The 57671-nt window shown below is 65.2% G+C and carries 47 protein-coding genes (2 of these 47 cut by a window edge); 22 read left to right on the top strand and 25 right to left on the bottom strand.

Features of this window, described 5'->3' with window-relative positions:
- From AQZ49_RS18560 to AQZ49_RS18580, 5 genes are all read left to right on the top strand, one after another.
- Positions 1-773, top strand: partial view of a DUF4139 domain-containing protein gene (locus AQZ49_RS18560; RefSeq protein WP_067619335.1) — the 3' portion only. It extends 622 nt beyond the left edge of the window; 773 of the gene's 1395 nt are visible here — the last part of the coding sequence; the start codon falls outside the window, past its left edge; it ends in the stop codon at positions 771-773.
- Between the two features lie 7 nt (positions 774-780).
- The gene (locus AQZ49_RS18565) at positions 781-2376 is read left to right on the top strand and encodes a DUF4139 domain-containing protein (protein ID WP_067619338.1); all 1596 of its coding nucleotides are present in this window, start codon (positions 781-783) and stop codon (positions 2374-2376) included.
- Positions 2377-2458: 82 nt separating this feature from the next.
- Positions 2459-3964 carry a DUF1800 domain-containing protein gene (locus tag AQZ49_RS18570; RefSeq protein WP_197411121.1) on the top strand — a complete coding sequence of 502 codons (1506 nt, stop codon included), beginning with the start codon at positions 2459-2461 and terminating at the stop codon, positions 3962-3964.
- Between the two features lie 228 nt (positions 3965-4192).
- The gene (locus AQZ49_RS18575) at positions 4193-5341 is read left to right on the top strand and encodes a DUF1501 domain-containing protein (RefSeq protein ID WP_231739308.1); all 1149 of its coding nucleotides are present in this window, start codon (positions 4193-4195) and stop codon (positions 5339-5341) included.
- A 74-nt stretch (positions 5342-5415) separates the two neighbouring features.
- Positions 5416-6180 (top strand): sulfite exporter TauE/SafE family protein, encoded by a 765-nt coding sequence (locus tag AQZ49_RS18580; RefSeq protein ID WP_067619343.1) that lies wholly within the window; start codon positions 5416-5418, stop codon positions 6178-6180.
- Here the strand turns inward: AQZ49_RS18580 and AQZ49_RS18585 are convergent.
- Positions 6163-7467: an MFS transporter gene (locus AQZ49_RS18585; protein ID WP_082701907.1), complete on the bottom strand. Its 1305-nt coding sequence runs from the start codon at positions 7465-7467 to the stop codon at positions 6163-6165. The two genes, AQZ49_RS18580 and AQZ49_RS18585, sit on opposite strands and share 18 nt — an antisense overlap.
- Before the next feature lie 195 nt (positions 7468-7662).
- On the opposite strand from AQZ49_RS18585, the gene AQZ49_RS18590 reads away from it, so the two are divergent.
- A complete protein-coding gene (locus AQZ49_RS18590; protein WP_082701908.1) occupies positions 7663-9531 on the top strand; it encodes a HAMP domain-containing methyl-accepting chemotaxis protein in 1869 nt (622 codons plus the stop codon).
- Between the two features lie 140 nt (positions 9532-9671).
- The gene (locus AQZ49_RS18595) at positions 9672-11699 is read left to right on the top strand and encodes a M13 family metallopeptidase (protein WP_067619353.1); all 2028 of its coding nucleotides are present in this window, start codon (positions 9672-9674) and stop codon (positions 11697-11699) included.
- Here AQZ49_RS18595 and AQZ49_RS18600 read toward each other — a convergent pair.
- Complete coding sequence (locus tag AQZ49_RS18600; protein ID WP_067619356.1) at positions 11668-13071, bottom strand: aminotransferase-like domain-containing protein; 1404 nt, start codon at positions 13069-13071, stop codon at positions 11668-11670. The two genes, AQZ49_RS18595 and AQZ49_RS18600, sit on opposite strands and share 32 nt — an antisense overlap.
- 105 nt (positions 13072-13176) lie before the next feature.
- Here AQZ49_RS18600 and AQZ49_RS18605 point away from each other — a divergent pair, with 105 nt between their 5' ends.
- A complete protein-coding gene (locus AQZ49_RS18605; RefSeq protein ID WP_067619529.1) occupies positions 13177-14040 on the top strand; it encodes a DMT family transporter in 864 nt (287 codons plus the stop codon).
- A gap of 3 nt (positions 14041-14043) precedes the next feature.
- On the opposite strand, the gene AQZ49_RS18610 is transcribed toward AQZ49_RS18605, so the two are convergent.
- Positions 14044-14853, bottom strand: a complete 810-nt coding sequence (locus AQZ49_RS18610) for a DUF2189 domain-containing protein (RefSeq protein WP_067619359.1) — start codon at positions 14851-14853, stop codon at positions 14044-14046.
- 461 nt (positions 14854-15314) lie between these two features.
- On the opposite strand from AQZ49_RS18610, the gene AQZ49_RS18615 reads away from it, so the two are divergent.
- Positions 15315-17780 carry a TonB-dependent receptor gene (locus AQZ49_RS18615; RefSeq protein ID WP_197411123.1) on the top strand — a complete coding sequence of 822 codons (2466 nt, stop codon included), beginning with the start codon at positions 15315-15317 and terminating at the stop codon, positions 17778-17780.
- Between the two features lie 60 nt (positions 17781-17840).
- Here AQZ49_RS18615 and AQZ49_RS18620 read toward each other — a convergent pair whose 3' ends face one another.
- Positions 17841-18734, bottom strand: a complete 894-nt coding sequence (locus AQZ49_RS18620; protein ID WP_156428397.1) for a LysR family transcriptional regulator — start codon at positions 18732-18734, stop codon at positions 17841-17843.
- Between the two features lie 219 nt (positions 18735-18953).
- On the opposite strand from AQZ49_RS18620, the gene AQZ49_RS18625 reads away from it, so the two are divergent.
- The 3 genes from AQZ49_RS18625 (at position 18954) to AQZ49_RS23035 (ending at position 20626) form a co-directional block, all read left to right on the top strand.
- The gene (locus AQZ49_RS18625) at positions 18954-20135 is read left to right on the top strand and encodes an MFS transporter (RefSeq protein ID WP_067619368.1); all 1182 of its coding nucleotides are present in this window, start codon (positions 18954-18956) and stop codon (positions 20133-20135) included.
- The gene (locus AQZ49_RS18630) at positions 20132-20386 is read left to right on the top strand and encodes a hypothetical protein (protein WP_067619371.1); all 255 of its coding nucleotides are present in this window, start codon (positions 20132-20134) and stop codon (positions 20384-20386) included. The genes AQZ49_RS18625 and AQZ49_RS18630 overlap by 4 nt, the downstream gene beginning before the upstream one ends.
- Before the next feature lie 129 nt (positions 20387-20515).
- Positions 20516-20626 (top strand): SEC-C metal-binding domain-containing protein, encoded by a 111-nt coding sequence (locus AQZ49_RS23035; RefSeq protein ID WP_369819155.1) that lies wholly within the window; start codon positions 20516-20518, stop codon positions 20624-20626.
- 67 nt (positions 20627-20693) lie between these two features.
- On the opposite strand, the gene AQZ49_RS18635 is transcribed toward AQZ49_RS23035, so the two are convergent.
- Both AQZ49_RS18635 and AQZ49_RS18640 read right to left on the bottom strand, forming a co-directional pair.
- Positions 20694-21923, bottom strand: a complete 1230-nt coding sequence (locus AQZ49_RS18635) for a cell wall hydrolase (RefSeq protein ID WP_067619374.1) — start codon at positions 21921-21923, stop codon at positions 20694-20696.
- Positions 21924-21933: 10 nt separating this feature from the next.
- Positions 21934-23226: an outer membrane beta-barrel protein gene (locus AQZ49_RS18640; protein WP_067619377.1), complete on the bottom strand. Its 1293-nt coding sequence runs from the start codon at positions 23224-23226 to the stop codon at positions 21934-21936.
- 222 nt (positions 23227-23448) lie between these two features.
- Here AQZ49_RS18640 and AQZ49_RS18645 point away from each other — a divergent pair, with 222 nt between their 5' ends.
- On the top strand, positions 23449-23967 hold the full coding sequence (locus AQZ49_RS18645; protein WP_231739309.1) for a hypothetical protein: 519 nt from the start codon (positions 23449-23451) through the stop codon (positions 23965-23967).
- Here the strand turns inward: AQZ49_RS18645 and AQZ49_RS18650 are convergent.
- The 8 genes from AQZ49_RS18650 to AQZ49_RS18685 all read right to left on the bottom strand — a co-directional run bounded on the left by AQZ49_RS18650 (position 23910) and on the right by AQZ49_RS18685 (position 31763).
- On the bottom strand, positions 23910-25184 hold the full coding sequence (locus tag AQZ49_RS18650) for a glycosyltransferase family 4 protein (RefSeq protein ID WP_231739310.1): 1275 nt from the start codon (positions 25182-25184) through the stop codon (positions 23910-23912). The genes AQZ49_RS18645 and AQZ49_RS18650 overlap by 58 nt on opposite strands.
- Complete coding sequence (locus tag AQZ49_RS18655; RefSeq protein ID WP_231739311.1) at positions 25181-26428, bottom strand: polysaccharide pyruvyl transferase family protein; 1248 nt, start codon at positions 26426-26428, stop codon at positions 25181-25183. Before AQZ49_RS18655 ends, AQZ49_RS18650 begins: the two co-directional genes overlap by 4 nt.
- A gap of 226 nt (positions 26429-26654) precedes the next feature.
- Entirely contained in the window at positions 26655-27329 is a 675-nt protein-coding gene (locus tag AQZ49_RS18660) for a murein L,D-transpeptidase catalytic domain family protein (RefSeq protein ID WP_067619387.1), read from the bottom strand.
- A 160-nt stretch (positions 27330-27489) separates the two neighbouring features.
- Positions 27490-28083 (bottom strand): nitroreductase family protein, encoded by a 594-nt coding sequence (locus AQZ49_RS18665; RefSeq protein WP_067619390.1) that lies wholly within the window; start codon positions 28081-28083, stop codon positions 27490-27492.
- 102 nt (positions 28084-28185) lie between these two features.
- Positions 28186-29358 (bottom strand): glycosyltransferase, encoded by a 1173-nt coding sequence (locus tag AQZ49_RS18670; protein WP_067619393.1) that lies wholly within the window; start codon positions 29356-29358, stop codon positions 28186-28188.
- Entirely contained in the window at positions 29355-29885 is a 531-nt protein-coding gene (locus tag AQZ49_RS18675; RefSeq protein ID WP_067619396.1) for a DUF2141 domain-containing protein, read from the bottom strand. The genes AQZ49_RS18670 and AQZ49_RS18675 overlap by 4 nt, the downstream gene beginning before the upstream one ends.
- Positions 29882-30805 carry a hypothetical protein gene (locus AQZ49_RS18680; RefSeq protein ID WP_067619399.1) on the bottom strand — a complete coding sequence of 308 codons (924 nt, stop codon included), beginning with the start codon at positions 30803-30805 and terminating at the stop codon, positions 29882-29884. The genes AQZ49_RS18675 and AQZ49_RS18680 overlap by 4 nt, the downstream gene beginning before the upstream one ends.
- Before the next feature lie 160 nt (positions 30806-30965).
- The gene (locus AQZ49_RS18685; RefSeq protein ID WP_082701913.1) at positions 30966-31763 is read right to left on the bottom strand and encodes a DUF2334 domain-containing protein; all 798 of its coding nucleotides are present in this window, start codon (positions 31761-31763) and stop codon (positions 30966-30968) included.
- Positions 31764-31964: 201 nt separating this feature from the next.
- Here AQZ49_RS18685 and AQZ49_RS18690 point away from each other — a divergent pair, with 201 nt between their 5' ends.
- Positions 31965-32660: an RBBP9/YdeN family alpha/beta hydrolase gene (locus AQZ49_RS18690; protein WP_067619402.1), complete on the top strand. Its 696-nt coding sequence runs from the start codon at positions 31965-31967 to the stop codon at positions 32658-32660.
- On the opposite strand, the gene glgX is transcribed toward AQZ49_RS18690, so the two are convergent.
- The 6 genes from glgX to AQZ49_RS18720 are packed head-to-tail and all read right to left on the bottom strand — an operon-like array spanning position 32617 to position 43429.
- Positions 32617-34410 carry a glycogen debranching protein GlgX gene (gene glgX / locus AQZ49_RS18695; RefSeq protein ID WP_067619406.1) on the bottom strand — a complete coding sequence of 598 codons (1794 nt, stop codon included), beginning with the start codon at positions 34408-34410 and terminating at the stop codon, positions 32617-32619. The two genes, AQZ49_RS18690 and glgX, sit on opposite strands and share 44 nt — an antisense overlap.
- Positions 34407-36035, bottom strand: a complete 1629-nt coding sequence (locus AQZ49_RS18700) for an alpha-D-glucose phosphate-specific phosphoglucomutase (protein WP_067619409.1) — start codon at positions 36033-36035, stop codon at positions 34407-34409. Before AQZ49_RS18700 ends, glgX begins: the two co-directional genes overlap by 4 nt.
- Positions 36032-37480: a glycogen synthase GlgA gene (gene glgA, locus AQZ49_RS18705; protein WP_067619412.1), complete on the bottom strand. Its 1449-nt coding sequence runs from the start codon at positions 37478-37480 to the stop codon at positions 36032-36034. The genes AQZ49_RS18700 and glgA overlap by 4 nt, the downstream gene beginning before the upstream one ends.
- 40 nt (positions 37481-37520) lie before the next feature.
- Complete coding sequence (gene glgC, locus AQZ49_RS18710; protein WP_369819154.1) at positions 37521-38801, bottom strand: glucose-1-phosphate adenylyltransferase; 1281 nt, start codon at positions 38799-38801, stop codon at positions 37521-37523.
- 18 nt (positions 38802-38819) lie between these two features.
- Positions 38820-40979 (bottom strand): 1,4-alpha-glucan branching protein GlgB, encoded by a 2160-nt coding sequence (gene glgB / locus AQZ49_RS18715; protein ID WP_067619415.1) that lies wholly within the window; start codon positions 40977-40979, stop codon positions 38820-38822.
- A 26-nt stretch (positions 40980-41005) separates the two neighbouring features.
- Complete coding sequence (locus tag AQZ49_RS18720) at positions 41006-43429, bottom strand: glycogen/starch/alpha-glucan phosphorylase (protein WP_067619418.1); 2424 nt, start codon at positions 43427-43429, stop codon at positions 41006-41008.
- Between the two features lie 535 nt (positions 43430-43964).
- On the opposite strand from AQZ49_RS18720, the gene AQZ49_RS18725 reads away from it, so the two are divergent.
- From AQZ49_RS18725 to AQZ49_RS18735, 3 genes are all read left to right on the top strand, one after another.
- Entirely contained in the window at positions 43965-44120 is a 156-nt protein-coding gene (locus tag AQZ49_RS18725) for a hypothetical protein (RefSeq protein WP_231739312.1), read from the top strand.
- Positions 44121-44309: 189 nt separating this feature from the next.
- The gene (locus AQZ49_RS18730) at positions 44310-45896 is read left to right on the top strand and encodes an ATP-binding response regulator (RefSeq protein WP_067619422.1); all 1587 of its coding nucleotides are present in this window, start codon (positions 44310-44312) and stop codon (positions 45894-45896) included.
- Between the two features lie 2 nt (positions 45897-45898).
- The gene (locus tag AQZ49_RS18735; RefSeq protein ID WP_082701910.1) at positions 45899-46831 is read left to right on the top strand and encodes a response regulator transcription factor; all 933 of its coding nucleotides are present in this window, start codon (positions 45899-45901) and stop codon (positions 46829-46831) included.
- A gap of 30 nt (positions 46832-46861) precedes the next feature.
- On the opposite strand, the gene AQZ49_RS18740 is transcribed toward AQZ49_RS18735, so the two are convergent.
- Positions 46862-47389, bottom strand: a complete 528-nt coding sequence (locus AQZ49_RS18740) for a Rid family hydrolase (protein ID WP_067619425.1) — start codon at positions 47387-47389, stop codon at positions 46862-46864.
- Between the two features lie 290 nt (positions 47390-47679).
- Between AQZ49_RS18740 and AQZ49_RS18745 the strand changes: the two genes are divergently transcribed.
- The 3 genes from AQZ49_RS18745 to AQZ49_RS18755 all read left to right on the top strand — a co-directional run bounded on the left by AQZ49_RS18745 (position 47680) and on the right by AQZ49_RS18755 (position 51802).
- Positions 47680-48129 (top strand): c-type cytochrome, encoded by a 450-nt coding sequence (locus AQZ49_RS18745; RefSeq protein WP_067619428.1) that lies wholly within the window; start codon positions 47680-47682, stop codon positions 48127-48129.
- Positions 48130-48157: 28 nt separating this feature from the next.
- A complete protein-coding gene (locus tag AQZ49_RS18750) occupies positions 48158-49750 on the top strand; it encodes a flavin monoamine oxidase family protein (protein ID WP_067619431.1) in 1593 nt (530 codons plus the stop codon).
- A 633-nt stretch (positions 49751-50383) separates the two neighbouring features.
- Positions 50384-51802, top strand: coding sequence for a M20/M25/M40 family metallo-hydrolase (locus tag AQZ49_RS18755; RefSeq protein WP_231739313.1), 1419 nt, complete (start codon positions 50384-50386; stop codon positions 51800-51802).
- A gap of 188 nt (positions 51803-51990) precedes the next feature.
- On the opposite strand, the gene AQZ49_RS18760 is transcribed toward AQZ49_RS18755, so the two are convergent.
- Together AQZ49_RS18760 and AQZ49_RS18765 are read right to left on the bottom strand one after the other, a co-directional pair.
- Positions 51991-52653 (bottom strand): nitroreductase, encoded by a 663-nt coding sequence (locus tag AQZ49_RS18760; protein WP_067619445.1) that lies wholly within the window; start codon positions 52651-52653, stop codon positions 51991-51993.
- Positions 52654-52730: 77 nt separating this feature from the next.
- Positions 52731-53336: a TetR family transcriptional regulator C-terminal domain-containing protein gene (locus tag AQZ49_RS18765; RefSeq protein WP_067619448.1), complete on the bottom strand. Its 606-nt coding sequence runs from the start codon at positions 53334-53336 to the stop codon at positions 52731-52733.
- Positions 53337-53396: 60 nt separating this feature from the next.
- Between AQZ49_RS18765 and AQZ49_RS18770 the strand changes: the two genes are divergently transcribed.
- Together AQZ49_RS18770 and AQZ49_RS18775 are read left to right on the top strand one after the other, a co-directional pair.
- The gene (locus AQZ49_RS18770; RefSeq protein WP_067619451.1) at positions 53397-54578 is read left to right on the top strand and encodes an aromatic ring-hydroxylating oxygenase subunit alpha; all 1182 of its coding nucleotides are present in this window, start codon (positions 53397-53399) and stop codon (positions 54576-54578) included.
- A 39-nt stretch (positions 54579-54617) separates the two neighbouring features.
- Positions 54618-56234 (top strand): phytoene desaturase family protein, encoded by a 1617-nt coding sequence (locus tag AQZ49_RS18775; RefSeq protein WP_067619454.1) that lies wholly within the window; start codon positions 54618-54620, stop codon positions 56232-56234.
- A 3-nt stretch (positions 56235-56237) separates the two neighbouring features.
- Here the strand turns inward: AQZ49_RS18775 and AQZ49_RS18780 are convergent, their stop codons facing one another.
- Together AQZ49_RS18780 and AQZ49_RS18785 are read right to left on the bottom strand one after the other, a co-directional pair.
- Positions 56238-57542, bottom strand: coding sequence for an amino acid permease (locus AQZ49_RS18780; RefSeq protein ID WP_231739314.1), 1305 nt, complete (start codon positions 57540-57542; stop codon positions 56238-56240).
- Positions 57543-57592: 50 nt separating this feature from the next.
- Positions 57593-57671 carry the 3' portion of a glycosyltransferase family A protein gene (locus AQZ49_RS18785; protein ID WP_067619456.1) on the bottom strand. It continues 710 nt past the right edge of the window, so only the last 79 of its 789 coding nucleotides appear in the window; the start codon falls outside the window, past its right edge; the stop codon is at positions 57593-57595.

Below are 57671 nucleotides of genomic sequence, written 5' to 3' on the forward strand. Positions count from 1 at the left end.
GCTGGATCACGCTGACCAACAATTCGGGCACCACTTACACCAACGCCGCAACGCTGCTGGTGGCGGGCAACCCCCGGCTGATCGGCGAAGTCGATCGGGGCAGGGCACCGTTTTCGCCCGAGGGCGATGCCACGATGACCGAGGCTGGCAGCGAAAGCGGTACGCGGCAGCGGCTGGGCGACTATTATCTCTATCCACTGGCCGAGCGCACCACGATCGCCAATTTGCAGACCAAGCAGGTCAGCTTTCTCGACGTGCACGGGGCCCCTGCCACGCACGGGTATGAAATGCGCCTGGGGTGGTTGCAGACCAGCGACCAACCGCTCAGCGCGGCCACGGTCTATCAGTTTTCGACCGGCAGCAAGGCCGGGCTGGGCGACCAGTTGCCCGCCGGGATCGTGCGCTTTTACATGCGCGACGCCAAAGGGCAGGCACAGTTCATCGGCGAACATGCCATCGCGCACACGCCGATGGGGTCACGCCTGTCGATATCCACCGGCGATGCGTTCGATGTGAAGATCAAACCGGTGCTCGAAAGCCGTACCCGCGAGGGGTCTGGCCACTGGCGCACCGCGATGCGCTATACGCTGACCAACGCGCTGCCCAAACCGGTGACCGTGCGCTTGTTGCAGTCGGGCCTGTGGGGCGATGTGAAAGTGATCGATGAAAGCCTGAAGAGCACCCGGCCCGATGCCGATACGGCGGAATGGCAGGTGTCGGTCCCGGCCAATGGCAAGACCGACGTAACCGCCACGTTCGATTCGCGCTGGTAATCGGCGGATGCGCTGGCTGGCGCTGATCCTCGCCCCGATCATGGCCCTGTCCGCCGCCACCCCGGCGGCGGCGCAAGAGGTGCGCGCGGTGGTCGCCTCGGCGCCGGTCGATCGCTCGGTCACGATCTATCGCGCGCCCGATCGCAACGGGGGCGAGATTGCGTTGTCGTCGCTGGGCGGGTTTGCGGTGATCACCGAAACGCGCGCAGTCGATCTGCCCGCCGGTGAGGCGCGGCTGGCGTTCACCGGTGTGGCCGATGGCATCGTCGCGGAAAGCGCGCTGGTTGCGGGCCTGCCGGGCGGGGTGATCGAAAAGAACCGCGACGATGCGCTGCTGTCGCCCTCGGCGCTGCTGCGCGCGGCGGTGGGGCGGACGGTCGATTTGCACCGGGTCGATCGCAAGACCGGCAAGGCGACCGTGACCAGCGCAACAATTGTGTCGGCCAGCGATCAGGGCGTGGTCTTCGCCACCGACGCCGGAGACGAGGCTTTGCGGTGTTCGGGCATGCCGGAAACCTTTGCTTATGGCGGTGGCGGTGGCGGCGAAGGCCTCAATGCGCAACCCACGCTGTCGGTGCTGACACGGTCGCGCGTGCCGGTCCACGCGCTAGTCAAGCTGACCTATATTGCCGAGAATTTTGACTGGAATGCCAATTACATCGCTCGCATTGGCGATGATGGCAAGACGTTCGACCTGACCGGCTGGATCACGCTGGCCAATGGCAACGGCGTGACATTGACCCAGGCGCGCACGCAGATTGTCGCAGGCGGGTTGAATCGCGTCTATCTGCAGCGGTTTCTCAACGCCGCGCCGCGCGTGATCGCCCGCTGCTGGCCCATGCAGACCACCAGCGATATCCCCGAGGCACCGGGCCGCCCCTATGATCTGGTGCATCCCTGGCGCGGCGACGAAGGTGCGGGTCGCGCCGACATCACCGTCACGGCCATGCGCATGTTCAAAAGCGGCATGGCCGTGCCCGCTCCGGCACCGGCTGCGGCCTCGTTGCCGCCCGAACAGCTTGGCGATCTCAAGCTCTATCGCGTGCCTGAACGCACGACGATCGCCGCGCGGCAGATGAAGCAGACCCGGCTGATCGCCCAAACCGCTGCCCCGTTCGAAACCTGGTATCGCGTCGAGGCCGTTCTGGCGCCGTGGCTGGCCTCGACGCCACCAGTCGCGGCAACCGCGGTGCTGCGCACCACCAATGACCATGCGCATCATCTTGGCCTGCCGCTGCCTGCTGGCCGCGTGCTGGTGGAACAGGCCCAGGGCGGGCAAGTCATGATGCTCGGCGAGCCCGCTTTGCGCGATACTGCCGAGGGCGAAAAAATCGAGCTCGTGCTGGGGCCGTCGCCAGACATTACGTGCGCCTGGACCCGGTTGCCCGACCAGGCCGGGGGGCGTTCGTTCGATCTGGTCGCCACGCTGAGCAATGCGTCGCCGCGCCAGGCGGCAATTGAGTTGCGGCTGGTGGCCAATGACGGTTGGTTGATTGCACGCACCAGCGCCGATGCCCCCAAAGTCGATGGCGTGCCGACGGTTCGACTGTCGCTCGCCAGCGGCGAGGTGCGCTGGATCACCGTGCACTTGTCGCGAAACTGACCACAGCGCAACACGCGGTTCACACCGTGCTAAACTTTGCCGGAGTAGACATCGCGCAATCGCCCGTTCGGGACTGGAACAAATGGCCATGATGAAGGCGCGCGCCACGATTGCGGGATTGGCCATGCTGGCAGCCACGGGCGCCAGCGCGGCCACGCCGCCGCCCGCCGTGATGCGGCTGGCGCTGGCCGAACGGTTGAGCTGGGGCCCGCGCGGTGATGAACCGGACATGCCTGCGGGCGATCCCGTGGCCGCGCTGGCGGTGCCGGTCGATGCACCATTGCCACCGGCGGCCGCACAGGCGATCGCGGCCATGCGGATCAGCCGCCAGCCGATGGCCGATCTGGTCATGGCGATGATGGAGCGCCGGCGCCAGATCAACACGATCGCCGATCCCGAGGCCAAGGCCGCAGCCGACAAGGCCTGGCAGGCCGACATGAACGATCTCTATCGCGAAGTGCAGACGCGCGACATTCTGCGTGCGCTTTATTCGCCCGCGCAACTGGGCGAACAACTGACCTGGTTCTGGGCCAACCATTTCAGTATCCATGCGCCCAAGCGTGAAATCCGTGCGATGCTGGGCGGCTGGGACGACACGTTACGCGCGCATGCCCTGGGCAAGTTTCGCGATCTGCTGATGGCCACCGTGATGAGCCCGGCGATGTTGCAATATCTCGACAACGACCAGAACGCCGCCGGGCATATCAACGAAAACTATGCCCGCGAAATCATGGAATTGCACACCATGGGGGTGGGATCGGGCTATAGCCAGAAGGACGTGCAGGAACTGGCCCGCGTGCTGACCGGGGTGGGCGTGCGGTTGACCGCCGATGCGCCGCGCCTGCCGCCCGACAAGGCGGCTTTTTACATTCGCAACGGGGTGTTCGAATTCAATCCGCAGCGCCACGATTTCGGCGACAAAGTGCTGCTGGGCCAGACCATCCACGGCACCGGCTGGACCGAGGTTCAGCGTGCGGTCGCGATCCTGGCCGATCAGGGCGCGACGCGCACGCATGTGTCGCGGCAATTGGCGCTGTTCCTGCTGGGGCGTGATCCGTCGCCCGCGCTGCTGGGCGCGATGACCGCCGAATGGCAGGCGAGCGACGGCACGATCGCGCGCGTGGTGGCGGTGGTCTTGCGCAGCGACGAATTCCGCGCCTCGCTGGGCCATGCCTTCAAGGACCCGATGCATTACACGCTGTCGGCGGTGCGCTATGCCTATGGCGGGCGGGTGATCCGCAACGCCGATCCGATCATCAACTGGCTGCGGCGCATGGACGAGTTGCCCTATGGTCGCGAAACTCCCGATGGCTGGCCGCTTGATGCGGCAGCCTGGACCGGGCCGGGGCAGATGGAAACGCGCTTTGAAATCGCCAAGGCGATCGGCAACGGATCGGCCGGGCTGTTCAAGGCGCGCGATCCGGGCGGCACCGACGAACCCGCCTTTCCGCAATTGCAGAACGCGCTGTGGTTTGCCGGGATGGACCATACCATCGGTGCGCAGACCCGCGCGGTGCTCGATCGCGCATCGTCGTCGCCGCAATGGAACATGCTGCTGCTCGCCAGCCCCGAATTCATGCGGCGTTAGTATGCGCCGAAACTTGCGTTTCGGGAGTCGGCACCGGCCCGCTCCCCCACCCGACCACCCATAGGGTACTATCGTAGGGTGGTCGGGTGGGGGAGCGGGCCGGTGCCGACTCCCGATATTCCGGCCTTGCCGGAATATCGGCGCAGAAACCTAGGGAGACCATCCATGCTTGATCGCCGTACAGTTCTAACCGGTGGAGCGGGGATTGCCTTGCTTGGGGGCAGGGCGATGGCGGTGCCTGCAGCATCAGGCACGCGGTTCCTGCTGGTGTTCCTGCGCGGGGCCTATGATGCGGCCAATATCGTCGCGCCCACAGGCAATGCCTTTTATCACGAGGCGCGCCCGACAATCGCGCTCGCCGCGCCCGATCCGGCCAATCCGCAGGCGGCACTGCGGCTTGATGCCGACTGGAGCCTGCACCCGGCCCTGCGCGACTCGATCGCGCCGCTGTGGCAATCGCGCCAGATCGCGTTTGTGCCGTTCGCCGGCACCGACGACATGAGCCGCAGCCATTTCGAGACGCAGGATACCATCGAGATGGGGCAGCCGATCACCGGGCCGCGCCAGTTTCAGTCAGGTTTCATGGGGCGGCTGGCGGGGGTGCTGGGCAAGGGCGGCAATGGTGCAATCGCGTTTTCCGACCGTCTGCCGCTGACGATGCGCGGCGGGCCGATGATCCCCAATCTGGCCTTGGGTGGCAATGGCAAGCCGCCGATCGATGATGGCGAAACTGCGATGATCGCGGCGATGTACCGGGGCCAGCATCTGGGCGCGGTCGATCTCGATGCGGCGGTCCACGCCGGGTTCGCCGCGCGCGATACGGTGTGGCACACCATCGATGACGAGATGAAGGCCGCCGGGCGCGGCGCGATCGCCGCGCGCGGGTTCGAGGCGGCGGCACAGCGCATCGGTGTGGTCATGCGCGATCGGTATAATCTGGCGTTCGTCGATGTCGGCGGCTGGGATACCCATGTCAACCAGGGCGGCGCGACCGGGCAACTGGCCGGGCGCATCGGCGAACTGGGCCGGGGGCTGGCCGCCTATGCCCAGGCGCTCGGCCCGCAGGCGTGGCAGCAGACGGTGGTGGTGGTCGTGTCCGAATTCGGGCGGACGTTCCGCGAAAACGGCAATCGCGGCACCGACCACGGCCACGGCAGTGTCTATTGGGTGCTGGGCGGTGGGGTCAGCGGTGGGCGCATGGTGGGCCCGCAAGTGCGGATCGCACCCGAAACGCTCAACCAGAACCGCGACCTGCCGGTGCTAACCGATTATCGCGCGCTGATCGGCGGGCTGTGGCAACGCCAGTATGGCCTGACCCGGGCGCAACTGGCGACAGTCTTTCCTGGCACTGTCCCCGCGCGACTCGACCTCATTTAGGCGGCTTTTCAAAGCGGGGTTTCGCGACTACCGCTGCGCGGTCTGTCCCCGATTCAGCCGAGCGAGCCCCGCGCATGATCACCGCCACCCAATTGCCGTTTGGCCTGTTGCTGCTTGCCGCGATCTGGGCGGGTGCGCAAAACCAGCTTGCCGGTGGGGGATCGTTCATCACGCTGCCGGCACTGATGCTGACCGGGATGGACGCGCGCGCGGCCAATATCACGTCGACGGTGGCGCTGTTTCCGGGGCAGGTGGCGGGCGGCTGGATGGGCCGGGCGCATGCGTCCGGCACGGCCAGCCTGTCGTTGCGCGCGCTGATCGGGCTCAGCCTGATCGGGGGGGTGATCGGCGCGGTGCTGTTGCTGCTGACCCCGTCGGACGTGTTTGCCCGCATGGTGCCGTGGCTGGTGCTGTTTGCCACGGTCGCCTTTGCGTGGGGTTCGTTCTTTCGCAAACCGGTTGCAGAAGGCGAAGAGGCCAAGCCGCTCGGGACAATGGCCGCGGGTACGATCCAGCTCGGCATTGCGATCTATGGCGGCTATTTCGGCGGCGGCATCGGCTTTCTGATGCTGGCGGCGCTGGCGCTCAGCCGGGTGCCGGTGCGTGCGGCCGCTTCGACCAAGAATGTGCTGGCAGGCGTGATGAACCTGACTGCGGTGCTGATCTTCCTCGGATCCGGGCAGGTGCACTGGCTGGCGATGGTGGTGGCAATGGTCGGCGCGCTGTCGGGTAGCTGGCTGGGCGCGCATATGCTGGCCCGGGTCAATGAACGGGCGCTGCGGTTTGTTGTCGTGGCGATCGGCATCGCGTTGACGATCGCGCTATTCCGGGTGTCCTGACCCGCGCCATTGCAGCGGGCGGATCGGCCCGGTCAACAGGCCCCACGCGGCAAGTCCGACCAGCGACAGCAGCGCGGGCACCAGAAACGCCATGCGGTATGATCCGGTCTGCGCGACGATCAGCCCGGTGGCGAGCGGTGCGGCGACGCCCGACAGGTTGGTGATCAGATTCTGCGCGCCCATCCAGCGCCCGGCGGCGGCGGGCCCGGCCAGGATCTGCCCGGCGGCAAAGTTGATCGTGCTCATCCACCCTGCGCCGAACGCCGCCGCGCCCAGCCACACCACCACCCAGCCATGCGGCGCGAACGTGGCGCCCAGCATCATCAGCCCGCACCCGCCCATGCCGCCCTGCATATAGCGTTTGCGCACGGCGCTTTCGTCCTGCCCCTGGGCGATGGCGCGGTCTGACAGCACCCCGCTCAAGGCGCTGCCCAAAGCCTGGCAACACGGAATGGCGGCGCCGATCCAGGCCATGCGGATCAGGCTGTCGTGTTCGCCATTGACCAGAAACGTCGGCAGCCATGTCATCAGCAGATAGGGCGGATAGGCATAGCAGAACCCGCCCAGGCCCATCCCCCACAACGCGCGGCGCGACAGGATTTCGCCCCAGCCCGGCCCCGACTTGCGCAAAATTGCGGGCGCAACGGTCGGCTGGGGCAGGGGGGTGGCAAACCACGCCGGCAGCCACAGCAACGAGGCCGCACCCAGCACCCAGAACACCGGGGGCCAGCCGAACCGCGCCAGGATCAGCCCGCCGATCAACGTGCCGACCACCGGGCCCAGCGCCATCGCCGCCGATATCGCGCCATTGGCCTGCCCGCGCTGATGCGGCGGGGCATGTTCGGACAGCAACCGGGCGTTGGCGGGATAGATCACGCTTTCGCCCAGCCCGGTCAACATGCGCAGCGCAAACAGGCTGACAAAGCCGCCCGCCAGCCCGCACAGCATCGTCGCCAGCGACCAGGCCAGCAGCGCAATGGCCAGCACGCGGCGGATCGGCCAGCGCTGCACCGCCATGCCCGCCAGCGGTTGCGCCAGCGAATAGCTCCAGAAAAACGCGGATAGCAGCAGGCCGAGGCGCGCCGGGCCGATCGCCAGTTGCCGGCTTAACAACGGGGCGGCCACCGCCAGACTGCCACGATCGGCATAGTTGACCAGCATTGCCAGCGCCAGCATCAGCACCAGCCGTCGCGACAGCCTTTGCGACGGCCTTTGCGACAAGGCGTGATCGGCCAATGGCCCGGGCGTTTCCCCTGGCGTTTCCCCCGTCAATGCCGCCTGCGCCATGGCACCCTCCCCCAGGGTTGAAGCGTGCAGGATTTCAGGGACTGCCGGTCTGGTCAAGGGACCCGTGGCACCCTTTGCAGCCTGATCGATTGTCGCTGGGGCGTTACCGGATCGCAGGGTGAATCCAGTAGGGCATGCTTGATCGCGATTTAAGCACCCCGTGCGCATGGAGGACACTAGCGAAAGTGGGACACCATGCTGCAAAGACTCAAGATCGGGACGATTGTCACAGGTTGCACGGCATTGCTTGTGGCGCTGATGCTGGGACTCGCGCTGATCGGAGTCACCCGGTTGGGCCAGGTTTCGGGCATGGCCGAGGATATCAACAGCACGACGATGCCATCGGTGTTCAAGATCGCCACGATCATGACCGATATCGATGTGACGCGCGTGCGCCTGATGCGCATGATGCTGGCCGATGACGCCAAAGTCGTGCGCAAGGCGGCGGCCGACCTCGACAAGTCACTGGCCCAGACCGATGCCGATCTGGCAGATTATGGCCGGGCGACGCATCGCCCCGCCAAGGAACAGGACTTGTTCGATGCCGCGCAGGTCTCCTGGCAACCCTTGCGTCAATCGATCGTTGCTGCGCGCGATGATCAGTTGTCCGGCCATCCCGACCAGGCGCGAGTCGAAATCAATGGCCCGATGGTCGATCTGGCGCGCACCACGCGCAAGCATTTCGAAGACGTTCTGACATCCAACCGCGCGGATGTGAACAGCCACGTCGGCGCGATCCAGGTGATCGGCAGCGATGCCACGCGCGACACCGTCGTGGTCGGGTTGGTCGGTCTGCTGATCGGGTTGGCGGTCATGGCGATCTGCCGGATCAAGGTGTCGCGCCCGGTGGCCCAATTGCGCGACGCGATGACGCAGATGGCGACCGGGCAACTCGATATCGACATTCCCGGTCGCGACAAGCACGACGAACTGGGTGATATTGCCCGCGCGCTGGGCGCGATCAAGGACAGTGTTGTCGCGCGTGCCCAGGCCGATGCGCAAGCCCAACTGGCGGTGCAGCAAAGCGTGACCGGCGCCCTGATGACCGGGCTCAAGTGCCTGAAGGACGGGCGTCTGACTCATCGCATCGACACCGCGTTTCCATCCGAATATGAAACATTGCGCAGCGATTTCAACGCCGCGATGACGGTTCTGGCTGAACAGATCGGCCATGTCGCCCAATCGGCACAAGGCGTGCACAACGGTGCCAACGAAATATCCGCGTCGGCTCAGGACTTGTCCGAACGCACCGAGGAACAGTCGGCCTCGCTCAGCCAGACCGCCGGGACCGTCAAGGGACTGACCAGTTCGGTCGCCGAAGCGCGCTCGATTGCCAACGCCGCCAGCACGATGGCGCAGGAAGCCAGCCACGAGGCGCAGCAAAGCGGCGATCTGATGGCGGATGCCGTGGCAGCGATGAATTCGATTGCCGCTTCCTCCACCCAGATGCGCTCGATCGTCGAACTGATCGACGGGATATCGTTCCAGACCAACCTGCTGGCGCTCAACGCCGGGGTCGAGGCGGCGCGCGCGGGCGAAGCGGGGCGCGGCTTTGCCGTGGTTGCCAGCGAAGTGCGCAGTCTGGCAGAGCGCTCGGCGCAGGCCGCGCGCGAGATCGGCACGCTGATCGAAACCAGCGGGCGTCAGGTCGGACAGGGGGCCACGCTGGTCAATCAGACGCAATCCGCGCTCGAACGCATCGTGACCAAGGCCAATGCGCTGGCCGAAACGATCGGCACGCTGTCGGTCAGTGCGGAAGCCCAGGTCGAAGCGATCAGCCAGGTCAACCAGACGGTGGCCGGGCTCGACATGACCACCATGCAGAACGCTGCGCTGGTCGAACAGTCGACTGCCGCCGCGCAATCGCTGGCACATCAGGCCACACAATTGACCGCCGTGGTCGCGCGCTTTGACATCGGTACGCCATCGCTCACCCCGACGCATCTCCCGGCACGGCGCCCGGCTGCCGCGCCACACCGGCCAGCACCGATGGCCCGATCCGCACCGATGCGCGCAAGCGTGGGCAACACCGCCGTGGCCACCGACGACTGGTCGGAGTTTTAGGCGCGAGTCGCGCCAGGAGATCGGTCCGCACACTACTAACCGCCGATCATCTTCGACGAACGACATTGTGTCCTGATTGACTGGGTGCGCCAATGCACGCACACGGATCTCTTGAAATAAAATTTCAGGAGGTCGCGCGCATGCGCAAATGGGTTTTTGTCGCGCTTGCCACTTCGATGCTGTCGGCGCCCGCGCTGACGCGAGCCGAACCGGCGGCCCCGGCGGCCACTGTGCCGATATATGGCACATTTGGTTTCGATACGGCGGGCATGGACACCGCCGTGGCGCCGGGCGACAATTTCTTCGGCTATGCCAATGGCGGCTGGCTGAAAGCGGTAACCATCCCGGCAGACAAGTCGACCTACAGCATGTTCTCCGTGCTCGATGATCTGTCGAAACAGCGTACCCAGGACATCCTCAAGGACGAACTCGCCAATCCGGGCAGCCGGATCGGCAATGCCTATGCCAGCTATCTCGATCTCGCCACGGTGGAGGCAAAGGGGCTGGCGCCAATCAAGCCCTGGCTCGACCACATCCGGGCGCTGTCGAACAAGGCTGACTATCCCGCGCTGATTGCCGAAGCGGCGCGCAACGGGGTCGATGGCCCGTTCCGCTTCAATGTGGGCCAGGACGACAAAGACCCTGAGACGTATATCATCGGCATGGGCCAGAGCGGGCTTGGCTTGCCCGATCGCGACTATTATCTGACCGACAGCCCCCGCATGGCGACGATCCGCGCCGCCTATGTCGCGCATCTCGCCAAACTGTTCGATCTGGCCGGCGAAGCCAATGGTGTGGCACGCGCGCAGGCGGTGATGGCGCTGGAAACCGCGATTGCACGCGGGCACTGGACGCGCGTCGACAGCCGCGATGCCGACAAGACCTATAACCGGATGACGCTGGCGCAACTGGCCGCGATGGCCCCCGGATTTGATTTTGCCGCGATGTTCCGCGCGGTTGGCCAGGCGCCTGATCATGTGCTGGTGGCGCAACCTTCGGCCTTTACCGCCGAGGCGAGGCTGATTGCGGATGCCGATGTCGCGGTGCTGCGCGACATGCTGTTGCTGCGCAGCCTCGACAGCTTTGCAACGTACCTGCCCGAAGCGATCGCCAAGGAAAGCTTTGCGTTCAATGGCACGGTGCTGACCGGCACGCCCGAGCGCGAGGAACGCTGGCGCCGCGCGGTGTCGTTCACCACGCGCGCGCTGGGCGAAGATGTCGGCAAGATCTATGTCGCGCGCTATTTCCCGCCCGCGACCAAGGCCGCTGCCGATGCGCTGGTGCACAATATCATCGATGCAATGGGCACGCGGATCGACGCGTTGAGCTGGATGGCGCCCGAAACCAAGGTGAAGGCGCACGAAAAGCTGGCCGCGTTCACGCCCAAGATCGGTTATCCCACGCAATGGCGCGATTATTCCGGGCTGGAGATTCGGCGCGACGACCTGTTTGGCAATGCGCTGCGCAGCCGTCAGTTCGAATTCGCCTATGATCTGGGTAAGCTGGGCAAGCCGATCTATCGCTGGGAATGGGACATGACCCCGATGACAATCAACGCCTATGCCAATTTCGGCATGGTAGAGATCGTCTTTCCCGCCGCCATTCTCCAACCGCCGTTTTTCGATCCGAAGGCCGATGCGGCGATCAATTATGGCGGTATCGGCGTGGTCATCGGCCACGAGCTCAGCCACCATTTCGACGATCAGGGCGCCAAGTATGACAAGTCGGGCAAGCTGACCAAATGGTGGACCGATGCCGACATCGCCGCGTTCAAGGCGCTGGAGGCCAAGCTGGCGGCGCAATACGATGCCTATGAACCGCTGCCCGGCCAGCATATCCAGGGCAAGCTGACGCTGGGTGAAAACAGCGCCGATCTGGCCGGTCTGGCGGTGGCCTATGACGCCTATCACAAGTCGCTGGGCGGCAAGCCCGCGCCGGTGATCGACGGGCTGACCGGCGATCAGCGCTTTTACCTGGGCTATGCGCAAGTGTGGCGGGTCAAATTCCGCGAGGCGGCACTGCGCCAGCGCCTGCTGACCGATCCGCATTCGCCAGGCGAATACCGTACGTGGGAAGTGCGCAATGCCGACAACTGGTACAAGGCGTTCGCGCCCAAGCCGACCGACAAGATGTATCTCAAGCCCGAAGATCGCGTGAAGATCTGGTAAGATCCAGCACGCAGCCCAGCGTCGCGAGTGTTCGCGCGCTGGTCTGCGCCACGTTGAAGCGTACCATTGCGCTTGCGCTCTGGCTGGGGCTGAACACGTTGCCGGGGGCCAGGATGACATCGTGTGGCAGGCAGGCGCGGGCGAGTTCCGCGCTGTCGAGGCCATCGGGCAGGCGGCACCACAGCGTAAAACCGCCCGCCGGGCGCCCTTCGGCCATGATCCCGAGCGCGGCAAGGCGCTGGGCGATATCCTGCCGCGCTGCGGCCAGCTTGCGGCGCAGATCGTCCATATGGCGGCGATAGCTGCCGCTGGCGAGAACATGGCCGATCACGGCGGTGGCGATCGGGCTGGGGCCGCCAAAGCCGGTCGCCAGTTGTAGATCTGACAGCGCGGCGATCCATTCCGGGCGCGCCGCGACATAGCCGCAGCGCAGCGCCGCCGACAGCGTCTTGGAAAAACTGCCGATGCGGATCACCCCGTTCAGGCCGTCGAGCGCGGCCATGGTCGGCGCGCCGGGCGCAAAATCGGTAAAGATGTCGTCTTCCACGATCACCATGCCATGCGCGGCGGCGATCGCGGGCAGGCGGTGCGTGGTGGTCAGGTTCAGACTGCCCCCGGTGGGATTGTGCAGGCTGGAATTGGTGATGTAGAGGCGCGGGCGTTCCGCGGCGACCACCGCTTCGAACACCGCCGGATCGGGGCCGGTGGGGGTAAACGGCACCGACACCAGCCGCGTGGCGTGCGCGGCCATCAGCGCCTGATAATTGAAATAGCACGGATCATCGAGCAGCACGGTATCGCCCGGTCGCAGCAACAGGCGACAGATCAGATCGATCGCCTGGGTGCCCGAACCGGTCAGCAGGATCTGTTCCGGGTCGCACAACAGCCCGTCGGCGGCAAAGCGCAATGCGATCTGCCGGCGCAGCGCGGGATCGCCCGCGGTGCTGCCATAATCGGTCAACACGGTCCCGTCGCGCGCGACATCGCGCAGTGCCTTTTGCACGGCGCGCTGCGGCATCCATGCGGGCGGCAGCCAGCCGCAGCCGGGCTTGTCGCTCGACGGGGCGGCATCAAGCGACTGGCGCGACACCCAGAACGGATCGATCGCATGGTCGCGCTGCGGCGCGCGTGCCGACGGGCTGTGCGGCGCACCGGCCAGAGGGCTGACGAAAAACCCCGATCGCGGCACGGCCTCGATCAGTCCCTCGGCCACCAGCCGGTCATAGGCTTCGACCACGGTTGCGGGTGACACGCCGAAACCGGCGGCGGATTGGCGCACCGAGGGCAGGCGGTCGCCCGCGCAGAGCAGGCGCGCGGCAATCCGGCTGCGAATGCTGTCGACCACTCGTCCGGTCTGCGTGGTTGCGGCCATCTGTATTTGTCCTTTGTTAGTACAGATAATCATAACTGTACTGCTCTGTATCTGGTTGCGCCAGCCCTTGCCGCGTAAACGGGACGCGAATTTCAGGAGATGGCGATGCGCGGCGATTATCGGGGATGGGGCCACGGTCTGTTGGGGGTGGCGATTTTCAGCGGTTCGCTGCCCGCCACGCGGCTGGCCGTGGCCGGGTTTTCGCCGCTCTTGCTTACCAGCGCGCGGGCGCTGATCGCGGGCCTGCTGGCCTGTGCGCTGCTGATCCAGGCGCGCCAGCGCTGGCCCGACGCGCGGCAGTGGCGCCCGCTGGCCGTGGTCGCGGGCGGGTGTGTGCTGGGCTTTCCCTTGCTCACCGCGCTGGCGTTGCAGCATATCACCTCGGCGCGATCGCTGGTGTTCATCGGCTTGCTGCCGCTCAGCACGGCGGTGTTCGGGGTGCTGCGCGGCGGTGAGCGACCGTCGCCCGCGTTCTGGGGCTTTGCGCTGATCGGCGCGGCTGCTGTCGCCGGCTTTGCGCTGGGGCGTGGCGCGCAATCATCGGCGGTGGGCGATACGCTGATGGTGGCGGCGGTGGTGGTGTGCGGGCTTGGCTATGCCGAAGGTGCGGTGGTGACGCGCGATCTGGGCGGTTGGCAAGTGATCAGTTGGGCGCTGCTGGCCTGCGTGCCGCTGGCCGCGCTGGGCACATGGGTGTGCTGGCCCGTCGCCGGGCTGGGCGCGGTTGGCTGGCAAAGCTGGCTGGGGCTGGGCTATGTTTCGGTGTTCTCGATGCTGATCGGGTTTATCTTCTGGTATCGCGGGCTCAGCCTGGGCGGCATTGCCAGCGTCGGGCAACTGCAACTGTTGCAACCGTTCATGGGTCTGGGCCTGGCCGCAGCCATTCTGCACGAACCGGTGGCCCCGGTCATGCTGGCAGTCACCATGGTCGTGGTCGGCAGCGTTGCGGGTGCCCGACGCTTTGCCTGATCGTCAGCGCTGGCCCGGTTCCGGACGCTCGACCGCCAGCGTATAGAGGTGCCAGGTGGCATAGCCCAGCACCGGCAACACCACGCCCAGCCCGACAAACGCCGGCAGCGCGCCCAGCGCCAGCAGTGCCACCACGATCAGCCCCCAGGTCGCGATGGTCACCGGGTTTTTCATCGTCACGCGCAGCGATGTACGCAGCGCGGTGGCCACGCCGACGCGGCGATCGACCATCATCGGAAACGACACCACGGTCATCCCCAGCGCGACAATCGCAAAGCCCAGCCCGACCAGGTTGCCCAGCGCCATCATGTTCCATCCCGCGCGGGTGGCAAACACCGCGTGAACAAAGGCGGCCGGGCTTTCGATTGGCACGGCGCCCATGGTCGCGAGGTAGATTGTCCAGGCGCACATGATCCAGCCGAGAAACAGCACCGCGACCATCGCCGTCAGGGTTGCCACCGATTCCGCCGTCGCGATGCGATAGGCATCGAAAAAATGCCGCCAGCCGGATTCAAGTCCAAGCTGTTCGCGCCGCGCCAGTTCGTAAAACCCGCTCGCCGCCGCAGGGCCCATCAGGATCGCCCCGGCGGCCACCGGCACGACCAGCGGCAAGACCGAGACATTGGCGGCCATCAGCGCCGCCAACAGCGCAACCGCCGGATAGATGAACCCGATAAACACCAGATCGCCGCGCTTCGAGATGAACGCCTGCCAGCCGCGCCCAAGCGCAAGCCGCAGATCGTGAAGGCCGATTTCGCGGATCTGGATATCGTCAACCGTTGGCGCCGCCTGGGCACGATGCGCAATTGCCATGAATGCTCTCCCGTCTGCTTATGCCATGCGGGGAAACCTGGGTCGCGTGGATCAACACTTGGGCATGTGCGCAAGAAACCGGAAATGTCATGCGCATTGCCTTTCGCGAAGGCGTTTCGTCGCACGGTCTGGTCTGCGCATCATACGCCCCTCCGCGCCGCTTGCACAGGGGTGATGGCGCGACAAACGCGTTCTGGCCGATGCCGGCACGAAACCGCGTCAAGGCCGGGATTCGCGATCGCGATGCTGTCGTGGCGGGTTCTTTGCGTTCGCTTGTAGCACTTTAGGGTTTAACTGAGCGGTTGACATTACGTTTGCGTCAAGCGACACCGGTATCAATACCGTTGGCTGCAAGGCTCACAAAAACCGGTAAATTTAGGGAAGGTTCTGCTTGTATGCGCGAAATCCGCACGTCTGTTTCCGTTATCGCTGTTGTGCTGTCACTGGTCGCGACATCTGCCGTGGCCCAATCCGCCGCGCCCGCGCCTGCCGCGCCTGCCGCGACACCCGCACCGGAACACACCGTCGACGACATCATCGTCACCGCGCAAAAGCGCAGCAACAGCCTGCAAAACGTGCCGATCGTGGTGACCGCCGTGGGCCACCAGTTGCTGGAGGATACCGGGGTCAAGGATATCAAGGATCTGGCCGTGCTGACGCCGGGTCTGCTGGTGACATCGACCACCAATGAAGGATCGACCACCGCGCGCATCCGCGGCATTGGCACCGTTGGTGACAATGCCGGCCTGGAATCCTCGGTCGGTATCGTGATCGACGGCGTCTATCGCCCGCGCAATGGCGTTGGCTTCGGCGATCTTGGCGATGTCGACCGGATCGAAGTGCTCAAAGGCCCGCAGGGTACGCTGTTTGGCAAATCGGCGACGGCCGGCGTCATCAACATCCTGACCGCTGCGCCGTCCTTCAAATTGGGCGTCGATGCCGATCTGACCGTGGGCAATTATAACGCCATTGGTGGCGCGGTGCAGGTTACCGGGCCGATTGTCGGTGATACCGTGGCTGCCAGTCTGTATTTTGCCGACCGTCATCGCGACGGGTATTTCAGCGTCAATGACGGCCCGGGGCCGAACACCGCAACCCAGGATACCAACCGCAATTTCTACACGATTCGTGGCCAGTTGCTGATCATCCCGACCACCGATCTCAAAGTGCGGATTATTGTCGATCATTCGCATCGCAACGAAGAATGCTGCATCGCGGTGATTACGCGTGCCAGCGAAGGCAATTTCGCCAACAGCCTGGTCAATGCGCTGGGCGGCAACGACGGCAATGCCGCCAATCCGTATGCGCGGACCGCCTATGCCAATCGGCCCGACGGGCAGCTTGTGAATGACAGCGGCATTTCGATGCAGATCGACTGGAAAGTCGGGCCCGGGTCGTTGACCTCGATCACGGCCTATCGCGACTGGAAGAACACGGCCGGTTTCGACGCCGATTTTTCGACCGCAGACATCGATTATCTGCCGTTCAACAACAGCAACTCGACCCAATTCCGCACTTTCACCCAGGAACTGCGTTATGCCGGTTCGGCTGGCCCGCTCGATTATCTGGTCGGTGGTTTCCTGTCGAAAGAGACGCTGCAACAAAACACCAGCATCCTGGTCGGCAGCCAGTTCACGCCATACCTCGGCCTGCTGTTCTCGTCGCTGGTCACGGGCCAGCCCGATCCCAATTTCCTTCAGACCGGGCTGACGTTTCCCTATGTCGGCGGGGTCAACTATGCGGCGGGATCCGGTTCGGTCGATCAATATCACCAGCGCGATTCGACTTATGCGCTGTTCACCGACAACACCTTCCACTTTACCGACAAGCTCAGCCTGAATGGCGGCCTGCGCTATACGTATGACGACAAGACCCTGTTCCAGAACAGCAACAACATTGGCAACGGCGCGGGCTGCGCCGCCGCCAACGCGGCGTTCGGTATTCTGAACGCGGTCAACCCCGCCGCGGCGACCCAACTGGCGGCGGTAAACGGCACGATGTGCCTGCCGTTCCTCAGCCCCGGCTACAACAACTATGTCAACAACCAGGCCGAATCCGAAAGCGTTCTGTCGGGCACGGCCAAGCTGGTCTATCGCGCCAGCCGCGAATTGTTGCTGTATGGATCCTATGCGCGCGGTTACAAAGCGGGCGGTTTCAATCTCGATCGGGTTGAATGCACGATCGGCACGGCAGGCTGTGCACCGGGCAGCGCGGCAGCGATCACCCCGATCAACAACACGCAGTTTGGCGCTGAAACCAACAATTCGTTTGAAATCGGCGAAAAGGCGACTCTGTTCAACCGCAAGCTGCTGCTGAATGCTTCGCTCTTCTATCAGAAGTACAAGGGGTTCCAGCTCAACACGTTCAACGGGCTGGTGTTCGTGGTCACTTCGGTGCCGTCGGTCATCAGCAAGGGCGTCGATGCTGATTTCGTGTGGATTGCGACCAAGAATTTCAGCATCCAGGGCGGCGTGACGTATGCCGACACCCGTTACAACCTGAACGCGGCGGAACTGGCGGCGCTGCAGGCGCAGACCGGTTTTCTGGGCGCGGCCAATTCGCGGCTGTCGCTGGCGCCGTTCTGGTCGCTGTCGGGATCGACGACGTATACCCAGCCGATCGGCGAGAACTACAAGCTGCGGTTCAACATCGGGGCGAAATATTCGTCCGGATACAACACCGGGTCCGATCTCGATCCGGGCAAGTACCAGAACGGCTATGTCCTGGCGAACGGTCGCATCGCCTTTGGCCCGCGCGATGAACATTGGGCGATCGAAGTCTGGTCGGAAAACCTGCTGAACACCAATTACACGCAAGTCGCGTTCAATTCCGGGTTCCAGAACGTGCCGACCAATTCGACCGGTGTGCTCGATGCGTTCCTGGGTGCGCCACGCACCTTTGGCGGCACCTTCCGCATCAAGTACTGAACGCCAGTCTTTGATTTCCGTGGGCATGAAGGTGATAGTCACCATCATGCCCACGGCGAGTCAGGTCAGGCGCTCGGCCAGAAAATCGACAAAGGCCCGCACGCGCGCAGGCACATTGACGCCACCCGGAAAGACCGCGTGGATGGTCTCGATGTCTCCCGGATTGAACGCCTCCAGAATTGGGACCAGCCGACCCGACGCCAGGTCGGGCTCCACGCTGAACCGACCGACCCGCGCAATGCCGACACCATCGGCTGCAAGTTGCCCCAGCGTCTCGCCGTTGTTTGCCTCGATCATGCCCCTGACGCTGAGCACATAGTCGCGGCCGTCCTTGCGAAACGGCCAGATCGGTTCGGCGCGGCGGAAATTGAAGCTCAGGCAATTGTGGTGGTGCAGATCCTCGGGCCGTTCCGGCGTGCCGTGGCGCGTGAGATAGTCGGGCGAGGCGACGACCACGCGTCGGCTCACGCCAAGTTTGCGCGCGGTAAGCGGGCTGTCGCCAAGTGGGCCGAAGCGGACCGCAACATCGGTCTGCCCGGCGGCAATATCGACCAGCCGATCGGTGAGGCTGATATCCACCAGGATATCCGGATAGCGCCGCGCAAATTCTCCCAGCAGCGGCACGATGCATAGGCGACCATGGGCAAGTGCCGCGCTCACGCGCAAGCGCCCGCGCGGTGCCCCCTGGTTGGCGATCGAGCGTTCGGCATCGTCAAGATCGGCAAGTATCCGCCGCGCGCTGCTCAGATAGGCCTGGCCCTCGGTGGTCAGCGTCAGCGCTCGGGTGGAGCGCAGCAGCAGACGCACGCCCAGACGGTCTTCGATCCGGTCGATTGCGCGGCTGATCGCCGAAGGGGTCAGGCCCAGCACGCGACCGGCGGCCGAAAAGCTGCCTTCGCTGACCACCGTCGCGAATGTCTCCAGCGCCCGAGCCCGATCGGCATGGAAGGCCATCTTTTCATTCAATGCAAAGATCCTTCGCGTTGCGCACCGCTACCCGATGTTTCGTACCCATTCCATCTTTATGCGCATCAATACGCGGCAAGGGACGTAGATGAAATATCGGTATTCGGGTGCGGCAGGCCGTGCGGAGCACGCTGTGCGTTTCGTCATCGGCCTCGTCGCGGGAATTGCCCGCCTGCGCCCGCCGCTTTTCTGACCGAAAGAACCACCATGAAATTCAATCCACCGCTGCTTGCCCTCGCCGCCGGTGCCTTTGGCATCGGCGTTACCGAATTTGCGCCGATGGGCCTGCTGCCACTGATCGCCAAGGATCTTGGTGTCTCGATCCCTGCTGCGGGCATCCTGATCAGCGCGTATGCGATCGGCGTCATGCTGGGCGCGCCGCTGATGACGCTCACCACGGGCCGGGTTCCGCGCCGCACGTTGCTGATCGGCCTTGCCGCCATCTTCACGATCGGCAATCTGATCGCGGCATTGTCTGGCAGCTATGCCACGCTGTTGATCGCGCGGCTGGTCACTTCGCTCAACCATGGCGCCTTCTTTGGTGTTGGATCGATCGTCGCGGCCGGACTGGTTGCGCCACACAAGCGCGCCGCGGCGGTCGCGGCGATGTTCATGGGGCTGACGATCGCCAATGTCGTGGGTGTGCCGCTGGCGGCCTGGGCCGGTGAACTGCTTGGTTGGCGCGCGGCCTTCTGGGGCATTGCCGCGCTGGGCGTGGTCACCATGGCGGCATTGTGGGTGACTTTGCCCGACATGCCGGCGCCTGCGGACAACGATGCGCGTTCGGAACTGCGCGTGCTGGTGCGGGGCCCGGTGCTGGCGGCGCTGGGCCTGACCGTCGTCGGCGCCAGCGCGATGTTCACCGTGTTCACCTATATCGCACCGATCCTGCGGGAACAGACCGGCGGTTCGATCGGGTTCGTCACCGCCATGTTGATGCTCTATGGCGTGGGCCTGACCATTGGCAACTGGCTGGGCGGGCGCTTTGCCGACCGGTCGGTCGACAAGACCCTGATCGTGACACTGGCGGCGCTGACGGCGATCCTGGTTACTTTTGCGATTGCCATGCCTTATGCGGGTCCGACAGCCGTGGTGATCTTCCTGTGGGGCATTGCCAGCTTTGCCCTGGTGCCGCCGCTGCAAGTGCGGGTGATGAGCGCGGCGGCGGCTGCGCCGAATCTGGCTTCATCGATGAATATCGGCGCCTTCAACCTCGGCAACGCCATTGGTGCGGCCCTGGGCGGCAGTGTGATCGCCGCCGGGCTAAGCCTGCCGTTTGTTGCGCTGGCAGGGGCCGCCGCCTCGGGCCTTGGTCTGCTGGCCATCCTGCTTGGCCGGAACACCGGTGATGCGCTTGGCAATGCCGACTTGTGCGGTGAGGTCATGTGAACCTCTGCGCAAACACATGGCGTTGCAGTCGCGGGGCGCATCCGTTCGCGGTGCGCGCCGCGCGGGTCTGGCACAGCGATGGCGTGTGCTGGTTCCGTCCCGATGCCGGCGCGCATGAGGCGATCGGGCATGCGCATGTGATGGCCGCGTTGCTGGGCGAAGGCGGCGTGCCGGTCGAACGGATCACCACCCGCCAACCCGGCACGATCCTCTATCGCGACGCGATGCAGGTGGTGGCCAAACCGTTCTGACGATCAACCAAGAGGAGGAAACCATGACCGACCCGACCCGATTTGACGATCTGCCTTGCTTTCGAGCGTAGCAGCAAGCGCCGACGCGGCTTCCCCAGCGAAAGCCGCGTCAAGCGCGGCCAACGCTCTGTGCGCGGCGGCTTGGTCGAGCTGCTGGAAAAGCTGGGCCGCAACGATCCTTGTCCCTGCCACTCGGGGAAGAGGTTTCAAGGCCTGCTGCCTGACATCGGGCAGATATGACGGCATGTTGCGCCGCGATCACTGGCGCTGAACGGTGGCGGGGGTGCGTGATGCGCCCCCGCCAGCTTTACCACCCGGCCAGAATATGCGCGACACCGGCGGCATCGGGCAGACACTGCGCATGGTCGGTGCGTGGCGTCCGGGCGCAGTTCCACAGGGCGGTCTGCACGCCTTTGCGGGTGTCCTGCAGATAGAGGAATGCTGGTGCGGGATCGGCGGTCTGGCCCATCACCAGGCAATGCGGGTGGTCCTTGCACAAGGCGAAGGCGCGCACGGCATAGCTGCCGGGAAAGGCATTGGCGTCGAGTGTCAGCGTCAGATGGTCGGGTGCGCGGGCACTGTCGGGCGCGGGCGAGCGCAGCGTGGCAATGGCGTGGGGCAGGGTGACGGCATCGTCTTCGGGCAGGCCGGGCAATGCGGTCAAGGCGCGGTGCGCCTGCGACATCGGGGCGAGTTGCGGCACTTGCGGCTCGGCGCTGCCGGGCGCGAGCGGGTGCAGCGCGGCCAGCGTGCCCCAGAAGCCGGGCCAGCGATAAAACAAGTGCGCGCCGACAGCGCCCAGCTTGATCAGGCTGTCGCGCCATTGCGGCACCACGTAATCGGCATGGTAATGCGTCGCCAGCCCGACTGCCGGATCGACCGCCCCGTTCAGCGCGGCCATCGCGATCGCCTGCGCGCGTGCCCAGGCCACCACACCGGGGCGGCGGCGCACCAGCGATCCGTCGCAGGCAAATGTGAACTGGCAGGCATTGGCGCGGTCGGCATCCTGAAACACCACCCCGCACACCGATTTGGCAAAGGCGGGGTGGCGCACGCGGTTCAGCACGACTTGGGCCACTGCGCGTTCGCCGGGCGGGTCGTCGCCGGCTTCGTACCATTGCGCGGCGGCCAGGCAGTCGGCGGCGCGTGCCCGCGCATCGGCGGTGAGCGTGGCGCGAAAGGGTGGTGCGATCTGGGCAAATGGCTGTGCCGGAACCGCCGCGTTGGAGGCGCGGGCCAGATCGGGCGGCAGTGCCAGCAGTGCCAGCGGGCGCGGCAGTGCCGGCAACCGTGCCGGGTCTGCCGCATCGGCAGGCGCCGTGGTGGCGGCCAGTTCATCGAGCGACAGTCGCTGCGCCGGATCGCTGCGCGGTAACGGATGTGTGTGGATCAGCCAGCCGAGCGTGCCGACAAACAGCAGCGCCATGGCCAACCGCCAAACGAACGTGCGCCGGTCGCGCCAGATCGCCGGGCCGGATGCGGGCATCGCGGCACCGGACTGGCTGCGGTCGGGCAGGGCGATCGGGCCGCTGGCCATGGCGGCGCGGTCAGAACCGATAGGTCAGCGCCAGGCTGACCACGTTCTGGTTGAAACTGCGTGCCGCCAGCGAAGGGTCGGAATAGCGGCCGAGCCGGTGCGATGCGCTGGCCTCTGCCTGCCAGTGCGGGCTGATCAGCCAGGTCGCCACGAATTGTGCGCTGCCGAAACGGTCGTGAAACGGGGCATCGACATATTGTGCGATGCTGTATGTCAGGCCCGGCTTCAACAGCAGGTTGCGCAGCAGTTCGTGCACCACCTGCAACGCAAAATCCTGCTGTTCAAACCCGGCCACGCCCAGCATCGGTGCGCGCTGATAGGCTTTGTCCGCACTCAGGTTGATCGTGGTCAGCCGGGTCGGGCTCCACGCCAGCGACACGTTGTAGTCCAGTCCGCCGATCGGGCGGTTGGCATCGTCGCGAAAGGTCCGGTGGAAATAGCCGACCGCCGCTTCTCCCTGCAGCAGGCGGTTCAGCCCGAAGGCAACGCCCACCAGCGCGGCATATTGCGTCGAATCGCGCTGGCCTGTGGACGGAATGTAAAAGGCATAGGTGTTGTCATCGATTTCGAGATCGACATAGGCGGCCACCCCTGGCGAAATCGCCTGCGCCACGCGGGTCTTGCCTTCCAGATAGGTATAGTCGCGATAGGACAAGTCGATCGGCATGCCGTCGAGTTCGCGCGGCACATAGCGATAACGATCGAGATGCCCCGACAGCGTGATCACCGTGGTGTTGAACGCCTGTTGCAGTTTCAGATCGGCGGTGAACTGGCCATAGGCGACCGGTTTCGCGCCGAACAGCGTGTCGCCGGTGCTGCCGCGCGGTTCGATATTGCTGGCGAACTGCGCATCGGTCGACAGCGTGGTGTTGCTGCCCAGTTCGAACCGCCCGTCGCCCGCCACCGACCAGGTGACGACATCTTCGTCGGCATGCGTGGCATAGCGATCGATTTCGGCCTGCCCGGTAAAATCGACCTGATTGCGCGACCATTGCGACCGGGCATCGACTGCCGGGCGCACCGCCAGCACTTCGTCGGCATCGACAATGTCGCTGCGCGCATAGATGTTGTCGTTGTACGACGCATTGGCGGTGAGCGTGGGAAACAGCAGGAACGAGCCCGCCGGAATGCCCGGCTGATCATATTCGGGCCGCAGGCGCGACGCGGCGGTGTCGTTTTCCATCCGCGTGTCGACCACTTGCTGGGCCACGGCGAGCGTGGGCAGGGTGCAGAGCGCCAGCCCCAGCGCGGTAGACGCGGCGCGCCTGGCCGGGTTGCAACCCAAAGTCTGCCTCAAATCCATGAAATCGCCTCCAAGCCCCGATGAGGCAGGCCCCGGCCCTCATTTTTGGGAGCAATTTTGGGTATCATCGAACGGACTGGATGTGCTGGCAGATAGCCCCGTATCCGAGGTATTACTGAGGGCTCTCCGCTGGCCGATCGGACCGCCCTGCACCGTCACCGCCCTTGCTTAATCCGTATGAATACGTGGCAATGGCGGTTAACCAGCGCGGGCAAGCATTTGGTGGGGGGATTGCCCCAGTCTGGCGAGATGCCGCATCGCCTGCCCAGCGCCGTTTACGACCGTCTCGATCCACCCGGGTTGACCCCCGGCATGATCGTGGCGGCGGCGCGCTGGTGCGTGCCGGTGGCTGCCGGCTGGACAATCCAGGTTCGGCTGGCCGGGGGGGTGACCACCGCCGATGCCGCGCAGGGCGCGCTGATCCTGGGGGTGGCCGCACTGTTGGCGGCGCCCCGCCGCCGCGCCGCGGAATTGCTGGGCATGGTGGCGATCTGGCTGACTCTTGGCGAATTTCTTGCGGCGAGCCGGACCGGGCAGTTTGTCTTGTGGCGCTGGGCGGTGGCGCTGGCCGCGCTGGGGCTGATCGTGGTCTTTACGCGGGTCCAGCAAGTGCGCGCGTTGGCGCGGGCCAATCGCTGGCGGCCGTTGCGCGAACACGTGCGCGCGCACCGTGCCGGTGGCGTTCAGGCGACTGCCGCGTCGATCCCGATCGAAGGCAGGGCGCGGCGTATCGCCTCCTGAGCCAGGCGCTCGGCATAGATTTCCAGCAACCGGTCGAGCCAGCCATCGGGATCGAGCGCCAGAAACGCGCCCAGCACATGCCCGGCGTGGCTCATTGCCGCGATGGCGGTGTCATCACCCGCCAGTTCGCGCAGCAGCGCGGCAAAGCGCGCGGTGTCGCGCGGTTCGACCGTCAACCCGGCGCCGATCCGCACGATATCGTCGGCCAGTAGCGCGCTGGGCGGCAGGAGCACCGGCAAGCCGCTGCGCGCGGCCTCGATCGCGACCAGCCCGAACGGTTCGGGATAGCGGCTGGGCATCACCAGCAGGCGCGCGCGGTGGGCCAGTGCGGCAATCTGTGGCGGATCGAGTCGCCCGGTAAACTGCGCCTCGGGGTACAGCGCGCGCAACTGGCTGGCCTGCGCACCATCGCCGATCACGCGGATCGGCACGTGTGCCGCGCGCGCGGCGGCCAGCGCCAGATCGGCGCCCTTGGTGTCCTCCAGCCGTCCGACGAACAGCACCTCACGACAGGTTTCGGCGGCGATGCGCGTGGCACTCCATGGCACCACCGGATTTGGCACCACGTGGATCGCGGCGGCGGGAATGCCGCCGCGTTGCAACAGCGGGGCCATCGCGGCATGGATCGCCAGCACCGGCGGGCTGTGCTGCGGCGCCATGGCCAGCCGCTGGATCGCCGCGCGCCCCAGCCGCCAGGCCTTGTGCACGGTGCCGTGCCGGTCGCACCGCGCCAGCGCACAGGCGATGCCCAGCGGCACGCGGGCGCAGGGAGCCCCGGTCGGCAGATCGGCAAAAGCGCCGTTGGGGCAGACGAGAAAGAAGTCATGCGCCGAAATGACCAGCCGGTCGCGCACCGGGGCCAGCGCCGCCAGCACGGCCGGTGACAGGATCTGCGACCAGCCGTGCAAGTGATAGACCGTTGTCGGCGTGTCGTGCCGGGCGATCCAGCCGCGCACCATATGCCAGGCCGCGCGGTTCCACCAGCCGCGGGTCATCGCCTGAATGCCGCCGCGCGCCAGCAGTCGCGCTTCGCCCAGTCCCTGTGCTTTGACGCCGGGATGGCCCAGCCCAAGCGGAGGCGGGCTGTCGCCCGACAGCACGGTGACGGGCAGGCCACGGTTGGCAAAACCGAGTGCCGATTGCATCGCCAGCGCGCTGGCACCCCCCATCGGGCATGACAGATCGTTGATCACCACGATGCGGTCGGGGCGGATCAAGGCGCGGATACGCCGCTGCGGATGACCTGGGCCAGGCGGGCGATGTCGGCGCGGGTCGTGGCGATCAACCGATCGAGCCGGTCGCGATCGACCCCGGTGGCCAGTGCCAGGTCGACCAGCGCGACGAGCGTGCCCGGATCGAGATCGGCACAATCGGCGATGCAGGATTCGCGCCCGGCAAGCGCGAAAAAGCTCTCCAGCTTGACATCCCATTTCAGCCCGATCGCGGGAATGGCAAAGGAATGCGCGACAATGCAGGCGTGCATGCGGTGCGCGATGATCACATCGCAGGTGGCAATGAACCCGACGAGTTCGGCGGGCGTGGCAAACGCCGGTGCGATGGTCACCGGATAGGGCAGAGGCAAATCGTCGTCGCCTGGGGCCGCGCACCAGACCGCCCCGTGGCGGGCCAGAAAGGCGCGATCTTCGGGGCTGCCATTGGTGAACAGCACGACATGCAGGCCGGCGACGGCGAGCGCACGCGCGGCGGTCTGATACCAGATCGCGAAATCGACCGTCGGGGGCAAGCCGCTGGCATGATAGCGGACTGCCAGCGGCGAGGTGATGCACAAGCCGACCCGCAGGCCTTCGCCGGTCGGGTTGCGAGGGGCCGGATCGAAATGGCGGACTGCGAGCAGACCCGGATCGCCCGCAAGCCCCGCGCCGGGCAGTCCATACGGTTCGAGCAGATCGTGCCACGCGCGTTGCGACCGCTGGTCGCGCACGGTCGCGGTGATCAGCGGCGCGGCGCACAGCGCGCGCACAAACAAGTGGTGCCCGGCGCGCGACCAGCGATGGTTGACCCCGACCGCATGCACCGCCACCGGCAGGCCCACCCGCGCCACTTCGCCCAGCGCGCCCGCCAGCTTCATCGGGAAATTGAGATCGGTGTCGGTCAGCAGATTGCCGCCGCCGACCACCACGGCATCAAACCCGCGCAGGCGGGTGCGCACATGGCGGCGCAACCGGAACCGCACCAGCAGCGCCAGCGCCACCCGCACCGCGCGCCGCCGGGCCCAGCGCGGCAAGGCTTCGAGCAGGGCAATTACGCGCCCGCGCCGGCTGGGGCCATGGCCGCGATAGGCGGCGCGCCCGGCCAGATCGATCGACACCACAGTGGCCCCCGGCAGGGCCTCCGCGAGTTCGCGCTCAAGGCATTCGGACAGCAGACCATCGCCCAGGTTCGGGCTGAACTTTACATTGAGCAGCGCGATCTTCATGCCTTGCGCGCTCGCACGCCGCACGCAGATCGATGCGTTTCAGGTTTAACGCATCGATGTCCTGAGTGACGCGCAAAGGAATCCGGACTGGCCATGGCCCGATGCTTTGCCACTGCGCCCGACTGCGGCAAGCAGGGATAGCGCCGGTTCGGCCCGGTTTCGGAGGCTTTGACGAATTGGCAGTGGGCGTGCACGCATTGCGCCCACCGCGACGGCGCGGGCCGTTGATGCGATCAAAATGTCTAAAAAATCAGCGCGATGCAAACAGCAGTCGACCCGGACCCAACTGATCGAGCACAGTCTCGATCGAACTGTTGCCCACCGCAAAACAGCCCTGGCTGCGCCCGATCCGACCATATTGCGCGGCAAATTCAGGTTCGACGTAAGTGGCTGAATGGATGACGATCCCGCGCACTTCGGCCTGATCGTTGTCGGGATCGAGCCCGATCAACCGGCGCGACCGGCCATGGCGGCCATAATAAGTATCACCCAGCACAAAGCTGCCGTTGCTCGATGCTTCGGAGCCGATGCGGTTGGAAAAATGTTCGGCAAAGCCGCTGTTGGCCGGATCGGACCCGCGCCCGTGGGCGACCAGGTGGCTCGACAGCACGCGGCCGCCCGCCACATCGACGATATGCAGACGCGGACTGCGCGACGGCACCGAAAAATCGACCAGACCGATCACCGAAGGATCGGCAACGCGTTCCCGATGGACGTCGAGCGCGGCCAGCGCGCGTGGCAGCAGCACTGGCGCACTGGCGTCCAGCGTCGCGTCAGGCTGCGCGGGCAAAGGCGGCAGAACGCGCTGCCAGAGCGACCAGTCGGTCTGCTCTGGCAGGATGGCGGCGCTGGCGCCGCGTGGCAACAAGGCGGTGGCTGCGGTTCCGGCAATGGCGCCGAGGAACCGGCGCCTGCCGGACATCATCGTGCAAGACCCCGTAATATTGTTCGCGCCGGTTCAACGACCGGCATTTGGCTGCGCGCATACCATTGCCGCGCGCAGCAGAACCAGCCGTTCGATCAACCCTTGCGATGAAACGTGCGGTTCGTGCTGCAAACCGTTGGGGGGTCCGTGATTTTCGCGATCAGTCCTGTGGCAATGCGGTGAACGCGCCCGCAGCCGTGAAGCGCGCAACCGGATGACGCCCGCTGGGAACTTCGCGCGCGCGCAGCGCTTCGGGCAGCGATTCCGGATCGCCCTTGCGCCCGATCGCCACGGCGGCCTCGATGTGGAAATCGTCGGGGATGGCGAGTTCGGTGCGGATACGGTCCTGATCGATGCCCGCCATGCCATGCGCGTGATAGCCCAGGGCCGTTGCCTGCAACGCGAGCAGGGCCCAGGCCGCACCGGCATCAAAACTGTGGTTGGGGTTGGCTTTGGGATCGCCGCCCAGCTTCATCTGCCGGTCCGAAATCACGATCACCAGCGCACCTGCGGCACGGGCCCAGGACGCATTGAACGGCATCAGCAGCGACACGAACAAGTCCCAGTTGGCATCGCCCGACACGGCATAGAGAAAGCGCCAGGGCTGATAGTTGAACGCCGAAGGGGCCAGCGCGGCGGCCTCGAAAATGACCTGCAGATCGTCGGCCGCGACGGGCGTGCCATCAAACGCGCGCGGCGACCAGCGCTCGACAAACAGGGGAACAACGCGGGGATCGGCGGTGCGTGCGGTCATGAAAGTTGGCTTTCGAACAAGGGAGACGAAGCCCTATCCTGCCACGCGGCGCGGCGAAATCGCGAAAATGTTGTCAATCGCGTTTGGAAAACTTGAATGGCCCTAGGCGGCGCGTGCGTCGGGCGCGATCAGCCGTTCATAGGTCGCGAACAGTTCGCGGAAATGATCGTCCATCGTGCGCGGGGGCGGCACGTCGGGGTCGGGCCCGGCCAGCCCGGATTCGCGTGCCAGACAATATTGCCCGATTGCGGCGGCGGCGGCGGCGGGGTCGGCCGAGCGGTAGATCCAGCCGCCACAGGCACGCGCCTGGTCGGCGGCGCCGCCTTCATCGGGGGTGATCAGCGGCAAGCCGCTGGCGCGTGCTTCGGCGGCAACCATGCAGAAGGTTTCGGCTTCGCAGCCGTGCAACAGTGCGTCTGCGCTGGCCATCACCCGCGCCAGTTCGTGGCGTTCGGCAATCGGGGCCAGCACCCGCACATGGGGGTTGCCGCCGATGCGCCGTTCGATGGTCTTGAGATCGCGGCCCTGGCCGACCAGCACGAGGCCGACTTCATGGCCGGTACCCGCAGCGGTGACCGCGTCGATCAGCATGGGCCAGCGCTTTTCCGGGGCAAACCGTCCGGCGCCGAGCAGCAGAGTGGCGGTTTCGGGCAATTCGCACAGGCCCAGCAGGCCCTTGCGCAGTTCGGCATCGCGCAATGCGGGCGAAAACACGCCGGGATCGACCCCCATCGGGTTGGTCACCACACGCTTCAGGCCCCCTGCGGCGAGCCGTGCCGACAGGCCCGGGCTGGCCGAGACGATCATGTCATAGGCCCCGTCTAGCCTGCGCAGATGGCGCCAATAGCGATCGAACAGGCCGTTGATGGTGTCGCGCGTGGCCACCGGATCGAACCAGCGATAGGCATAGGCGGACAACGGGTCGGCGTGCATGATCAGCGCGCGAGGGGCCTTGCCGGGCCATTCGGCGATGATGCTGGCGCTGCGCCAGGGCGACGAGGCTTCGACAAAATCGGGCTGTTCGCGTTCGAGCGCAGCATAAAGCGCGGGCACGTCGCTGAAATAGCGGTAATTGAAATCAAGCGGAAAGACCGTCGATTTCAGCCAGACAATCCGTGCGTTGGGGCCGCGTTCCTCGATTTCGTCGCGTGCACCCGGCGCGATAACGACGACTTCGTGCCCCAAAGCCGCGCCCGCCTTGAGCTTGCGATCGATATAGGTGCGTACGCCGCCGCCCTTCGGAGCATAAAAGGCGCAGACATCAACCAGCTTCATCGGTTGCTCGCGATCGGCCCGAACGAGAACAGGCCGATACGGTAATTCATGATCACGCGCAACGGGGTGACCCCGCTGCCCACCGTGATCGCGACGGAGTCTGCCTTTGGCTTGCTCCAGCCCAGATGCGGGTTGCGCGAAAATCCGACCCCGTCATGCTGCCAGTTGAAACGGTGGTTGGAATCGCGATCGTGCAGCACCATCACCGCATAACGGCCGGGGCCCGGCAGGCGCACGCAGATGTGGGGTTCGTGTTCGCCCGGCACCGGGCCTTCGACGCGGCGAAAGGTCTTGCCGGCGTTGATCAGCTTGTTGTCGTCTTCCAGGAAATCGCCTTCGACGCCCGGATAGACCTCGACCTTCAATTTGCCCTCGTGGTCTTTCAGCCCGATCACGTCGACGATCACTGCGGGGCCAGCCTCATCCGCGCGACAACGCGCCTCCACCGTGCCCAGATCGGGGCTCGACGGCACAAACGCGGCAGTCATCAGCGGAAAGGTGGCTGCCAGCAGCAGCGGGCGGATCATGCGTTACGCTCCCTTTGCGCCAGATCGAGCAGCAACATCGCGATGAACACGGCAATATGGATAGCGGTGATGAACAGGGCAATAACCGTGATCATCTCGTGAGTCTGGTCGACTGGCCCGCCCAGCAGCGCGAGCGCCCCAGCAAAGGCGATTTCCTGGTTGGGAATCAGCGGCAGACGGGTGACCAGCAGGCGCCCGGTCGACAGGATCAGCCACGATGACAGCGGCACGGCGGGCAGCATCAGGCTCCACAACACCGCGGTCAACACGGTGTTGGCGACCAACCGCACCATATGCACGCTCAACACAAACAGCAGATCGGGACGTGGCAGGCTGAGCAGGCGGTTGCGGAACACGGTGATGGCAAGACCGGTCACCAGCATGATCGCGATCGATCCCTGCAATTCGGCACCATTGATGCCAAAGCCGAATTTCTTGATGAACGGCCAGGCCACCGCCATCATGATCAGGGTCATGGCATAGCCGGCGATGGCCGACAGGATCGCCACGTCCTTGACCGCGCCGAACGGCGATCCTTCCATTTTCACATGGCGCCGCGCCCAGTCGTAGAAGTAGACTTCGCCGACATAGCTGAGCAGGATCTGGTTGCCGATCATCTTCTTGATCAGCGGAAACAGCCCTTCGAGCGGGATCTTCCACAACTTGCGAAAGATCACCCAGTCGCCCAGCGGGCCGCTGAGATAGTTGATGCCCAGCACCAGCCAGATCAGCGGCGAAGTCGGGATGAAGGCAACCAGCGTGTGCCAGTCGAGCGCGTGAACCTGCCACAATGCGCCGCCCAGGATCGCGACTGAGATGGCCGGGCCGACAAACGCACCGGCGCGGCGCCAGCGCGAGGTGACGTTCGACGCGGGCAGCGCGGCGGGCGCGGATTCGGCGGCGGTGGCAGGTTCGGTCATGACTGGAATGCTCGCGCAAGGGCGGGTGTGGTGCCACGGATCATGCACATGCGCGGCAATATAGGCGTGGACCGGTTCATCGATGCGCGTTTAGGCAGCTTGGCGGTTCCGGTCCAGTCGCCATTGTGCCCGCCGCGCGCAGGGCCGTGCACAGGTGCCATCACCCGATCAGCCCGGCATAGCGGGCAGGGCGATGGCTGGCGGCAAACCGTGTCAGCGTCGCATCGATCGATCGAAGCAGCGCGGGCACGGTGACATCGCCGGGATGTACCGCAACGCGCACTGTGGGCAGGACCGGCAGTACGCGCCGCGCAAGACCGGCAAACCCGATCGATGAACGGATGCGGCCGGGGCTGCGGCTGGCCCAGGTCACCACCGGGCCGCGCGACACCACGCGGCGGTTGCCGGGGGTCCACACTTTCATGTGATCTTCGGCCAATGCAAACCCCAGTTCGTCGAGCGCATCCAGCGCGCCGGGGCCATAGAGCCATGCGGGCGCGATGAACCCGGCGACCGGCGCGCCGAGAATGTCTTCGAGCAGGGCCTTGCCTTCGCCCATCCGCCGCACCGCCTCGCCGCGCGACAGATTGAGGAATTCGCCTTCACCCGCCGTCATGTGCTTGCCCTTGAACGCGGCAAAGCCCTGGCGCGCCGGGGTTTCGTCGCGATGGCACCAGCCGTGCAGGAACATTTCGATGCCCAGCCCGGCCCATTGCCGCAATCGCGCATGAAACGCACGGTTGTCGGCGATCGGGGCTTCGCGCCAGTGATCGGGGATCACCAGCATGGCGAACCGGGCCGCACCGAGATGACGGTCAAGCCGTTCGGCCAGTGCATCGACGGCCGTTTCGGAACGCGGCGAGACATCGTGAATCGACACCAGCAGCCGCCGCGCAGGGGCTGTTTCACGCGCCGGTTGCGTGCCCGGCGCGGCATTGGGCAGGGTGGGGTCGATCATCACATGCGGTCCGCTGCGCGGCCTGTCGCAACCGGTGTCGCTTTGCAATGAAAATTTGCGTGGGTTCCGGTTCGACCGGGCGCAAAGTGGCGCCAATCCGGCGCAACCCTGTTGTCTACTTCGAAACTTGAGATACTCTTGGATGATACCGCCTTGGTATGCGAGTCGGCGGGGGCGCTTTTCATCACGAAGGGCACTGACATGACCAACCTGAACACCGCTGAAACAGTCTCCGTGGTACCGCAATCGGGTGATTCTCCGGATATCCTGCTCGTTCCCGGGCTGCACAATTCCGGCCCCGGGCACTGGCAGACAATCTGGGAAGAGCGGTTGCCGCATGCGCGCCGCGTCGATCTGGGATTGTGGGACGATCCCCATCGCAACACCTGGGTGGGCAAGCTGGCGCTGGCAATCGGGCGCGCCGAACGCCCGGTGGTGCTGGTGGCGCATTCGCTGGGGTGCCACGTGGTGGCGTGGTGGGCCGAATACGAGGCGGCGTTCAACGCCGCCGTGCGCGCGGCGGAACTGTCCCTGGTGGTCGGTGCGCTGCTGGTTGCCCCACCCGAAGTCGAGGAAAACCCGGTCGACCGGCGGCTGACCCGGTTTGCCCCGGTGCCCACATCGCGATTTCCTTTCCCCACGATCGTGGTGGCCAGTCGCGACGATCCCTATGCCTCGACCGGCCAGGTGCTGCGTATGGCGCGGCGCTGGGGTGCGCAATTCGCCGATGCCGGGGCGATCGGCCATGTCAATGCGCGGTCGGGCATCGGTGACTGGCAATTCGGGCTGGACCAGTTGCGGCGACTGGCGCCCGCTGCGGTACCGGCCGCCGTGGTGCCCGATCCCGCCGCGATCACTCTGCCGCCGCCGGCGTTTGGCTGGGGTGCAGCACGCTGACCGTACCGGCATTGCGGTCGATGGCAAACCCGCTGCCGTCGGCGGCGCGCCAGACAAAGCCTTGTGCATGGTCCCAGTCGTGCGGCGCCATCATGCGCCCGTCGGGCGTGGACCAGATGCCATCTTCGGGGAACCGCGTGCGCGCCGGATGGTGGGCCGCGCGCCACGCCGCCAGCGCGGCGACGGCGTCTTCCAGCGCGCGGTCGCGACTGGTCCAGTCGATCCAGGTGATCGCGTTATCCTGCGCATAGGCGTTGTTGTTGCCGCGCTGGCTGCGGCCGAATTCATCACCCGCGGTCAACATGATCGTGCCGGTAGAGGCAAACAGCGTGCCGAGCATCGCGCGCGCCAGGCCCTGCCGCCGGGCGATAATCGCCGGGTCGTCGCTGGGCCCTTCGGCGCCGTTGTTCCAACTGAAATTTTCGCCATGGCCGTCGCGGTTGTCTTCGCCGTTGGCATGGTTATGGCGCCGGTCATAGGCCAGCGTGTCGGCCAGTGTGAAGCCATCGTGCGCGGCGAGGAAATTGACCGAGCGGCATGACCCGCGCTCGAACAGATCGGCCGACCCGGCGATCCGCGTGGCCAGCAGCCCGGCAGGCGCATCGCCGCGCCAGAACCGCCGCACATCGTCGCGCCAGCGGTCGTTCCATTCCAGCCAACCCGCCGGAAAGTGCCCGAGTTGATAGCCGCCGGGCCCCACATCCCACGGTTCGGCAATCAGCACACGGTCATGCAGCAGCGGATCGGCAGCCAGTTCGGCAAAGATCGGCGCATCCGCGGCAAAGCCGGGCCCGCGCGCCATCACTGTGGCCAGATCGAAGCGGAACCCATCGACGCCGGTGTGCCGCACGAAATGGCGCAGCGCATCGAGCACCAGCGCCCGCAGCGCGGGATTGGCAAAATCGAGCGTGTTGCCGCACCCGGTGTCGTTGATCAGTGTGCCGTCGGGGGCATGGGCATAGGCCGCATTGTCGAGCCCGCGCAGCGCCAGCACGCCGCCGTGGACATCGCTTTCGCCGGTATGGTTGAACACCAGATCGAGCAGCACGCCGATCCCGGCCTGGCGCAGCGCGGCCACTGTCGCGGCGAGTTCGGCCATGCCGCCGGGGCACAGACGTGGATCGAGCGCCATCGGCACGACCGGATTGTAGCCCCAGGCGTTGTGCAGCCCCAGCGGAGGCAAGTGGCGTTCGTCGACCCACGCCACGATCGGCATCAGTTCGACCGCCGCCACGCGCAGCTTGTGCAGATGTGCGATCACCGCCGGGTGCGCCAACGCGGCGACCGTGCCGCGCTGGTGTTCGGGAATATCGGGATGCAGCATGGTGAAGCCGCGCACATTGACTTCGTAGATCAGCCCGCCGGGGGTGAACAGCGGCGGGGCGGGGGATACCACGGGCAGGGCGCCGGGCGCGATCGCGCGCGGCACCAGATCGGCGGTATTGACCCCGAATTGCCCCAGCGCCGGGTCCTGACGGAACGGGCGGTCGAGTTCCACCGCGTGCGGATCGACCAGCAGCTTGGCCGGATCGAACCACAGCCCCGCTTCGGGGGCCCAGCGCCCGTCGGCGCGAAAGCCATAGCGCGCGCCCGCCAGATTGCCGGGCAGGGCCACTGTCCAGTCATCGCCGTCGCGCTCCATCGCCACGCGCCGTTCGCCGTGATCGTCGAACAGGCACAGCCACAGCGCCTCGGCCAGCGGGCTGCGCACCCGGAACCGGGTCGATGCCGGTCCGGGGCAAGCGGTCACGTGATCACGCTGGGCTGCGTCCGCCCGGTGTGCCGCACGATCCCGGCCAGCGCATCGGCGGCGGTGATCAGGTCGGCCAGCATCGTGCCGGTGTCTTCATCGAGCGCGCCGCCGACCGGTTCATAGCGTTCGAGATAGACGCGCAAGGTGGCCCCTTCGGTGCCGGTGCCCGACAGGCGGAACACGATGCGCGACCCGCCCTCGAACAGCACGCGCAGGCCCTGGTTGGCGCTGGTCGTGCCATCGACCGGGTCGAGATAGGAAAAGCTGTCGGCCACCGCGACGCGCAGCGATCCGAACGTCGCGCCCGGCAGATCGGGCAGGCTGGCGGTCAGTTCGCCGATCAGCGCATCGGCAATGTCGGTCGGCAGCGCTTCGTAATCGTGCCGCGCGTAATAATTGCGGCCATAAGTCGCCCAATGTTCGTGCGCGAGCGCATCGACGCTGATCCGCCGCACAGCCAGGATGTTGAGCCACAGCAGCACCGCCCACAGCCCGTCCTTTTCGCGCACATGGTCCGACCCGGTGCCCGCGCTTTCCTCGCCGCAAATCGTCACCAGCCCGGCATCGAGCAGATTGCCGAAGAATTTCCACCCGGTGGGGGTTTCAAAGGCGGGGATGCCCAGGGCCTGTGCCACGCGGTCGGCGGCGGCGCTGGTCGGCATCGAGCGGGCAATGCCTTTCAGCCCCGCCGCATAGGCGGGCGCGCGATGCGCGTTGGCGGCCAGCATGGCCAGACTGTCGGACGGGGTGATGAACCGGCCGCGCCCGACGATCAGGTTGCGATCGCCATCGCCGTCCGACGCGGCGCCGATGATCGGCGCATCGGGGCCGAACATCGTGTCGAACAGGACTTTGGCGTGGACCATGTTGGGATCGGGGTGATGCCCGCCGAAATCTTCGAGCGGCACGCCGTTTTTCACGGTTCCCGCGCGAAAGCCCAGCCGCCGTTCGAGAATCTCGATCGCATAGGGCCCGGTGACGGCGTGCATTGCGTCGAAGGTCGCGGTGAACCCCTCGGCCACGGCGGCGCGGATCGCGGCGAAATCGAACAGCGTTTCCATCAGGTCAGCATAATCGGCCACCGGGTCGATCACGCTGACCGTCAGATCGCCAATGCAAGTGTCGCCCGGCATGTCGAGATCGATGTCATCCGCCGTGACGGTCAGCCAGCGGTCGATCGTCAGCGTGCGGGCATAGATCGCCTCGGTCACCGCTTCGGGGGCTGGGCCGCCATTGGCGATGTTGTATTTGATGCCGAAATCTTCCTCGGGGCCGCCGGGATTGTGGCTGGCCGACAGCACCAGACCGCCGCTGGCGCCATATTTGCGGATGACATGGCTGGCGGCCGGCGTCGACAGGATGCCGCCCTGGCCGACCAGCACGCGGGCATAACCGTTGGCGGCGGCGATGCGGATGGCCGCCTGGATCACCGTGCGGTTGTGATAACGGCCATCCCCGCCGATCACCAGTGTGGCGGCGGGACCGCGATCGACCACATCGAATACCGCCTGGATGAAGTTTTCGGCATAGTTTGGCTGGGCAAACACCCTGACCTTTTTGCGCAGGCCCGATGTTCCCGGTTTTTGACCGGCAAACGGCGTGGTGGGAACCGAAACGATCATCGTGCCTCCAGCAACTGTTGATAGAGGTCGGCATAGGCCTTGCCGCTGCGACCCCACGAAAAATCGGATTTCATGCCGGCGCGCTGGATTGCCTGCCACACCGCGGGCTGGCGGTGCAGCAGCACGGTGCGTTCGATCGCCTCGGCCAGCGCGTCTGGCGTTACCGTGTTGAATTGCACGCCGGTTGCGGCCCCTGCGGCGATCGCGGCCAGATTGGCATCGACCACCGTATCGACCAGCCCGCCGGTGCGCGCCACCACCGGCACGCAGCCATAGGCCAGGCCATAGAGCTGGGTCAGGCCGCACGGTTCGAAGCGGCTGGGCACGAGAATGGCATCGCCGCCGCCCTGCATGCGGTGCGACAGCCCTTCGTCATAGCCGATGCGCACGCCGACCCGGCCCGGATGGCGCGCGGTGGCGGCGACAAATCCGGCCTCCAGCGCCTTGTCGCCCGATCCCAGCACCGCCAGCCGCGCGCCGCAGCCGATCAGATGGTCGATCGTCTGCAACAGCACGTCCATGCCTTTTTGCCAGGTCAGGCGGCTGATCACCACGAACAGCGGGCCGGTGCCGGCCTCGATCCCGAATTCGGCCTCGACCCGCGCGCGGTTGGTGGCGCGGCGCGCCAGCGTGCGCACAGTGAATGGCGCGGCAAGTTGCGGGTCGGTGGCGGGGTCCCATTCGTGCGTGTCGATACCGTTGACGATGCCGTGCACCTGGCCGGCGCGCGCGCGGATCAGCCCGTCGAGCCCCATGCCGAATTCGCTGTGGCGAATTTCGCGCGCATAGGTCGGGCTGACGGTGGTGATCGCCCAGGCGGATTCGAGCCCGGCCTTCAGAAATCCCACCCCGCCGTGGTATTCGACCCCGTTGATCGACCAGGCCTCTGGCGGCAGGTCCAGCCGATCGAACAGCGCGCGCGGGAAATGGCCCTGAAAGGCCATGTTGTGGATGGTCACCACCGATGGCGGCGCATCGCCCGCCGGGGCAAACCGCAGATAGGCCGCGCACAGCGCCGCCTGCCAGTCATGCGCATGGGCGATGTCGAACCGTGCCCCGCGCACAGCGCCGCTGGCAACATCGGCCGCGGCGCGCGAAAAGGCGGCGAAGCGCAGGCCGTTATCGGCCCAGTCGCGCCCGTTGCCATCGACATAGGGCCCGCCATCGCGGCGGAACAGGCCCGGCGCATCGACCACGAGCAGGGCGTGACCGCCGATCCTGCCCGCCACCAGCCGCGCCGGTTCGCCCAGCAGCGAGGGCCAGGCATGCACCTGCTTTGCCTTGCCCAGCGCGGCCAGCACGGCAGGATAGCCGGGCAGCAGCGTCGTCATCGCCACGTCATGCGGAGCCACCGCGCCCGCCAAGGCGCCGACGACATCGGCAAGGCCCCCTGTCTTGACCAACGGCACGGCTTCGGAAGCGATCGACAGCACCCGGATGGTCATACAACTCCTTCGTATTTCCTCCCCGGAACGGGGAGGATTTTCAGGTCTTGGCGGCCAGCCGGTCGAGCATGGACCGGGTGATCAGGCATACCCCGTTTTCGGTGCGGCGGAAACGTGTTGCATCAAGTTCGGGATCTTCGCCGACCACCAGACCTTCGGGAATGCGCACGCCCGAATCGAGGATCACGCGTTTCAGCCGCGCGCCGCGCCCGATGTTGCAATAAGGCAGGATCACGCCTTCTTCGACGGAGGACCACGACCCCATCTTGACCCCGGTGAACAACAGGCTGCGCCGCGCCACCGCACCCGACACGATGCAGTCCTGACTGATCAGCGAGGATATCGCCATGCCGCGCCGACCGTCCTGATCGTGGACGAACTTGGCCGGGGCGGCGATGATCTGGTCTGTCCAGATCGGCCATTCGCGGTCATACATGTCGAGCTTTGGCACGGTGTCGGTCAGATCGAGATTGGCCTCGAAATAGGCATCGAGCGTGCCCACGTCGCGCCAGTATTCCTCGATCTCGTCGGCGGCGCGGATGCAACTGTCGGTGAACTTGTGGGCCACCGCCTTGCCGTGCCGGACGATATAGGGGATGATGTCGCCGCCGAAATCACGCGTCGATCCCGGCGTTGCGGCATCGCGCCGCAACTGGTCGAACAGGAACTGCGTTTCGAACACATAGATGCCCATCGAGGCCAGACTGTGCGCGCTATCGCCGGGAATGGTTGGCGGATCGGCTGGCTTTTCGACGAACGCGGTGATCCGGCTGTCGGTATCGACCGCCATCACGCCAAACCCGGTCGCCTCCATTTTCGGCACGACCAGGCAGCCCACGGTGACATCGGCGCCCGAGTTGACGTGCTGTTGCAGCATCAGCTCATAATCCATCTTGTAGATATGATCGCCGGCCAGAATGACCATGTATTTGGGCGCATGGCTGGCGATGATGTCGATGTTCTGAAACACCGCATCGGCGGTGCCTTCATACCACATCAGTTCCGATACGCGCTGCGATGCGGGCAGGATGTCAAAGCTTTCGTTGCGTTCGGGGCGCATGAAATTCCACGCGCGGTTCATGTGGCGGATCAGCGAATGCGCCTTGTACTGCGTTGCCACGCCGATGCGGCGAATGCCTGAATTGAGCGCGTTCGACAGGGCAAAATCGATGATCCGGCTGACTCCGCCGAAATAGACCGCCGGTTTGGCGCGGTTGTCGGTCAATTCCTTCAACCGGCTGCCACGCCCGCCCGCCAGCACATAGGCCATCGCGTCGCGCGCCAAGGGCTGTCCGACTGTCCTGTCCCGTTTGGCCATCATCCCCTCATTCTCCCTGTTTCACGCCTTTCCGGCATATTCGAACATGACCGTCGCCAGCGGGGGCAGCACGACCAGCGCGGCGCCGTGGCTGGCGGTAACCGACCCCATGTTGCCCTGGCCCGATCCGCCATAGATCGTGGCATCGCTGTTGAGCACTTCGCGCCATTCGCCGTCGATCGGCAGCGGCAGGCGATAGTGGCCGTGCAAGGTCGGGGTGAAATTGCTGATCACCGCGACCGGCGCCGCGCCCGGCGCCTGGCGCAACCAGGCAAACACGCTGGCCGCCGCATCGTCGACCACCAGCCAGGCAAACCCGTCGCCCTCGCAATCGCGCGCGTGCAGCGCGGGCAGGGCGCGATAGGCGCGGTTGAGATCGCGCACCCAGCCTTGCATCCCCTGGTGCGGGGCATGGGCCAGCAAGTCCCAGTCCAGCTCGCGCGCTTCGCTCCATTCGCGGCTTTGCGCAAATTCCTGCCCCATGAACAGCAGCTTTTTGCCCGGATAGCCCCACATCAGGCCGTAATATGCGCGCAGACTGGCAAATTTCTGCCAGTCGTCGCCGCTCATCTTGTTGAGCAGCGAGCCCTTGCCGTGGACCACTTCATCGTGGCTGAGCGGCAGCACGAAGTTTTCGGCAAAGGCATACATCAACCCGAAGGTGATCTCGTCATGGTGAAACTGCCGATGCACCGGCTCGCGCGCCATATAGCTCAGCGTGTCGTGCATGAAGCCCATGTTCCACTTGAACCCGAAGCCGAGCCCCTTTTCATGCGTCGGCAGACACACCCCGGGCCATGACGTGCTCTCTTCGGCGATGGTGATGACGCCGGGATGACGGCCATAGACCGCGCGGTTCATCCCTTGCAGAAAATGCACCGCTTCCCAGTTTTCGCGCCCACCCTGTGCGTTGGGAATCCATTCGCCTGCCGCGCGCGAATAGTCGCGGTACAGCATCGAGGCGACGGCATCGACGCGTAACCCGTCGACATGATAGATTTCGGCCCAGAACAACGCGTTGTTGGTCAAAAATGCCTCGACCTCGCGCCGCCCGAAATTGTAGATCGCGGTGTTCCAGTCGGGGTGGAACCCCTGGCGCGGGTCGGCATGTTCGTAAAGACTGGTGCCGTCGAATTTGGCCAGGCCATGCGCGTCGGTCGGAAAATGCGCCGGGACCCAGTCGATCAGCACACCGATCCCGGCGCGGTGCGCGCCGTCGACAAATCGGGCAAACCCGTCGGGACCGCCAAACCGCGCGGTCGGGGCATAGAGCCCGGTGGTCTGATAGCCCCAGCTCGGATCATAGGGATGTTCGCTGACCGGCATGAATTCGATATGGGTAAAGCCCATCTCGACGACATAGGGGATCAATTGTTCGGCCAGTTCGTCCCAGGTCGGAAATTCACGGCCCGGTGGCCGGCGCCATGATCCGGGATGGACTTCATAGATCGTGATCGGCTGGCGGCGCGGATCGGTGGCCGCCCAATGCGCGCGATGCGCCCCATCGCCCCATTCGGGCTTGCCCGGGGTGGCAACGATCGAGGCGGTGGCGGGCCGCAATTCGGATGCAAAGGCAAACGGATCGGCCTTCAACGGCTGAACCACCCCGTCGGGGCCGGTCACGCGGTATTTGTAGGCGCGGCCAAGCCCGATCTCGGGGATGAAGATTTCCCAGATCCCGGTGTCGGCGCGGCGGCGCATCGGGTGGCGCCTGCCGTCCCAGTCGTTGAAATCGCCGACCACCGCAACCAGCGCGGCATTGGGCGCCCACACCGCAAAATGCACGCCGGTTGCGCCTTCATGGTCAATGACATGCGCGCCGATCTTGTCAAACAGGCGGAAATGGGTGCCTTCGCCGATCAGGAAATCGTCGGTCGGCCCCAGCACCGGGCCGAACGAATAAGGATCGGTGATCCACCATTCGTGCCCGCCGTTGCGGCAGCGATAGCGCAAGGGCTGGCGCGCGGCATCGAGCGGCCCTTCGAACAGGCCGCGCGGATCGACCCGTGGCAGCGTGCCCAGCGACTGCCCGGACAGGCTGAACGCCTCGACCTCGGCCGCGCCCGGCAGCAGCGCGCGGGCAAAGCCGCCGCCGGGCCCCTCGTGCAGGCCCAGCACCGAGAACGGATCGGCATGGGTGCCTGCAAGCAGGGCATCGATGGCAGTGGCCGGCGGCTGCATTGGTTGTGTGTTCCTCTCCCGCCCGGTCAGACGCCCCAGATATCTGCGGCATATTCCCTGATCGTGCGATCGGATGAAAACCACCCGACATTGGCAATGTTGCGGATTGCGCTGACGCGCCAGGCGGTCTGGTCTTCCCAGCGGGCGTCGATCCCGCGCTGGGCGGCATGATAGGCATCGAAATCGGCGGCGACCATGAACCAGTCGCTGTCATAGAGCCCGCCCATCAGCCCGGCATAGCGATCGGGATCGTCGGGGCTGAACACGCCGCTGGCGATCGCCGAGATGGCCTGGCGCAATTCGCGCGAGGCCTCGATCACCGCGCGCGGGTTGTAGCCCTCGGCGCGGGTCTTGGCGACTTCCTCGGCGGTCAGGCCGAAAATGGCGATGTTGTCGTCGCCCACGCGATCCTTGATCTCGATATTGGCGCCGTCGAGCGTGCCGATGGTCAACGCGCCGTTGAGCGCGAATTTCATGTTGCCGGTGCCCGAGGCTTCCATTCCGGCGGTCGAGATCTGTTCCGACAAGTCGGCGGCGGGGATCAGCCGTTCGGCCAGCGAAACATTGTAATTGGGCACGAACACGACCTTGAGCAGGCCGCCGACCGAGGGATCGGAATTGATCCGGCGGGCGATGTCGTTGGCCAGTTTGATGATCAGCTTGGCGTTGTGATAGCTCGATGCCGCCTTGCCGCCGAAGATCTTGACGCGCGGCACCCAGTCGCGTTCGGGATGGCTGCGGATCTGGTCATAGAGCGCGACCGTTTCGATCAGATTGAGCAATTGCCGCTTGTATTCGTGGATACGCTTGATCTGCACGTCGAACAGCGCGTCGGGATCGATGCGCACCCCGGTCAATTGCTTGAGATGCGCGGCCAGCGCCACCTTGTTCGACCGCTTGACCTCGGCAATGCGCTCGCCAAGCTGGGCATCGGTGGCCAGCGCGTTGAGATCTGTCAGCTTTTCGGCGTCATCGAGGAAGGCATCACCGATCGCGTCGCGGATCACCCCGGCCAGGCCGGGATTGCATTTCAGCAGCCAGCGGCGCGGGGTTACCCCGTTGGTCTTGTTGTTGATGCGCGTGGGGTAGAGCGCGTGAAGATCGGCGAACACCGTCGTCTTCATCAGTTCGGTGTGCAGCGCGGCGACGCCGTTGACACTGTGCGCGCCGACAAACGCCAGGTTGGCCATGCGCACGCGGCGTTCGCCATGTTCGTCGATCAGGCTGATCGCGGAAATCCGCGCATCGTCCAGCCCGGCACGGCGCGCCTCGCGCAGTACCCGGCTGTTGATCGCATAGATGATCTGCATGTGGCGCGGCAGCAGCCGTTCGAACAGCGGCAGCGGCCAGGATTCGAGCGCCTCGGGCAGCAAGGTGTGGTTGGTATAGCCGATCGTCCGCTTGGTGACGTCCCATGCCTCGTTGAATTCCAGGCCATGGACATCGACCAGCAGGCGCATCAGTTCGGCCACCGCCACCGAAGGGTGGGTGTCGTTGAGCTGGACCGCCGCCTTGTCGGCCAAAGTGCGCACATCGCCATGAAACTGCACATGGCGGCGCACGATGTCCTGGATCGAGGCCGAGGTAAAAAAGAACTCCTGCCGCAGGCGCAGTTCCTGGCCCGAGGCGGTGTTGTCGGCGGGGTAGAGCACGCGCACCAGCGCATCGGCGCGTGCCTCTTCGACCAGCGCGCCGACATGGTCGCCCGCGTTGAACCGGTCGAGCCGGATCGGATCGAGCGCGCGCGCGGTCCACAGCCGCAGCGTGTTGACCCAGGCACCGCGCCAGCCGACCACCGGCGTGTCATAGGCGCTGGCTTCGACTTGTTCGGCGGGCTGCCATTCGACCGCTTCGCCGCGATCGACCACTTCGCCGCCGAACCCGATCAGATAGGCACTTTCCCGGCGCGGAAACTCCCAGGGATTGCCGTGGCTCAGCCAGGTTTCGGGCAGTTCGACCTGCCAGCCATCATCGATGCGCTGGCGGAACATGCCGTTCTTGTAACGGATGCCATAGCCATAGGCGGGGATGCCCAGGCTGGCGAGGCTTTCCATGAAACAGGCCGCCAGCCGGCCCAGGCCGCCGTTGCCCAGCGCCGCATCGGGTTCCAGGTCTTCCAGCGCGGCCAGGTCGAACCCGTGTTCGCGCAGTGCCTTTTCCATTTCGCGCGTCATGCCCATGTTGGACAGCGCGTCGCGCAACAGCCGCCCGATCAGGAATTCGAGGCTGAGGTAATAGACCCGCTTGCCGCCGTTGTCGTAATTGTGGCGGGTCGATTCCATCCACACATCGATGATCGCATCGCGCAGGGTATAGACCGTTGCGGTGTACCAGTCGTGCGGCTTGGCCGCGCGTTCGTCCTTGCCCACCCGATGGCGCAGCACGTCGATGATATGCACATCAATGTCGGCGGCCTTCGAGCGCGGGCTCATCGGGATATCAAGGCTCATGCAACGCGGCTCCTGGCAAAGGTCTGCCGCATGGCCGGGCGCACAGCGCCAGCCCGGCGGCACAACGGGTGTTCATGACCTTTCCGAACGCTGCATCGCCCGTGCAAACACGACCGACACCGCCAGCACCCCATCCCGACGTATGGGTAGGACAGCTTTCGCCGGGCTTTCAAGCAGACAATCGATCTGCCGAAAAATAATGCGCCGCTGGTTGGCATAGGCGGTTTCGTTGCATCCCCATTTTTCCCGATCCGACAGGTACCACCCCGACGGATGCTGGCAAGAATGCATTCGTATCGCTCATTCGTATGCCCGTGCGCGCCTGGCGCGCCCGCGGCGCGGGCCCTGAACCGAGCCGCAACCTTTTTAAGGCGAAACACACCTTTTTAACGGCACGCGGCGTGGCTGTGGATGGGTCAAATTGCGTATGGGCCGTGCCGCATTGCGGCATAATCTGGCATCTCAACGAACCGAGATGAGGGGCACCATGCGCGTTCAAAAACTTATCCATGTCGAGCCAACGGTTGTCGCCAAGATGCGCTCGATTATCCAATGTCAAAAGCCCGAAGTGATCCAGAGCCATTTCGGCATCGGCCTCAACACCTGGGTCAAATTGCGCGAAGGCAAGGCGATCCGCCATTCGGTGGCACAGCGCCTGTTGCAGCGGTTGCAGCGCGATGCGGTGATCTGACGCGGGATGGTACGGGGCCGCGCTTCGGCGCGTGATGTGATTGATCGGGCGGGAGGATCGGGGAACGTCCATTAAGTGATCGGCATGATAGGGGTTGTACTGGCATCGTTTGCAGTGCAGACATCTCCGGCGGTTTGCCGGGGCTGAGACAATTCGGCCCGGAATTGAGCGGGGTCGAATACACAGGACATGAACGGGACCGGATCGGTGCGGACCGGAAGGCTCGGCGCGTTGGTCGTCGGTGCGCTTGCCGGGGCGGTGCTGGCCGTTTCGCGGCGCGGTCGTGCTCCGGCCACGCCCGTCGGGACGGCACTTGTGCCGCCGCTTGCTCCCGATCTTGCCAGTCTGCCCGATCTTACCAGTCTACAACGCGAACGCGACGCCGCCGAAGCGGCCAATGCCGCCAAGAGCCGTTATCTTGCCAATGTCAGCCATGAGATCCGCTCGCCGCTGAACGCGATCTATGGCTATGCGCAATTGCTTGAACGCGGCGCAAACATCGACACGGTCGAAGCCGCGCGGGTAATCCGGCGCAGCGCCGAACATCTGACCGACCTGGTCGAAGGCCTGCTCGACATTTCGCTGGTGGAAAATGGCGTCACGCGGGTATCGACCGACACCGTGCGGCTGCCCGCGTTCATCGATCAGGTCGATCGCATGTTCCGTCCGGCGGCCGCCGCCAAGGGCCTGGCGTTCCGCACAGAGATTACCGGGCGCCTGCCCGACTATGTTCGCACCGACCAGAAACGGCTGCGCCAGGCGCTGATCAACCTGATCGCCAACGCGATCAAATATACGCAAACCGGCGAAGTCGTGCTGGCGGTGCGCTATGCCGCGCAGATCGCGGTGTTCGAAGTGCGCGACACCGGCCCTGGCATCGCACCCGAATCGCGCGAGGCGATCTTTGCGCCGTTCGATCGCGGGGTCGAGGGCGCGCGGGGCGGGGGGATCGGGCTGGGTCTGCCGATCACTCGCGCGATCGTGCAGATCCTGGGCGGTGAACTGGAACTCGATAGTGAACCGGGGCGCGGATCGTGCTTTCGCGTGCGGGTGATGCTGGGCCAGGTGGTCGGGCATCGCGATGGTCCCGGTGAGGCGCCGGGGCGGCCTGCGCGCGTGGCGACCGGCTATCTCGGCCCGCGGCGGTCGATTCTGGCCGCCGACGACGATCCGCGCCAGCTTGCCTTTGTGCGGCAGGTGCTGGGCGATCTGGGGTTCGACGTGGTGGCCGCGCCCGATGGCGAGACCGCGCTGGCCATCGCGCGGGCGCGTCGGTTCGATCTTGCCCTGCTCGATATCGCGATGCCGGGCTGGTCGGGCTGGGAAACCGCCGCCGCCTTGCGCAAGCTTGGCGGGGCGGACATGCGGATCGTCATGCTGTCAGCCAACGCGCACGAACGGCATGGGCAGTCCGATCCCACCGACCTGGCCGCGCATGACCGGTTTCTGGTCAAACCCGTCGAGATCGATACGCTGGCGGATACCATTGGTGAATTGCTGGGGCTGACCTGGACTTTTGCCGAGGCACCGCCGGCCGCCCCCGAAACCCCGGCGCAAGCTGCCGAGGCAGAGCACGCCGCCTTGCCCGACGCCGCCCGCGAGCATGTCGAGGCCTTGCGCGAACGCGTGCGGATCGGCCACGTGCGCGGGATCGAGGCGGAAATCCGCGCACTCGAAGGCATGGTCGGGGCAGATCATCCGCTCGTGCCCAAACTCTATGATTGCCTCGACCGCTTCGATCTTTCGGGGCTTGCCCGCATGCTGGAAAAGGCCTGATCATGACCGACGCAATGCTCCACCGCGATACGGTGCTGGTGGTCGACGACCAGCCCGAATCGCTGCGGATGGTGACCGATACGCTTGAAGGCAGCGGCATTTCGGTGCTGGTGGCGACCTCGGGACAGGCCGCGCTCGATCTGATGGGCCATATCGTGCCTGATCTGGTGCTGATGGATGCGGTGATGCCGGGCATGGACGGGTTTGCCGCCACCGCGCGGATCAAGGCCAATCCTGCCACCCGCCACGTGCCGGTGATTTTCATGACCGGCCTGACCGAAAGCGAACACGTGGTCGAAGGCTTCGCGGTCGGTGGCGTGGACTATGTGCGCAAGCCGGTCAACGTGAACGAGTTGCTCGCGCGGGTGCGGTTGCACCTGGGCACCGCGCGTGCAGTGCAGGCCAGCACGATCGGACTCGATGCCACCGGGCGGATGATGCTGGCCACCGATCTGGCGGGGCGGCTGTTGTGGTGTTCACCGCTGGCGCAACGCGCGATCGCGCGGCTTGAACCGGGCTGGACCAGCGACCTTGGCGCCTTGCCCGATGCGGTGCGTCAGACGGTCGAACGGTTGTTGCAGCGGCGGGATGCCCCCGGCACCTCGCTGCGGATCGATTTTCGCGAGGAAACCGGCGACTATGCGCTCGAACTGGTGTTGATCGCGCAATATCGCGAAAACGAGGTGCTGATCCGGCTCGACGCGTTCGATCCGGCTGGCGATGCGGCGCGGTTGCAGACGCGGCTGGGCCTGACCGAGCGTGAGGCCGAAGTGCTGTTGTGGATCAGCTATGGCAAATCCAACGCGGATATCAGTGATGTGTTGGAAATCAGCCCGCGCACGGTGCAAAAGCACCTGGAACGCATTTATGAAAAGCTGGGCGTGGAAACCCGCGCCGCCGCCGCCGCCATGGCGATCCGTTCGGCGGAAACCTGATCCTCCCCGTCGCCGGGGAGGATCATGGCATCACTTCTTCTTGGCAGCGATCGCTTCGATTTCGATCAGGAAATAGGGGCCGGCCAGCGCGGCAACCTGAAACGCCGAGCGCGCCACCGTGGTGGGGTTGTCGGTGGTCTTGAAGAATTGCAGAAAACCCGCATTGGCGCCCGCGAAGTCGAGCTTGCCCAGCTTTGGATCGGGCGCGATGAACAGCGTCAGCTTGACCAGATCGGCCATCGTATAGCCCTTGCTTTCCAGCAGGGCCTTGATCTTCGTCAGCGCACCGATCGTCTGGGTCTTGGTATCGCCCATGTCGTCGAACGACTTCACATCGGCAAATGTCTTGTTCGGGTCGATCGGCGATGCCAGTTGCCCCGACAGGAAAAACAGGTCGGTTCCCGCCTTGACTTCGGCGCCATCGAGAATCGGCGATTTGGGATTGCTCTGATACTTGGTGACCTGGGCCATCGCAGGGTTGGCGCACAGCAGTGCGGCCGTCAGCGCGGTGCCGACAACAGCTCCGATAACGGCGCGAAACAGGGGCTTTTCAGGCATGGGCAATCCTTTTTCAGGGGTTGGTCGGAAGGCGTTACTCTAGAATCAAATCGCACAAATGCCATCCATCAGGATCAGCGCGATTTATGAGATTTTCGCAAGCGCCTTTCCGAGGCGCCAAAGCACAGACTATGCCCGGTGTGGTTACGCAGAACGGCGTATGGGCAAAGCGGTTCTGCGATCGCAGGGCTGTGCGAAGGGGAGTTTGACAGATTGGTGGGGGTAGTTTTCAAATGTCCGGGTGGGGGTCGCAGCGGACCTGGAACCAGATGCGAGTGAGATCGGCAGGAATGATCAAAAAACACAAGACTGGGCTGGTTGCCCTGGCCGCGGTAACGCTGGTGGCCTCGGCAACCCTGGCGTCACCGGGTTTTGCCCAGGATCGCCCCGGGCCCGGCGGCAATGCGACCGTCGACGACAGCGGCAAGGAGGTGTTCGAACAGATCTGCGCCGCCTGCCATATGGCCGATGCCAAGGGCGGGGGCGAGGCGGGTGCCCGCGTGCCTGCGCTGGCGGGCAACAAGAACCTGGCCAACAAGGATTATCCGATCATCATCCTGCTGAAAGGGCGGGGTGGCATGCCGTGGTTTACCGACATTCTGACCAAGCCGCAGATCGCGGCGGTGATCACCTATGTCCGCGGCCATTTCAACGATTACAAGGACCCGGTGACAGTCGCCGATATCGACCGGATCGGTTCGACCAATCCCCCGGTGCCCGATTGCAACTGCGGCCACTGATCCCCCCCATGCATGCAAAGGACATTTGATGACCGATCCGCTGTTTGTTCCGCCGACCCGCCGCCAGTTGCTGACCATGATCGGCAAGGCGGGCGGTGCCGCCGCTTTGTATCAGGCGATGACCGTGTTCGGCCATGCCGCCGAAAGCCAGTTCAACGGCCCGCCCAAACTGTCGGGCGCGCGCAAGGGCAGCACCGTGCTGGTGCTGGGCGCGGGCGTGGCTGGGATGCTGGCCGCCTATGAGCTGACCAAGGCCGGTTACAATGTGCAGATCCTCGAATTTCAGGATCGCACCGGGGGCCGCAACTACAGCGTGCGCGGCGGTGATACCATCAACGAGCTGGGCTCGACCCAGACCGTCCAGTTTGCCCCGGGCAACTATCTCAACCCCGGTCCCTGGCGCATTCCCTATCACCACCGCACCGTGCTGCATTACTGCAAGGAGCTGGGGGTAGAGCTGGAACATTTCGCGCAGCTAAACTTCAACGCGATGACCCATCGCAAGGACGCCTATGGTGGCAAGCCGCAGCGGTTCCGCGACCTCTATGTGGATTACAAGGGCCATGTCGCCGAATTGCTGGGCAAATCGCTCAACGCCGGCGCGCTCGACACCACGGTGACCGCCGAAGACAAGGCCAAATTGCTTGAAGCGATGCGCGACTGGGGCGTGCTCGACAAGAACATGGCCTATACCAAGAGCGTGAAAGTCGGCGAACAGCGCGGCTGGGACCGGCCGCCGGGCGGCGGCGTGAACGGCGCGCCGATCCCCAACGAGGTGGGCACGCTGTCCGACACGCTGTCGACCCAGGTGTGGAAAGAAATCGGCTTCTACACCGAAGAAGTCATGCAGGCGACAATGTTCCAGCCCAAGGGCGGGATGGATCATATCGGCAAGGCCTTCACCGCCAAAGTCGGCCATCTCGTCCGGCTGGGCACGCGGGTGACCAAGATTGCCCAGGATACCAAGGGCGTGACGGTCGACTGGACCGATGCGAAGACCGGCGCCGCCGGGCAAAGCAAGGCCGACTGGCTGGTCTGCACGATCCCCGCGACCATTCTGGGCCAGCTCGATATCCAGGTGTCGACGGCCAAGAAGGCGGCAATCCGCAGCCTGCCTTATGGCAATTCGGTCAAGATCGGGCTCGAAATGAAGCGCCGTTTCTGGGAAACCGACTATGCCATCTATGGCGGGCATTCGTTCACCGATCAGGATATCAGCCTGATTTCCTATCCCACCGGCAATTGGTTCGGCGATGGCCCGGCGGTCCTGCTGGGCGCCTATCCGTTCGGCATCGGCGCCTACCGTCTGGCCGGGATGACGCCGGAAAAGCGCATTGCCGCCGCGCTGGACCAGGGCTCGGTGTTCCACCCGGCCGAATACAAGTCGGAATATCTGTCGGGCGCCTCTGTCGCGTGGAGTCGCATGCCGTGGATTCTGGGCTGCTGTGCCACGTGGACCGAGGAAAGCCGCGCGGCGCATTACCAGGATCTGGTGTCGCTCGACGGGCGTATCGTGCTCGCCGGTGAGCATTGCTCATACTACGGTTGCTGGCAGGAAGGCGCGCTGCTGTCTTCGATCGATGCGATCACGCGCCTGCATCAGGCCGCCAGCGCCGCCTGAGGCGATGGCGGCAGCGTCGGGACGGGGTGTCCCGACGCTGCCTGGTCCGCCTGTCACGGCACCGCGACAGGGCCAGGGTTCACCCGCGCGGCCGTGAACGTGCGGACCGATAATGCTTCGCAAAATACTCCCGAACCCCGATTGCCACAAGCGGCAGTCGGGGTTTTGCGATGCCGGCTGTACGCCGGACTGCGCCGCCCGGGCAAAAAAAGAGCCGCTCGAAAGCGGCTCTGTAAAGTTTGGGAGAGGATGCCTGAAAGGCAGTTTCCGTATGCGTCAGGGGGTGGTTTTGCGCAAGTGCGAAACAGGCAATTACAAATGCGAAAAACGCAACCGTTCAATTGAACTGCTTGACACCGCGTTTACCGCATTCTGCGAGCGCAATAAATTATGTTTTATATCAATAGTTTCACACGTATGCGTAATATGCGCTGACCGGCTTGGTCGTGCGTCTTGTGCAATCGCCTGGTTCGGCAATCCTTTTCCTGATTCCGGCTGGCTGCGTTGCGTCATGGCCTTTGCGGCGCGCGTCGGCCGGCGAAGAGGCGAATCGCGGTCGCAAAGGAGGTTGCCAAGGATCGCGTCAGGCTGCAGCTAACGCGCTTTCCAGGAGACCAGCCCATGAGATCTGCCATGACTCGCATCCGTCCAACCCGCCTGCTTGCCACCGTGGCGACGCTTGGCGCCATCACGCTCGCCCCGGTCGCGCGCGCGCAGACCGTTCCGACCGACGCCGAGGCGGCGCAGGCGCTCGATCTGGCGATGAAGGAAATCGCCATCCGCTCGGTGCAGGGGGAAGGCAATCGCACGGGTGACGTCGCGGCGGTGATCAAGGCGCGGCTGGTGGCATCGGGCTGGGCGCCGGGCGATGTGGTGATCACCCCACGCGGGCAGACCGCGACTTTGGTGGCGACCTGGACCGGGACTGACCCCAAGCTGAAACCACTGGTGCTGTCGGGCCATATGGACGTGGTCGAGGCCAAGCGGGCCGACTGGGTGCGCGATCCGTTCGGCCCGGTGATCGAGGATGGCGTGCTCTATGGGCGGGGCGCCACCGACATGAAATTCGACGGCGCGCTGATGGTGTCGGCGCTGATCGATTTGCGCGCGCATGGCTACAAGCCGCACCGGACGATCGTGGTGGCGTTTTCGGGCGATGAAGAGACCGTGATGGCCACCAGCGACGCGCTGGCGCACGAATTGAAGAATGCCGATCTGGTGATCAATGCCGATGGTGGCGGCGGTACCTTTGCCGACGGCACCGACAAGCCGTTGTACTGGCTGTGGGATGGCGATGAAAAGGCCTATGCCGACTATCAGCTTGAAGTGACCAATCCCGGCGGCCACAGTTCCGAACCGCGCCCCGACAACGCCATCGTGCAATTGGCGCAGGCGCTGGTCAAACTGGGCGTATACCAGTTTCCCGCCGAACAGAACGTGTTGACCAAGGGCTGGTTCGAACGCGCCGCCGCGTTCGAGGCGGACCCGGCCAAGGCGGCGGCGATGCGCGCCTTTGCCGCAAATCCGCACGACACGGCGGCGCTGGCCATTCTGCGCGCCGATCCCGAGATGGTCGGCCGCACCGGCACGACGTGCGTCGCCACCATGCTGTCGGGCGGCCATGCGCTCAACGCGTTGCCGCAGCGTGCCACCGCCAACATCAATTGCCGCATTTTCCCCGGCCACACCCGCGCCGAGATCATGGCGCAATTGCAGGCGGCGGTAGGGGCGGATGTCGTGCACGTGACCGATGTGACCGAAGGGTCGATCACCCCGCCGGTGACCCCGCTGCGCGCCGATTTCGTGGCGGCGGCCGAAAAGGCGATCCACGCGGCCTGGGGCAAACAGATTGCGGTGATCCCCAACCAGGCCTCGGGCGGGTCGGATTCGATGTTCTATCGCGCGCTGGGCATTCCGGCCTACAACGCCAGCCCGGTGTTCACGCGCACCGACGAACAGTTCAGCCACGGGCTGAACGAACGTGTCCGGCTGGTCAACGTGAAGCCCGCACTGACGTATTACTTCACGCTGATTCCGGAACTGACGCGGTAGATAAGGGCGCCAACCTAATCCCCTATCGTCATCCCGGGCTTGACCCGGGATCCCGCTTTCCTGTTCGCGCAATAGAGTCCTCATGGAGCGGCGCCAATCCGGCCTCACGCGCCAAAGGAAAGCTGGATCCCGGGTCAAGCCCGGGATGACGACAAGTGCACGTCAGCGCATTTGGGCATTGTCCCGCGTCATTCGAAGCCGAGAAACTTGACCTGGTCGGCCAGCGCGACGCGTTCGCGCGGGAAATGGTTGACCGGCGCCTCGTCATCGCGCCAGCCGATGGCCAGCCCGCAGAACAGCATGGTGTCGTCCGACAGGCCAAGGTGCGCCTTGATCGTGCGGCCATAAGTGCCCATGTATTCCTGCGGGCAACTGTCGAGCCCTTCGCCGCGCAGCAGCAGCATGATCGTTTGCAGCCACATGCCGACATCCGACCACTGCGGTTCCTTCATGAACTTCGGAAAATGGCACAGCAGCAGCACCGGCGCGCCGAACGAAACCAGGTTGGCCTTCACGAAATCGGTGCGCGCGGCCTTGTCCTCGCGCTTGACTTGCAGGGCGCCGTACATCGCCGCGCCGACTGCCTGCAGCCGCGCCTGATACTGCGGGTACTGGCCCGGCGCCGACCAGTCATATTCCGCCGGATCATCGGGTTGCGCGGCCAACAGCACGTCCTGCAGCGCCTTGAGCGGCGCACCGGTCAGCACAACGGCCTCCCACGGCTGATAGTTGCATCCCGAGGGGGTGAAACGGGCCTGATCGAGCACGCGTTCGATCGTGGCGAGCGGCACCGGCTGGTCAAGGAATTCGCGCACCGAACGGCGCGTGGCAACGGCTTCGGCAATATTCATGGTCTCTCCGGTCGATTTCAATAGCAACTTGCAACCGATACTATGGTGCTCGCGCCACATTGCAATGGCCGGTTTGGTCATTTTGGCGGCGGCATCAGACTGTCGATCTGCGCCCGCGCGATCACCCCGGCCTCTTGCGCGGAGAAACAGCCGGGCGACAGGCACAGTTCCAGCCACAGCCCGTCGACCACTGCCGCCAGCGTGATCGACGCCAGCCGCAGCCGATCTGGCGCGACGCCGCAGGCATCCAGCATTTCGGTCAGGCGCGCGCGATAGGCGGCATATTGGTCATCGTGCTGGCGGGCGATATCGGCGCGCGCGCTCACCAGGCTCCAGAACGCGATCCACGTGGCCAACAGCGCGCGATCGGCAATCGGCGGCGCAAAGCTGGCGGTGACAAAGGCATCGAGCCGCGCGCGCGGGTCGGTCCCGGCGGCGGCCACGGCAACCTCCATCGCGGCGCGCACGGTCTGATCGACATCGGCATAAGTCGCGGCGATCAGCGCCTCGATCCCGGTGAAATAGTGCGTGATCAGCCCCGGCGACACGCCCGCTTCGCGCGCGATCACGCGCACGCTGGTGCCCGCCGCGCCTTCGCGTGCCAGCACGCGCGCACAGGCCGCGATCAGGCTTTGGCGGCGCACATCGGGTTCGGCGCGGCGGGGGATCGGGGCAGTGGTCACTTGCGCTTCCTGTTTATTGTTGTACGATCGTGCAATAACATGATCGGGGTGAGCATTTCCATGGCCGACTTTGCCAGCACGTTCCAGGACATCGCATCGGACAGCGGCGACCCCGATGCGGACTGGAGCCTGCCCGGCTGGATCTACACCGATCCCGAATTCCACCAGTTGGAAATCGAACGGATCATCCGCCCGTCGTGGCAGATCGTGTGCCATGACAGCGATCTGGCGCAGCCCGGCCAGTGGCGGCGTATCGATTATGTCGGGGAAAGCGTGATCGTGGTGCGCGGCGAAGACGGCACGATCCGCGCCTTTGCCAATGTCTGTCGCCACCGCGCGATGCGGTTGGTCGAAGGCGAGGCGGGGTGTGCCCGCAAATTCGTCTGTCCCTATCACGCCTGGACTTATGAAAACGACGGGCGCCTGACCGGGGTGCCGATGAAATCGGACTATCCTTCGCTCGACATGCGCGACCATGGTCTGGCCCCGGTCGCGCTCGAAGTGTGGCACGGGTTCGTGTTCGTGCGGCTGGGCGATGCCGGTTTCCCGTCTGTGGCTGAGATGATGGCGCCGTTCGAGGACGAGATTGCGCCCTATCGGTTTGCGCAGATGCGCTGCGTGTCGGACCTGCGCGTGCGCGATCGCGCCCTCAACTGGAAGAACCTGGGCGACAACTATTCCGACAACCTGCACATTCCGGTGGCGCACGACGGCCTGTCGCGGCTGTTTGGCAAGAGCTATGAAATTGCCGCGCATGGCTGGGCCGACCGGCTGAAAGGCGATCTGGTCGATCGGCCGTCGGACAATTTCTGGGAAGCGTTTTACCAGAAGCATCTGCCCGCTGTGCCGCACTTGCCCGCCGCTGCGCAACGCCGCTGGCTCTATTACAAGCTGTGGCCCAACATGGCGTTCGACATCTATGCCGATCAGATCGATTTCATGCAGTGGATCCCGACCGGGCCGACCACCTGCGTCTTGCGCGAAATGGTCTATGCGCTGCCCGATACGCGGCGCGAAATGAAACTGGCGCGCTATGCCAACTGGCGCATCAACCGGGTGGTCAACCGCGAAGACACCTGGTTGATCGAACGCGTGCAGCAGGGCATGGCCAGCCGGACCTATGGCGCGGGTCCGATCGGGCGCAGCGAAGTGTGCCTGCGCAGCTTTGCGCACAAGATCCGCACGCTGATCCCGCAGGCGCGCCTGCACCATGCCCCGGCCCGCGGCTGGAGCCACACCTGATCCGTCCCGGACGGACCGTACCACTAGATGGAGAGATCGATGACCAACCGCTATGACGCCATCATTATCGGCGGCGGCCATAACGGCCTGACTTGCGCGTTCTACCTCGCCCGGGCGGGGATGCGGGTGCGCGTGCTCGAACGTCGGCATATCGTTGGCGGCGCGGCGGTGACCGAGGAATTCCATCCCGGTTTCCGCAATTCGACCGCCAGTTATACCGTCAGCCTGCTGCGCCCCAAAGTCATTGCCGACATGAAACTGCACGATCGCGGCTATCGCGTGATTGAGCGCACGATCTCGAATTTCTTTCCGTTTGCCGATACGTATCTGAAACTTGGCGGCGGTGCAGACCGCACGCGGGCCGAATTCGCGCGGTTCTCGCAGACCGATGCCGATGCCTATCCGCGCTATGACGCGGCGCTGGAAAAAGTCGCCCAAGTGCTGCGCGATCTGGCGCTGCAGACCCCGCCCAATGTCGGCGGCGGGTTCGGTGCGCTGGCGGCGGCGGCCAAGCAGGGCTGGCCGCTGGCAAAGCTCGACATTGCGACGCAACGCGACGTGCTCGACATCTTTACCAAGTCGGCGCGCGATTTCCTCGATGGCTGGTTCGAGGACGATCATGTCAAATCGGCGTTCGCGTTCGATGCGGTGGTGGGCAATTTTGCCGGGGTGTCGACGCCGGGTTCGGCCTATGTGCTGCTCCATCACGTATTCGGCGAAGTGAACGGCAAATTGGGCGCGTGGGGCCATGCGGTGGGCGGCATGGGCTCGATCACCCAGGCGATGGCGGCGGCCTGCGTCGAACAGGGCGTCGAAATCAGCCTGGAATCGCCGGTCGACAAAGTGCTGGTGAACAACGGCAAGGCGCAAGGCGTGAAACTGGTCGGCGGCGAAGAGCTCTATGCGCCGATCGTGGCGGCCAATGTCGGCCCCGCCATGCTCTATCGCCAGATGGTCGATGCCAGCGATCTCGACGAAGATTTCAACCGCCGCATCAAGGGCTTCAAGACCGGATCGGGTACTTTCCGGATGAATGTCGCGTTGTCGGAATTGCCCGATTTCAGTGTCTTGCCGGGCAAGGCCCAGGCCGAACACCATACCGCCGGGATCATCATCGCGCCGGGGCTGGATTATATGGACAAGGCGTTCGACGATGCCAAAGCGCAGGGCTGGTCGCGCGAACCGATTGTCGAGGTCAAGATTCCCTCGACTGTCGATGACAGCCTGGCCCCGCCGGGCGCGCATGTCGCCAGCCTGTTCTGCCAGCAATTTGCGCCCGAATTGCCCGACGGACAATCGTGGGACGATGTGCGTGAAGACGTTGCCGACCTGATCATCAACACCATCGATGCACATGCGCCGAATTTCAAACAGAGCGTGATCGCGCGCCAGATCCATTCGCCGCTCGATCTTGAACGCAAGTTCGGCCTGATCGGCGGCGACATTTTCCACGGCACAATGGGGCTCGACCAATTGTGGGCGGCGCGCCCTGTGCTCGGCCACGGCGATTACCGGTCGCCCATCAAGGGGCTCTACATGTGCGGATCGGGCACGCATCCGGGCGGCGGCGTGACCGGCGCGCCGGGGCACAATGCCGCGCATGAAATCATCCGCGATCGCTCGATCCTGTGGAAGGCGCTGCATCGCGCACGGTAAGGCTCAGGCGGGGGCGGTGGCGAGCCGTTGCCCCCGCCGCACCGCCCAATAGATCGGCAAGCCGCAGGCCAGCAGCCCCGCGCCATAGGCCATCGCCTCCAGCCCCAGGCCCCAGGTCGCCCAGGCCGAGAACACCGCGCCAAACAGCGCCACCGGCACGATCAGGCGTTCGCCGGGCAGCAGCCGGATCGCCGCGAGCATGGTCATGGCATAAGTCAGCATCCCGGCGGCCAGGCTGACCGAGGCGATGAACTGAAACAGATCGCCCATGCCGCGCCCGAAATTGAGCAAGGTGACCGCGCTGAGCAACAGGCTGGACACCACATGCCCGCGCGCGGGCGTGCCGTTGCGGCTTTCGGCGGCGAACCATTGCGGAAACACGCCGCCGCGCGCCATCGCCCAGGGCATTTCGCCCTGCAGCAGGATAAACCCGTTGAGCGCGCCGAACGCGCTGATCGCGGCGAACACCGCGACGATGCCGCCCACCGCGCCGCCAAAATGCCGGCCCAGAAACGCTGCCACCGGCGCGGGCGAGCCGGCCGCCGCCGCGATCGGCATATAGCCCTGAAATGCCAGCGAAATGCCCAGGAAGATGGCGCCCGACAGCACCGTGCCGACCAGCGTCGCCATGGGCACCACACGCGCGGCATGTTCGACTTTGTCGGCGGGCACAGTCGCCGATTCTATGCCCAGAAAGGCCCAGAAACACAGGCCTGCCGCCGCCGCGATATTCCCCCCGGTGATCGGCACGGGGGTCTGCACGATCGGCGGCGTGCCCGACAGCCACAGCCACCCCGCCAGGCCGATCACGGCCAACAGCGGCACCGATTTGACCAGCGTGGTCACCAGCGTCAGATCGCCCGCACCACGCACGCCGCGAATGTTGACCAGTGTCAGCACCCACACGCAGCCGACCGCCATGATCGCGGGCAGCCCCGGCACATGCCCGATCGCCGGGATCACCCCCGACAAGGCGCTGACCACTGCGACCGCCAGCGCGCCATTGCCCGCCCACAGCAGGATCCAGTAACTCCACGCGGTAACAAACCCGGCGAACGGCCCGAACGCGGCCTGGACATAGCCATAGGGACCGCCCGCCATCGGTGTCTTTGCGCCCAGCCGCGCAAACACCAGCGCCATCGCCAGCGCCGCCGCGCTGGTGACAATCCACCCGATCAACTGGTTTGCGCCCAGCGGGGCCAATGTCGCGGGCAGCAGATAGACGCCCGATCCGATCAGATTGCCCACCACCAGCGCCAGCGCCATCCACGGCCCCAGCCCGCGCGGTTTGTCCGATGTCTGCGCCAACCCGGTCCCTCCCTGCCAATATGGCAGACTAGCACCGGTTTGGCGGGCGTCTATTCCCAACTGCGGTTACGCAGCGCCTCGCTCAGCATCTTGCGCCGGGCGAACTTGCCGGCCAGGTGCGAATGGAAA

Source organism: Novosphingobium sp. FSW06-99 (genome assembly GCF_001519065.1).
Taxonomy (GTDB): Bacteria; Pseudomonadota; Alphaproteobacteria; order Sphingomonadales; family Sphingomonadaceae; genus Novosphingobium.

Excerpts from the sequence above, each read along its gene's own strand:
- AQZ49_RS18690 (WP_067619402.1), top strand. The coding sequence starts at position 31,965 with ATGACCAACCTGAACACCGCTGAAACAGTCTCCGTGGTACCGCAATCG.
- AQZ49_RS18600 (WP_067619356.1), bottom strand. The coding sequence starts at position 13,071 with ATGGCCGCAACCACGCAGACCGGACGAGTGGTCGACAGCATTCGCAGC.
- glgB (WP_067619415.1), bottom strand. The coding sequence starts at position 40,979 with ATGCAGCCGCCGGCCACTGCCATCGATGCCCTGCTTGCAGGCACCCAT.
- AQZ49_RS18745 (WP_067619428.1), top strand. The coding sequence starts at position 47,680 with ATGATCAAAAAACACAAGACTGGGCTGGTTGCCCTGGCCGCGGTAACG.
- glgC (WP_369819154.1), bottom strand. The coding sequence starts at position 38,801 with ATGATGGCCAAACGGGACAGGACAGTCGGACAGCCCTTGGCGCGCGAC.
- AQZ49_RS18760 (WP_067619445.1), bottom strand. The coding sequence starts at position 52,653 with ATGAATATTGCCGAAGCCGTTGCCACGCGCCGTTCGGTGCGCGAATTC.
- AQZ49_RS18700 (WP_067619409.1), bottom strand. The coding sequence starts at position 36,035 with ATGATCGTTTCGGTTCCCACCACGCCGTTTGCCGGTCAAAAACCGGGA.
- AQZ49_RS18755 (WP_231739313.1), top strand. The coding sequence starts at position 50,384 with ATGACTCGCATCCGTCCAACCCGCCTGCTTGCCACCGTGGCGACGCTT.
- AQZ49_RS18660 (WP_067619387.1), bottom strand. The coding sequence starts at position 27,329 with ATGATGTCCGGCAGGCGCCGGTTCCTCGGCGCCATTGCCGGAACCGCA.
- AQZ49_RS18605 (WP_067619529.1), top strand. The coding sequence starts at position 13,177 with ATGCGCGGCGATTATCGGGGATGGGGCCACGGTCTGTTGGGGGTGGCG.
- AQZ49_RS18585 (WP_082701907.1), bottom strand. The coding sequence starts at position 7,467 with ATGGCGCAGGCGGCATTGACGGGGGAAACGCCAGGGGAAACGCCCGGG.
- AQZ49_RS18680 (WP_067619399.1), bottom strand. The coding sequence starts at position 30,805 with ATGACCGAACCTGCCACCGCCGCCGAATCCGCGCCCGCCGCGCTGCCC.
- AQZ49_RS18725 (WP_231739312.1), top strand. The coding sequence starts at position 43,965 with ATGCGCTCGATTATCCAATGTCAAAAGCCCGAAGTGATCCAGAGCCAT.
- AQZ49_RS18750 (WP_067619431.1), top strand. The coding sequence starts at position 48,158 with ATGACCGATCCGCTGTTTGTTCCGCCGACCCGCCGCCAGTTGCTGACC.
- AQZ49_RS18740 (WP_067619425.1), bottom strand. The coding sequence starts at position 47,389 with ATGCCTGAAAAGCCCCTGTTTCGCGCCGTTATCGGAGCTGTTGTCGGC.
- AQZ49_RS18620 (WP_156428397.1), bottom strand. The coding sequence starts at position 18,734 with ATGGCCTTCCATGCCGATCGGGCTCGGGCGCTGGAGACATTCGCGACG.
- AQZ49_RS18590 (WP_082701908.1), top strand. The coding sequence starts at position 7,663 with ATGCTGCAAAGACTCAAGATCGGGACGATTGTCACAGGTTGCACGGCA.
- AQZ49_RS18575 (WP_231739308.1), top strand. The coding sequence starts at position 4,193 with ATGGCGGTGCCTGCAGCATCAGGCACGCGGTTCCTGCTGGTGTTCCTG.
- AQZ49_RS18770 (WP_067619451.1), top strand. The coding sequence starts at position 53,397 with ATGGCCGACTTTGCCAGCACGTTCCAGGACATCGCATCGGACAGCGGC.
- AQZ49_RS18735 (WP_082701910.1), top strand. The coding sequence starts at position 45,899 with ATGACCGACGCAATGCTCCACCGCGATACGGTGCTGGTGGTCGACGAC.
- AQZ49_RS18720 (WP_067619418.1), bottom strand. The coding sequence starts at position 43,429 with ATGAGCCTTGATATCCCGATGAGCCCGCGCTCGAAGGCCGCCGACATT.
- AQZ49_RS18685 (WP_082701913.1), bottom strand. The coding sequence starts at position 31,763 with ATGATCGACCCCACCCTGCCCAATGCCGCGCCGGGCACGCAACCGGCG.
- AQZ49_RS18610 (WP_067619359.1), bottom strand. The coding sequence starts at position 14,853 with ATGGCAATTGCGCATCGTGCCCAGGCGGCGCCAACGGTTGACGATATC.
- AQZ49_RS18565 (WP_067619338.1), top strand. The coding sequence starts at position 781 with ATGCGCTGGCTGGCGCTGATCCTCGCCCCGATCATGGCCCTGTCCGCC.
- AQZ49_RS18670 (WP_067619393.1), bottom strand. The coding sequence starts at position 29,358 with ATGAAGCTGGTTGATGTCTGCGCCTTTTATGCTCCGAAGGGCGGCGGC.
- AQZ49_RS18730 (WP_067619422.1), top strand. The coding sequence starts at position 44,310 with ATGAACGGGACCGGATCGGTGCGGACCGGAAGGCTCGGCGCGTTGGTC.
- AQZ49_RS18665 (WP_067619390.1), bottom strand. The coding sequence starts at position 28,083 with ATGACCGCACGCACCGCCGATCCCCGCGTTGTTCCCCTGTTTGTCGAG.
- AQZ49_RS18635 (WP_067619374.1), bottom strand. The coding sequence starts at position 21,923 with ATGGCCAGCGGCCCGATCGCCCTGCCCGACCGCAGCCAGTCCGGTGCC.
- AQZ49_RS18675 (WP_067619396.1), bottom strand. The coding sequence starts at position 29,885 with ATGATCCGCCCGCTGCTGCTGGCAGCCACCTTTCCGCTGATGACTGCC.
- AQZ49_RS18570 (WP_197411121.1), top strand. The coding sequence starts at position 2,459 with ATGGCCATGATGAAGGCGCGCGCCACGATTGCGGGATTGGCCATGCTG.
- glgA (WP_067619412.1), bottom strand. The coding sequence starts at position 37,480 with ATGACCATCCGGGTGCTGTCGATCGCTTCCGAAGCCGTGCCGTTGGTC.
- AQZ49_RS18625 (WP_067619368.1), top strand. The coding sequence starts at position 18,954 with ATGAAATTCAATCCACCGCTGCTTGCCCTCGCCGCCGGTGCCTTTGGC.
- AQZ49_RS18640 (WP_067619377.1), bottom strand. The coding sequence starts at position 23,226 with ATGGATTTGAGGCAGACTTTGGGTTGCAACCCGGCCAGGCGCGCCGCG.
- AQZ49_RS18580 (WP_067619343.1), top strand. The coding sequence starts at position 5,416 with ATGATCACCGCCACCCAATTGCCGTTTGGCCTGTTGCTGCTTGCCGCG.
- AQZ49_RS18595 (WP_067619353.1), top strand. The coding sequence starts at position 9,672 with ATGCGCAAATGGGTTTTTGTCGCGCTTGCCACTTCGATGCTGTCGGCG.
- AQZ49_RS18775 (WP_067619454.1), top strand. The coding sequence starts at position 54,618 with ATGACCAACCGCTATGACGCCATCATTATCGGCGGCGGCCATAACGGC.